A 56,994-nucleotide genomic window follows, 5' to 3' on the forward strand; every position below is an offset into this window, starting at 1 on the left:
CGAGCAGCCAAAAGGCTGCACCCCCCATGCGTCCTGCCAGCGAAAGAGTATCAGTGGGGGAGGTGTGCGACAAGGGACGATGTATACGGTGACAAAAGATTAACTTATGCTTCACGTGACAGGACTCTCTCGGTTATTCCAAGTAACAACATGAATTTATGACAAACTCAACAGCCCCAGTGACAGGCAGGTCATACCGTGCCCACGGCAAGCCCAGCCAGCCTCGGGCGGATTCAAGCACAGGCCCGGCAGGCATGTGGAGGCTCGCCCGCTCAGCCGCACTGGAGTAGCATCCGCCTCATGGACCCGAGGTTGTTTGCCTACGTCAGTTATGTAGATGCTCCTGCAGCGCTGGACTGGTTGAAGCAGGTTGGTTTCACAGTTGTACGGCGCCAGGACGGAGCTGATGGGGCGGTGATTCATGCCGAAGTCCGGTTCGGAGACGCTGTGATCATGGTGGCCAGCGACGACGCCGAGTATCAGCGGCCACCCCTGGTGGGCAGGTCCACGGGGCAGGGGCTGTACTTGCTGACCGACGATGTCGACCGTTTCTACAGAAGAGCGTTGGACGCCGGTGCCACCAGCGTCATTGAACCAGAGGACACGGAGTGGGGCTCACGCAGGTGCAGGGTACTTGATCCGCAGGGACGCGAGTGGAGCGCAGGGACTTATGAGCCGGGAACGGTTTGAGCTGGCAACCAACTCCACCTCTCACAGCTAACACGCAACCTTCACAGGCCGCGCATACGTCAGGCAAACCTCCGGCCTAGCCTGCCTCCGTAAAAAAGACGCATGACTCCTCCTCAGACCCAACATCGTAAGGGCGGCCGGACCCGGCGCGCCGTCGTTTCCGCCGTCCTGGCGGTCAGCCTCTCCGCAGGAGGTGCGGCCGCATGGGCCTTGGACCGCTTCGTCATCCCGCATGCCCAGATCACCAACGTCTCCGAATATGAGGCAAGTCAGGCTGGCACCACTACCACCTCGGACAATTCGGCGAGCGCCGTCGTCACGGACACCAGCTACACCCAGGGTGACACCGGCGTCACCATCTCCACGGTGACCACCGGCAGCGGCGACAGCACGGTCACGTACTATGTCGCCGACGTCGTACTCAGTGACGCCACCACCCTGAAGTCCGCCTTCGCGGAGGACACCTACGGCGAGAACATCACGGAGACAACCTCCGCGATCGCCGAGGACCACAACGCAATCTTCGCCATTAACGGGGACTACTACGGTTTCCGGGACACGGGCATTGTGATCCGCAACGGAGTGGTGTACCGTGACGAGGGCGCTCGCCAGGGACTCGCGTTCTACAAGGACGGCACCGTCAAGGTCTATGACGAGACCACCACCACTGCGGACCAGCTCATTGCGGACGGCGTGTGGAACACCCTCTCCTTCGGCCCTTCGCTACTGAACAATGGCGAGATCGCGTCCGGGATCGAGGACGTGGAGGTGGATACCAACTTCGGCAACCACTCCATCCAGGGCGAGCAGCCGCGCACGGCAGTCGGGGTGATCGACCAAAACCACTTGGTGTTCGTGGTGGTGGACGGCCGTAGCCCCGGTTATTCAGCCGGCGTCACCATGACCGGGCTGGCCCAGATCATGAAGGACCTGGGCGCCACCACCGCGTACAACATCGACGGCGGTGGTTCCTCCACCATGTACTTCAACGGATCGCTCGTGAACAACCCGCTCGGCGAGAACAAAGAGCGCGGCACCTCGGACATCCTCTACATCGCCCAGTAGCCATGATCATCTTGATACCGGCGTACGAGCCGGACCAAAAGCTCATTTCCCTTGTCCGCGACCTTCGGGACGCCGATCCATGGATCACCATCGTTGTGGTTGATGACGGTTCCGGCCCCGCCTTCCAGGAGGTGTTCGACGGCGTTACCCGCCTCGGGTGCCACGTGCTCAGTTACGCCGTGAACGGCGGAAAGGGGCACGCCCTTAAAAGCGGCTTCGCGTTCATCGCCGGGCGGTTCCCTGGCCATGACGTGGTGTGTGCCGACAGCGACGGCCAGCACGGCGTGGCCGACATTCTGGCTGTCGCTGACCGTGTACGGCGCGTGAGCGCTTCGATGGTCCTGGGTTGCCGGACATTCTCCGGCGATGTCCCGGCCAGAAGCAGATTCGGCAACACGGTAACGCGTTGGCTGTTCCGCCTGGCGACAGGGCAGCGCGTCCCGGACACCCAGACAGGACTGCGGGGCTACCGGGCGCACATGGTGCCGTGGCTTCTCACTGTCCCGGGGCAGCGCTACGAGTACGAACTGAACCTGTTGTTGGAGGCCAAGCAGGCTGGTTACGGCATAGAGACCGTAGAGATCGCCACGGTCTACCTGGACAACAACTCCGGCTCACATTTCCGGCCTGTCGCAGATTCCCTCAGGATCTATGCGCCGTTGCTGAAGTTCCTGGGATCATCGTTCTCGGCCTTCCTGGTGGACACGGTGCTGTTCCTTGTCCTGAGCGCTCTCACGGATTCCCTCTTGCTCGCGGTGCTTGGCGCCAGGGCAATCAGCGCGGCTGTGAATTTCATGGTGAACCGCAGCCTGGTCTTTAAACACGGCAAAGAAAAATCCCTACGTTCCGCGATCACCGGCTACGTGGCTTTGGTGCTGGTCCTGCTCACGGCCAACTACGGCATCATGTGGACGCTGACATCCCTCGCTGTGCCCGGGCTGCCGGCCAAGCTCGCCACGGAGCTGACGCTGCTCGGTGTGAGCTACGCCGTCCAACAGCGCTTCCTCTTTGCGGGAAGGGTCCGGACCGCGCCAACGGCACCCGCGAGCGCAAGCCGCACCGCCGCCGTCGAAAGTCATATCCCAGCCTTGGCCCCGGCACAGTTTCAGCACAGCAGCACCGGGAATCGTAGAGACCAGCCCACCAACAGATTCCGGAGTATCCGATGAACACCATCATCCTCATGGCGGCGGACCTGGCCGCCATCTCAGTACTTACCCTCGCCCTCTACCTTCGTCGGCACCGGCGCCGTGACCTGGTGGTGTCCTACCTGGGCATGAACGTCGGAGTCCTGGCTGTTGCTACGGCATTGTCCGGCTCAGCTGCCGGCGTCGGACTTGGCCTGGGCTCTTCGGTGTGCTCTCGATCATCCGTCTCCGCTCCACGGAGCTCGCCCAGCACGAGGTGGCCTACTACTTCTCCGCCCTGGCCCTGGGCTTGATTGCCGGCATTGGAGTGGAGCCGCTGTGGCTCACGTTGTCCCTCATGGCCCTGGTCCTGCTGGTCATGTTCATTGGAGACAACCCCGCAGTCCTTCCCGCCTACCGCCACCAAACCGTGGTCCTGGACCGCGCCATCACTGATGAGGACGAACTCGCCACACGGCTGGAAGAAGTCCTCAACGGCACCGTCCATTCGGCCACCGTCCAGGAGCTGGACCTGGTCAACGACAAGACGGTCGTGGATGTTCGCTACGCGGTCCGGCCACGGCGGCCACAGCAGACGGGGCTTGGCTTCGACACCCCTGCCGGAGCGCTGGCCCCCGCCCCGCAGGAGCTTCCGGCACGACCCACCGAACAGCAGGAACGCACCCCGGCTGGTCTCGCATGAGCCGCCCCGACGCCGGACCGGTGGTCCGCCACCTGGCCCAGCTACCCGCCGTCGGGCTCGAAGAGCTCACCACGGAAGCTGCGTTGCTGACGCGGGTGGACCGCAAGTATCTGGTGCCCTCGGCCACGGCCCGCCGCATCTTCGCAAGCTTCAGCACCGATACCCGGGTGCTGGAGATGGACGGGAGAAGGACCTTCGAATACGACTCGGTGTACTTCGATACGCCCACGTTGGACAGCTATATGTTGGCAGCCCACGGCAGGCGCCGCCGGTTCAAGGTTCGGACGCGGACCTACGTGGACAGCGGTGTGAGCTTCCTCGAAGTGAAGACCGAAGGAGCCCGCGAAGCCACGGTCAAGGAACGGATTCCGTATGAACCCGGTGACCGGGACAGGCTGACGGAAGAGGGACTGGCGTACATCAATGAAACGCTTGCGGCGGCGATCGGGGATATCGAATTCGGTCCGCTGGAACCTGTTCTGTCCACGCGCTATGACCGCACCACCCTGTACCTCCCCGGATCCGGAAGCCGCGCCACGATCGATACGGACGTCACCTGGCAGCGGCCCGACGGCACACCATGGGTCCTGGACAACGCCGTAGTGGTCGAAACGAAATCCGGCTCAGCCCCGGGCCCCTTGGACAAGCATCTATGGGCCCACGGAGTCCGCCCCTGCAGGATCTCCAAGTTCGCCACCGGCATGGCAGCCCTCCACCCCGAACTCCCGGCAAACCGCTGGAACCAGACACTCCGCCGACGCCTGCCATTGCGGCCGGCCAACTGACCGCCCACCCTTCCACAGTTTAGGAACACACCATGCGCTCCCTCCGAACCAGCCTGTCCGTCGCCGCCGTCGCCCTCGCCATATCGCTGGCCGGCTGCTCAACTGCAGCGAATACGTCAGCCGGCACGGGCAACACATCGTCCGTTCAGCAGGTGGTCACCGCGGACACCATCGCCGAAAGTACCCACTTCGACAGCGACGACCTCACGTGGGACGCCGCGTCCGAGGTGAAAGTCAGCCTGTCCGACGGCGGCAGTAACGTAACGTCGTCGTCCTCCACGGGAGTCGCTGTGGACGGCAATACGGTGACCATCAGCGCCGCCGGCACGTACCGGTTGAGCGGCTCATTGACCGACGGCAGGATCGTGGTTGCCGCCGGTGATTCGGACACCGTGCGGATCATCCTCGACGGCGTGGAGTTGGCTAACTCAACAGGCTCGCCGTTTGTGGTGCAAAGCGCCGACGAGGCAATCCTGTACCTGCAGGACGGCACCAGCAACACCTTGGCTGACGCCACCGCATATACAGACCAGAGCGAGGACGCGCCTAACGCCGCCCTCTACTCCATGGCCGACCTGACCATCGCGGGTTCAGGCTCCCTGAGCGTCAACGGAAAGTACAAGGACGGCATAGTGTCCAAGGACGGGCTGGTCCTGGCCTCGGGCAATGTCAGCGTGGAGGCGGCGGACGACGGAATCCGCGGCAAGGACTATCTCGCGCTGCTGGACGGCAAGTATGACGTGACTGCCGGCGACGACGGCGTGAAATCCGACAACGATACCGACGAAGGCCGCGGCTGGTTGCTGGTCAGTGGCGGGATGCTGGACGTCAAAGCCGGCGACGACGGAGTGAAGGCATACAACACGCTCACCATCTCCGGTGGAACCGTCGGGGTGTCCCGGTCCGAGGAAGGGCTGGAAGCCCAGCACATCGTGATTTCGGGCGGTAACACGACGGTGACGTCCAACGATGACGGCGTTAACGCTGCGGGAGGCGCATCATCTTCCGGTGGCGACACCAGCGGCATGGGCGGCCCGGGCGGAGGCATGGGCGGGGGCTCCATGGAGGTCGGGGACTACACCGTGGATGTCTCCGGCGGAACACTCACCATCAACTCCGAAGGTGATGGCCTTGACTCCAACGGCAGCGCCACCATCTCCGGCGGCACAGTCGTGGTCAACGGGCCCACCAACGACGGCAACGGTGCACTGGACGTGAACGGCGACCTGACCGTCACCGGCGGAACCGTCGCAGCGTCCGGCAGTGCAGGCATGGCAGTCACGCCCGGGACAACGTCCACCCAGTCAGGCGTCCAGCTGACGTTCAACTCGAACGTGGCTGCCGACACGCCGATCCACATTGTCGACTCCTCCGGCAAGGTGGTGGCCACCTTCGTGACCACGAAGACCATCGCCTCACTCGTCTACTCGTCGTCGGCAATCGTGGACGGCCAGAGCTATACGATCTACACCGGCGGCACAGCAGATGCCAAGGCGGGCCTGACTACTGGTTCGATTGACGGAGCAGAATCCATGGGTACGGTGACCGCAGGCCAGTACACGCAAGCGCAAGGTCCGGGCGGACGCCGGTAGGTCCGGGGGGAGTCAGTCCTTGGCAACAGGATGGGGTGGGCTCTTCCACATGGTTGGATGGACAGAGGAACTGGCCGTGAAAGCCGCTGCCCGTACGGACTCCCGCGCCCGCACTGACGAGAGGATCACCTTGGCAAAGCACGGTGCTGCCGACCCTTACAGCCTCGAAAACCAACTGCCGAAGTACAACTTCCACCCGGAAACCTGGGCATGGAGGACCGCCGACTACAGCCTTTATGTAACCCGCGCTCCAGCCTCGGGGCAGCGCGTCTACGGTGACCGCCAAGTTACCTCCCCATGGGGACGGGGAAGCGGTGACAGCAGTGTGAGCAACATCTGGATGAGCGCAGCGCTTATCAATATGCTGACAGTGATCCCTGGCGTCACCGTCTTCCACCGACTCCGGGCTCCCGGCACACCGCGGAAACCGCTGAACACCAAGTTCCCCATCGAGCACGCTGTCCTGCATGGCTCCACCGTTTACCTGATCGACCCCAACGCCCTTTATTGGCCCCGCGATTCCCTGCGGTGGACGCAAAAGGGGAACGGCCGGTACGGCCTCGGTCCCAAGGCATATTACAGCCGTAACCATGAAGGCCTGGTCGACGGCGCCCGCCGCTTCATGACCCTCCCGGGGGTTCAGCGAGTGGTACCAATACTCGGAATGAATACCACCCCTCTGTCGGGCATGGATTCGAGTCACAACCCGCCGATCTCGAACGAGCTGCGCTGGTCCCCTCAAGGCGTAGGACTTTTTACCATCAATGAGATGATCGACTTCATCAGTTCCAGCATCATCAGGGCATTGCCGTCGTGGCAGGACAACCCGGAGCTCCGGACCGCCATGATCGACCTCCAGGAACGGAGCTTCTTCACCTTCAACTGATCCGGCCGGGGCTTTCACGAGGGCACGAAAAAGGCGCGCCCCGTTCGCTGAGCGCGCCTTTCCCGCAAACCTCGGTCAGTGCTTGAAAGCGTCCTTGACCTTTTCGCCGGCCTGCTTCACATCGCCCTTGGCTTGATCTGCCTGGCCTTCAGCCTTCAGGCTCTCGTCGCCAGTGGCGTTGCCGGCAGCTTCCTTGCCCTTGCCGCCGGCCTTTTCGGCAGCGTTCTCAATCTTGTCGCCCAGTCCCATGGTGTTCCTCCTCTGGTTGGCAGCCGTTCGCATTCGGCCTGCCTTCATACTAAGCATGCTTAGTATCTGGTTGGCAAGTCTTGGAGGCAGGAGTCAAGGGCACCGAACCGGCGCTGACGTATTACCTCGCAGCAGAATTGCCCGGTTCCAGGGTGTACTGCTTGGGCAGCTTCAGGCCCCGCTCCGCCACGACTTCCCGCAGCATGTCCGGGTAATCGGTGATGATGCCGTCGACGCCGTCGTCCATGAGCTTGCGCATGGTCGGTTTGTCATCGACGGTCCACGGGATGACTTGCATGCCCTTGGCGTGGGCACGATTCACCATGTCGGCTGTCACGTAGGGGACATAGGTGGGCTCCGTGACGGTGCCGTTCTGCGGTGTGCCGTGGACGGGGGAGACGGCGTCGAAGCCAAGGGAAGCGGCCGCGTCCACCAGGTCCCCGCCAAAGTCGTCAGCGTCGATGCCGCCCAGCCAAGGCGACTTGCCCGGCTGTCCGGCCTGGAGGAAGTCCTTGTTCGTCAGGGCAACAGTGCGGATGCTTGGTTGGCGTTCCTTCACCAGGCGCAGCGAACCCCAGTCGAAGCTCTCGATGGAAACCCGTTCAGCCATGTGTGCGGCGTTGATTTCGCGCAGGGCGACATCGACGAACTGTTCACGCGGGGCCGTCTGTTCCGGGGCGCCGGCCTCTACCTTCGTTTCGATATTGAACTTGACCTGGCTGGCACGGTAGCGGTTGGCCAGGTCGAAGACCTCTGCCAGGGTTGGCATCTTGGCGCCGGGAGAAGCTTGCTGTCCCGGGAACTGAGGCAGCGTTTGGGATCCGCAGTCCAGGCTTCGGACCTGGGCGAAGGTGAGGTCCTTGATGTATTTGCCGACGTAGGGGTAGGAAGGGTCGCCCGGGACAACGGGTGCGGTGTCCTTGCACTTTTGGCCGCTGATCTTCCGGTCATGAGTGATGACCTCGCGGCCGTCCTTGGTGATCTGGAGGTCCATCTCCAGGGTGCTGACGCCTGTCTCGATGCCCTTGGCGAAGGAAGCCAACGTGGACTCGACGGTCAGTCCGATGCCGCCACGGTGTGCCTGTACGTCGAAGTGATTGTCGGAGCCGTTGGGGTTGGTGTCCGCAGCCTGGGCCGGGAGGGGTGTTCCCAAGGCGAGGGCTGCGGTGATGGCAGCCGCGGTCAGCAGCTTTGCGTATGCGTCGCCATGTCGAATGATTCTGTGTTTTGCCTGGAATTGCGGCATGGGGGATCCAGTCTTTCGTCTGTGAAGGGGGGGCGCTGTGAAGCGCCCTCCAAGTGTTACTGACTGGTAATTAACGCCCGGGGGTGGCTTTGTGAACACGAAGTGACGAGCAAGCGGGGTCCGTCCGAACCGGACCTTCGGAGCTAGTCGGATTCTGTGCGCTTCAGTGCCGCCCAGGCCTGGAAACCGCCAACGAGGTCCGTCGCGCGGGTCAGCCCCAGCCGTTGCAGGGTGTGCGCGGCAAGGCTGGAACTGTAGCCCTCGTTGCAGACGATCACGATCCGCTGGGACGCGTCGCCGGCGGTTGGGATGCGGTGGGGGCTGGAGGGATCGAGCCGCCATTCGAGAACGTTTCGGTCAATGATGACCGCCCCAGGAAGCTCGCCGTCGCGGTCCCGTTGCTCCACCGGTCGTGTATCCACGACAAGGGCGCCTTCTTCGACCACTCGCTCCAAATCCGCCGGTTGAACACGCTGCAGCCCGACGCGGCTCTCAGCCAGCAGTTGGTCGATCGTCAGGAACCCAGGGCCGCCGTCGGTGCTGTCCCGTTGCGTCATGATGGTCCTCCCTATGGCTGCCGGTTCGTCGGTCCTTCCACCATTAAACGAAAGAAATGTTGCCAGCGGTGGTACTTCCCGGGAACGGCGCCCAGGCGCCCGTCACCATAGAGGAAGCCGACGACGGCGGGCACGCACCCGCCGTCGTCCATCCGCCACCGCCGGGGACGACACGTACCGGTGGTCCTGTTGCTGCCGACGTGATTTGGGTTATGCTCCACAAATGGCGCCGCGAAGTTTTCTTCAATGGCCGGTCGTCCGTCAACTGAGTACGGGCGACCTCTTGGGCCGCGGGCCGGCGGTGACGTCGGCCAAGACCAAGGCAACGACCCCGCGAACAGCTACTGCCGACCGTGTGGTGCAAAGCGTCTGTCCTTACTGCGCCGTTGGGTGTGGACAGCGGGTTTACGTCAAGGACGAGAAAGTCATCCAGATTGAGGGCGATCCGGATTCGCCGATCTCCCGCGGCCGCTTGTGTCCCAAAGGCTCAGCCAGCGAACAGCTGGTTAACTCTCCCGGCCGCCAGACCAAAGTGCTCTACCGTGCGCCGAAGTCCACCGAATGGGAGCACCTGGACCTCGGCACCGCCGTCGAGATGATCGCGGACAGGTTCATCGAGACGCGCCGCCGGACATGGCAACAGCACGACGACCAAGGCCGGCTGCTGCGCCGGACCATGGGCATAGCCTCTTTGGGCGGTGCCACCTTGGACAACGAGGAAAACTACCTCATCAAGAAGCTGTTCACAGCTGCAGGGGCGGTGCAGGTAGAGAACCAGGCCCGCATATGACACTCCGCCACGGTTCCCAGTTTGGGAGCCTCCTTTGGACGCGGCGGTGCTACGCAATCGCTGCAGGACATGGCCAACGCTGACTGCATCGTTATCCAGGGTTCCAATATGGCCGAGTGCCATCCTGTCGGCTATCAGTGGGTTGCCGAGGCCAAGGCCCGTGGAGCCAAGGTCATCCACGTTGATCCACGGTTTACACGGACTTCGGCCGTCTCGGACAAGCACATCCCCATCCGGGCCGGTTCCGATGTGGTACTTCTCGGTGCCCTGATCAACTACGTCCTCTCCAACGACTTCTGGTTCAAGGAGTACGTCAGCGCCTACACCAACGCCGCCACATTGGTGCACCACGATTACCGGGACGCCGAGGACCTCGGTGGGCTGTTCTCCGGCTTCGATCCGGAGAGGGGCGCGTACGACATGTCCTCATGGGCATATTCCGAACGGGGCGATGGAACCATTGACGAACCGGGGGGCGGCTCCGAACACGGTGCCGATGCGACCGACCGGGCCGCGGGCCACGCGTATGGCAGTGGTGGTCCGCCCCTGGAGCATGCGGAGGTTGAGCGCGATGACACTTTGCAGGATCCCCGGACCGTCTTCCAGATCGTGAAGCGGCACTATGCCCGGTACACAGCTGACATGGTGCAGGACGTGTGCGGCATCAGCGTGGCGGACTTTGAGTATTTGGCCCGTGCCATCACGGAAAACTCGGGACGCGACCGGACCACCTGCTTCGCCTACGCCGTCGGTTGGACACAGCACTCGCTGGGCGCGCAGTTCATTCGTGCCGCCGCCATCCTGCAACTGCTGCTGGGAAACATGGGGCGCCCGGGCGGTGGAATCATGGCCCTGCGCGGGCATGCCAGCATCCAGGGCTCCACGGACATTCCCACCCTGTTCAACCTGCTTCCCGGTTACCTGCCAATGCCCAGTGCAGGCCGCCACGACACCCTGGATGACTATTTGGCAACCATCGGATCGAAGCAGCAGAAGGGCTACTGGGCCAACGCCGACGCGTACACCATCAGCCTGCTCAAGGCCTGGTGGGGAGAGGCCGCGAGCGCGGACAACGACTGGGCGTACGACTACCTGCCCCGGCTGACCGGAGCACACGGAACCTACGAGACTGTCATGGGCATGCTCGAGGACGAAGTGGAAGGCTACTTCGTGCTCGGACAGAATCCGGCAGTGGGCTCGGCCCACGGGCGCATGCAGCGCTTGGCCATGGCGCATTTGAAGTGGATGGTGGTTCGCGATCTGAACCTCATTGAGTCGGCGACCTGGTGGAAGGACAGCCCCGAGATCGAATCCGGGGAGCTGCGGACCGAGGACATTGAAACAGAAGTGTTCTTCCTGCCGGCAGCAACACATGTGGAGAAGGCAGGGTCCTTCACACAGACCCAGCGGCTGCTTCAGTGGCGGCACCAGGCTGTGGCGCCGCCAGGGGAGTGCCAAAGCGAGCTTCAGTTCTTCTTCGAGCTCGGCCGTCGGATCCGGGAGAAGCTTGCCGGTTCCGACGACGAACGGGACCGGCCGCTGCTCGACCTGACCTGGGACTATCCCACGGACGAACACGGCGACCCTGACGCGGAGGCAGTACTGGCTGAGATCAACGGCCGTCATCTCGTCGGGCCCGACGCCGGAGAACCCCTCTCCGCCTACACCGAACTTCGTGCCGACGGTTCCACGGCCGCAGGTTGCTGGATCTACACCGGTGTGTACGCTGACGGCGTCAACCATGCCGCCAACCGGAAACCGGGCCAGGAACAGGGGCCGGCCGCTTCGGAATGGGGTTGGGCATGGCCGGCGAACCGCAGGATCCTTTACAACCGCGCGTCGGCGGACCCCGCTGGTAAACCGTGGAGCGAGCGCAAGAGATACATCTGGTGGGATCAGGACCAGGGCAAATGGATCGGCGACGATGTTCCCGACTTCCCGCTCGACCGTGCCCCGGGCAGCCATCCTGATCCCTCCGTGGGTGGTCCCGAAGCCCTGGGCGGTGACGATCCCTTCATCATGCAGGCCGACGGCAAGGGCTGGCTGTTCGCGCCCAAGGGACTGTTGGATGGGCCGTTGCCCACCCACTACGAGGCCCAGGAATCGCCGGTGGCCAATGCGCTCTACCCGCAGCAGCAAAACCCCGCGCGGCTGGTGTTCCCCCGCGCCGACAACCCCAGTGCCCCGAGCGCGGGAACATCCGGAGCGGAGGTCTACCCCTACGTTTTCACCACGTACCGCCTCACCGAGCACCATACGGCGGGCGGGATGAGCCGGTGGTTGCCGTACCTGTCCGAACTCCAACCGGAAATGTTCTGCGAGGTCTCCCCTGAATTGGCGGCTGAACGGGGGCTGGAGCCGTACGGCTGGGCCACGATCATTTCGCCGCGCTCCGCCATCGAGGCGAAGGTGCTTGTCACCGACCGGATGGCGCCGCTGAAAGTCGGCGGCCACACGGTGCACCAGATCGGGCTGCCCTACCACTGGGGCGTCGGCAGCAACGCCGTTGTAAGCGGTGATGCGGCCAACGACCTCCTGGGCGTAACCCTTGATCCGAACGTTCAGATCCAGGAATCGAAGGTTGCCTCCTGCGACATCCGTCCGGGCCGTCGGCCGCGCGGAGAGGACCTTCTTACCTTGGTTGCCGAGTACCGGCAGCGGGCCGGAGTGACCATCGCGACCGGCAACGCCGCCGTCACCGACCCGGAGGCTGAAGGCATTGACCCTGCTACCGAAACGACGTTGGAGGACTAGATGGGCCAGTTGTCCGGACCGACAGACCCCACCACCGATGCCCACTGGGAGCACAACCATCCCCGCAAGGGGTTCTTCACCGACACTTCCATCTGCATCGGCTGCAAGGCTTGCGAAGTCGCCTGCAAGGAGTGGAACCACAATCCGCAAGACGGAAACCTCGAACTGCTCGGATCCTCCTATGACAACACCGGATCACTCGGCGCCAATACCTGGCGGCATGTCGCCTTCATCGAGCAGGGACAGGATCGCATCGTCGAGGCGCGCGAATCAGGCCGGGCCCTGGTCAACCTGGGAATGCCACGCATAGGTCCTCCTACGCCGGTGGCGCCTGAAGACAGCGACCTCACCGAGGCGGACACCACCCCGCCGGACACAGCAGATTTCCGATGGCTGATGTCTTCCGATGTGTGCAAGCACTGCACGCACGCCGGTTGCCTTGATGTCTGCCCCACCGGAGCCCTGTTCCGCACTGAATTCGGGACTGTGGTGGTGCAGGACGACGTTTGCAACGGCTGTGGAACCTGCGTGGCGGGGTGCCCGTTCGGAGTCATCGAACGCCGAAGCAACGGCACGGTCAAAGTGGCCGCCAACAGGGACGACCAGCACGCCGGACATCCCGTGGTACCGAATGCAGGCGTCGCCCAGAAATGCACCCTGTGCTACGACCGGCTGGTCGACGACGAGACGCCCGCCTGTGCCAAGGCATGCCCGACGACCTCCATCAAGTTCGGCGACCACGACCACATGGTGGAGACGGCCAAGGAACGAGTGGCTGAGCTGCATTCCAAAGGCCTGACGGAAGCCAGGCTGTACGGCGCCAATGAAAACGACGGCGTTGGCGGAACAGGATCGGTCTTCCTGTTACTGGACGAACCAGAAGTCTATGGACTTCCGCCGGACCCCCGGGTGCCCACAGCTGTTCTGCCGAAGATGTACCGGAGGGCAGGCATGGCCGTAGCGGGTATGGCGGCGGCGGCTGTGGTTGCCTTCCTGGGAGGACGCGCATGACGCTCTCGGAATTCGACAATGTGCGGCCGGCAGAGCCTGCCCGCCGACGGCGTCAGGACGCCAAACCAGGCGAGCGCCGCCGTCGGGACAATGGGGACGGCTCACGGGAAATGCCCATGGTTCCTGAGGCGGAGTTCACCTCCTACTATGGCCGTCCGGTGGTCAAGCCAGCCCCTTGGGGTGAGGACGTTGCACTCTACCTGTTCCTTGGCGGCGTCGCCGGGGGTTCTGCGCTGCTTGGCCTTGGTGGGCAACTGACTGGACGCCCGATGCTGCGCCGGAATGCCCGGCTGGGTGCTTTGGCTGCAATCAGTGTCGGTGCCGGGGCGTTGGTGAAGGATCTGGGCAGGCCCGAGCGCTTCTTGAACATGCTGCGGACCTTCAAAGTGACTTCGCCGATGAGCGTTGGTTCCTGGATCCTCAGTGCGTTCAGCGCGGGTACGGCCGTCACGGCGGTAGCGGAGATTGACAGATTGACCGGGTCCAAGCTGCCTTTGGGTCCGTTGCGGAAGGTCCTGCGGGCCCTCGAGGGACCAGCCGGGTTTGAGGCGGCAGCCTTTGCAGGTCCGCTGGCGGCGTACACGGCTGTCCTGCTGGGTGACACCGCCACACCAACGTGGAACGCTGCACACGAGGAATTGCCGTTTGTCTTCGTGAGTTCGGCCTGCCTTGCCTCGGCTGGACTTGCCATGGTCACCACACCAGTAGAGGAGGCAGGTCCTGCCCGGAAGCTCGCCGTATTGGGCGTTCTGGGTGATGTGGCAGCCATGAAGGTGATGGAACGCCGGATGGACCCGGTAGCGGCCGAGCCACTGCACCTGGGCAAAGCCGGGACAATGCTCACCTGGAGCGAGCGGCTGGCGGTCGGCGGCGGGCTCTTCTCATTGCTGGCCGGGCGCAACCGCGCGGTAGCAGCGGCTTCGGGGCTCGCGTTGCTGGCCGCCTCGGCCCTTACACGGTTCGGGGTGTTCGAGGCGGGCCTGGCATCGGCACGGGATCCGCGCTACACGATCGAACCGCAAAAGAACCGCTTGGCTGCCCGGCGTGCTGCCGGAGTAACCAACGACGCCATCACTACCGGCAGCTGAAACCGCCGCCCTAGCGGATCTCGATTCCTTGGCCTGCGGTGGTGTGGCCGATCACTGGGTACCCCGGCAGTTCTCCGATCACCAACAGGCCACCTGAAGTCTGTGCGTCCGCCATAAGCAGCAGATCGTCCTCGGTGACGCCGGGCGCTGACACCACATGCGGCTGAACCCATTCGAGGTTGCGTCGCGTGCCGCCGGATACAAAGCCGTCCCGCAGTGCTTCCAGGGCACCGTCGAGGAGTGGCACCGCTTTCAGATCGATCACCGCGCCAACGCCGGAGGCGCGGAGCATCTTGTGCAGATGGCCGAGCAATCCGAAACCGGTCACATCGGTGGCCGCACGAACACCCGCGGCCACCGCTGCTTCGGAAGCTTCTCGGTTCAGGGCCGCCATCGTCTCTACTGCTTCGGCGAAAACCTCACCGGTCTTCTTGTGGCGGTTGTTGAGGAGTCCGACGCCGAGTGGCTTGGTCAGGGTGATGGGCAACCCGGGCTGCGCGGCGTCGTTGCGGAGCAGTCTGTCCGGATGGGCGACGCCGGTCACCGCCATACCGTACTTGGGCTCGGGATCGTCGATGGAATGCCCGCCCAGCACGGGACACCCCGCTTGGGACGCGACACTCAGGCCTCCGCGGAGTACTTCGGTCATCAATTCCATCGGCAGAACGCCCCGTGGCCAGCCCACCAAGTTGATGGCCGTGACCGGCTGCCCACCCATGGCATAGATGTCCGATAGGGCGTTCGCTGCGGCAATCCGGCCCCAGTCGAAGGCGTCGTTGACCACCGGGGTGAAGAAATCAGCAGTGGACAGAACCGCCAGATCGTTGCGCACGAGGACCGCTGCCGCGTCGTCGCCATTGTCCAGGCCGACCAGGACCTTTGCGTCCGGCTGGCCGATCAGCCCGCGCACCGCATCTTCGAGTTCTCCAGGTGGGATCTTGCACGCGCAACCGCCGCCGTGGGCATAGTCGGTCAGACGGATCGCGTGCTCAGTGCGACCATCAGCTTCCGTAATTGTTGCCTGGGTCTCATTCACCCGTTCAGCGTAACCCCCTAAGGCACCTGCTATATTGAGGCGCGGTGGCGTCCGGGTCCTGGTGGGCCCCCCGGTCTTCAAAACCGGTGAGGCCGAGCATCTCGGCCTGGCGGGTTCGATTCCCGTCCGCCACCGCCAGGCACCGGCGCGACGATGCCGTGAGACGAGGAGGCGCTGTGGACAAGGTCGATCCCCGCCGGCTGATTCCCCGCACCAATGACTTGCTGGCCCTGCCGGCCGTCCTCGAAGCGCGTACGCGGATGAGCGAGCATCTGATCCGCGCTCTCGTCCGGGACATCCAGGACCAGGCCCGGCGAGGCGAGCTCCCTCCCGACCACGTGGTGCCTTCCCTGCAGGCCGCCGTCGCTGAGCACCAGCCGACGAGCCTTCGGCCTGTCCTCAACGCCACAGGCGTCATCGTCCACACGAACCTCGGCCGCGCCCCTCTTTCGGCTGACGCCGTCGGCGCTGTGGTTGCCGCCAGCGGTTACGTGGACGTGGAGCTCGACCTGGCCAGCGGCGGCCGGTCGCGCCGCGGAGCCGGGGCCAGGGCCGCGTTGCTCCGTGCCTGCCCCGCCGCTGAGGAGGCCTTGGTGGTCAATAACGGAGCGGCGGCGCTGGTCCTTGCCACCACAGCCCTGGCCTCCGGCCGGGAGGTGGTGGTCAGCCGTGGGGAGTTTGTTGAGATCGGTGCCGGTTTCCGTCTGTCCGACCTGATCGAGTCCACAGGCGCCAGGCTTCGCGAGGTGGGCACCACCAACAGGACCCACTTGCGCGACTACGAGAACGCCCTTGGCCCGGACACTGGTTGCGTCCTCAAGGTCCACCCGAGCAATTTCCGGGTTGAGGGCTTCACGTCGGCGGTGGCGCTCGAGGAGCTGAGTCCTGTGACCGCGGCAAACTCTGTACCGCTCGTTGCGGACCTCGGCAGCGGGCTCTTGGCCCCCGACCCCCACCTGCCCGATGAACCCGATGTTGCCTCGGCCCTGGCGGGAGGGGCCGACGTCGTTATCGCCAGCGGTGACAAACTGCTGGGCGGTCCCCAAGCCGGTTTGCTGCTCGGGCGCAAGGAGATCATCGAACGCCTGGCCCGCCACCCGCTCGCCCGTGCCGTGCGCGCGGACAAACTTGCGCTCGCTGCCCTTGAGGCGACTCTTGCGGGCGGACCGCCACCGGTCGTGCAGGCGCTTCATGCCGACGTCGGGCAGTTGCGTCGCCGCACGGACGAGCTGGCAGAAGCGCTCGGTGTACCCGTCGTGGCACACGACGGCCGGGTTGGCGGAGGGGGTGCGCCCGGTGTTCCCCTGCCGGGGTGGGCACTGCAGCTTCCTGAGGATCTCGCAGTTCATTTGCGCAACGGACATCCCGCTGTCTTGCCGCGTGTCCACGACGGCTCGTGCCTCATTGACCTTCGCTGCGTTCCTGCTGCGGATGACCACCGGATTCTTGCGGCAGTCCAGCAGGCGCTCACGCTCCGGGCTGGACACGTTCCAGCCGGGTCGGACTGAGCAGTGCACGTCGTTGCCACCGCAGGGCACGTCGATTCCGGCAAAAGCACCCTGGTCCGTGCCCTCACCGGCATGGAGCCGGACCGCTGGGAAGAGGAACGCCGCCGCGGGCTGACCATTGACCTGGGCTATGCATGGACCACGTTGCCGTCCGGCCAGGACGTGGCGTTTGTGGACGTGCCGGGACACGAACGATTCCTGGGGAACATGCTTGCCGGCATCGGACCGGCGCCGGTGGTCTGCTTCGTCGTTGCCGCCGACGAAGGCTGGCAGGCGCAATCAAGCGACCACCGGGACGCGGTGGCTGCCCTCGGCATCGAGTACGGGGTTGTAGTCCTCAGTCGTGCGGACAGGGCATCGGGCCCGAGGACCGCTGAGGTGCTCGCGCGGACCCGGACTGAGCTGGCTGGGACCGGTCTGAAAGATGCGCCCGCAGTAACCGTCTCCGCCGTCGACGGGACTGGGCTGGATGAGTTGCGTTCGGCCTTGGGCGATGTCCTCGCGCGCGTCGCTGCCCCCGCGCTGACCGGGCGCGTTCGCTTGTGGGTGGACCGCTCCTTCACCATTACCGGTTCAGGAACAGTGGTGACCGGAACGCTGGCTGCAGGCACGCTCACGCAAGGGGAGCGGCTGGAGTTGCTCGGTCATGATACTTCCCGGCCCGTCACGGTACGCGGCCTCCAGAGCCGTGATACGGCCTGTGCCGCGGTAGAGCCGGTCAGCCGGGTGGCATTAAACCTTCGCGACGTCGCCGCAGCGGATGTCCGGCGTGGAGACGCCCTGGTTACTCCCGGCGCGTGGCCCACCACCGCAGTTCTCGGCATCAGGCGGACCACGGGAGTGGCCTATACGGAAGTGCCGGAGCAGCTCACGGTGCATGTCGGCACTGCGTCGGTGCCCGCACGCTTGCGTCCGTTCGGTGTTGACCACGCCCGCCTCGTCCTCGACAGAAGCCTGCCCCTGGTTCCCGGAGACCGGTTGGTACTGCGGGACCCGGGAAGCCGCTCGGTGCTGGGCGGTGCGCTCGTCCTCGACGCCGATCCGCCTGCCCTGCGGCGACGCGGCGATGGCGCCCGCTGGGCGAAACGGCTTGCAGGCATGGATCCCAACGGAGACGTGCTGGGGGAGGTGTCGTCCCGCGGGGCGGTCCACGTAGATCAGTTGCGCAGGCTTGGGCTGCTGGCCGGGCCCCACCCCGACGTCCCACCGGGCGTGAGCGTCGTCGAAGGTTGGTGGGTGCATGGCCCTGTTCTTGAGGCATGGCAGCATCGCTTGCACACTGCAGTCCAGGGTCTGCAGGAACGCGATCCCTTGGCCCCCGGTCTTTCCATGGGCGCTGCACAGGACCTGCTCAAGCTGCCCGACAGAAAGCTCCTTCCGCACGTCATCCGAGGGGCCGCCCTGGAACAGGATGGCGGCCATGTTCAGCTGCCGGGCAGCCACGGCAATCTTGGCCCCATCGAGCCGTCCATTGCCACGTTGGAGGGAAGGCTGAAAACTGAGGCATTCCGGGCCCCCGAAGCCGATGAGCTGGCAGTACTGGGGCTCGGTGCCCGGGAACTCGCTGCTGCCGAACGCGCGGGTCGCGTACTGAGGCTGCGCGACGGGGTGGTGCTGCTGCCAACCGCGCCGGCCCTTGCAATGCGAACCCTCGCCAGCCTTGACCAGCCATTCACCACGAGCCAAGCACGACAGGCACTTAACACAACACGCCGGGTTGCGGTTCCGTTGCTGGAATATCTCGATTCCCGTGGGTGGACTGACCGGCTGGACGCGGGCCACCGCAAAGTGGTGCGCTGACGTTCCCCTTCGGGGAGGGTAGGACTCGGCGTCCTAGGAAGAACAGGGGCAGGAAAACGTGCTGACCGCGCCCGGCAATGTGCGTATCGTCAACTCCAACAGGACCAACCTCGATGGGAGAACTGAGGAGAGCTATGCAATACCGCACACTGGGAAACAGCGGCGCCGTGGTATCGAACTACGCGCTTGGAACCATGACGTTCGGGGCTGAAGCCACCGAGGAGACATCCCGCGCGATCCTTGATGACTATGTTGCCGCGGGCGGCAACTTCATCGACACTGCGGATGTTTACAGTGCCGGCGTATCGGAGGAGATCATCGGACGCTGGCTCTCGGACCGGCCGGGTCAAAGGGACCAGCTTGTACTGGCCACCAAGGGTCGGTTCCCCATGGGCCAGGCCCCGAACGATGTGGGCACCTCACGCCGCCACCTGACCAAGGCCCTGGACGATTCCCTCCGCCGCCTCGGAGTGGAGCAGATTGATCTCTACCAAATGCATGCCTGGGACCCCATCACGCCGCTGGAGGAGACGCTCCGATTCCTCCACGATTCAGTCAGCAGCGGCAAGATCGCCTACTACGGATTCTCGAACTTCCTGGGATGGCAGGTGACCAAGGCGGTTCACTTGGCCAAAGCCCATGGTTGGAGTGCGCCCGTCACCCTGCAGCCGCAGTACAGCCTGCTGGTGCGTGAGATCGAGTGGGAGGTCGTCCCGGCGTCACTGGATGCGGGCGTGGGCCTGCTGCCGTGGTCGCCCCTGGGCGGCGGCTGGCTCTCCGGCAAGTACAAGCGGGACGAGCCGCCCGTTGGCGCAACCCGGCTCGGTGAGAATCCAACCCGGGGCATGGAAGCATGGCAAGCCCGTAATGACGACCCCCGTACGTGGGACATCATCGAATCAGTGGAAAAGATTGCCGCTGACCATGGCGCGAGTGCCTCGCAGGTAGCGCTGGCATGGCTGGCGGACAGGCCGGCGGTAACATCCGTGATCCTTGGTGCCCGCAGTGTGGAGCAACTGGCAGACAACCTTGCCGCTGTGGACCTCGAACTCACCCCAGAGGAAACAGAGCTACTCACTCAGGCGAGCCAGCCGCGTTCAGGGGTATATCCCTATGGCCCCATGGCAATCCAGCAACGCAGCCGCAAGATCGAGGGCGGCAGGTAGTCTCACAAGCCGAAGGCAGACGGCGCCGACCCAAGGCCGGTGCCGTCTGTCGTGAGGCGGTTGTTAATGCCAGCAGTATTACTGCTTCAGCTGGCCGCCTCCGGCTCTCCGAGGGACAGCATCAGCCGGTTCGCCCAGTTGAAGAAGGCTGCGCCATGAATGACATCGGAGATTTCCAAGGCATCCAGCCCGGCATCCTCCAGCGCCTGGAGGTGGCCGGCGTCGAGCCGCGACGGTGTGTGTGCAAGGGCTGCTGCGGCAGCGGTGATTGCATTCCATCGCGGGCCGAGGTCCGCCGAGGTGCCGTCGTCGAGAAGGCGCTGGACGTCGTCGTGCCGTTCTGAATAGTGGGACGCGAACCGCGAGTGGACCGATGCGCAGAAAACGCAGCCGTTCTCCCGTGAAGTGGCCGTCGCTGCGAGCTCGCGTTCGGCCCGGGGGAGACCTTCCTTGGTGTTGTAGAAGATGTCCTTGTCTGTCCTCGTCCTGGCGCCGAGGATGTCAGGGTCGCGGGCCAGCAGTCGGAAGTAGTCGCTCGAGGCGCGCGACCGGTCGACCAAACCCTCGTACTGCCGTTCGGTCAGTTCCTCGGCGGCCGGGGCCTCAAGCCACGGCACCCAGCCCAACTGGTCCTGCGTGAAGGCATCGGGGCGGCTCAGGCCAGGGTAGGTAGTAACCGAATCGCTCATGAGTAGATCCTTTCGTTCTGTGCTTCGGTGCGCTCGGCTTCTTCAGCAGTCGGCTGGGCATTGAGCAGCCCCAGCCCTGTAATAATCCGGAGCTGGTACGAAAGGAATGCGACAAGTTGGGACAGGGTCACGATTCCCGTAGTTGTCCAGCCGGCGGACAACAGGGCCTGAAGTGCTGATGGTGAAGACTCGCGGGGACGGAAGACCAGCAGGTGGGCGTGCTCCAGCGCTGCCGTGAGCCGAATACCCAGCGCATCCCGCAGGTCCTGGCCTGCAACCCAAGTGAGTCCGGGCTTGCTTTCGCCCTGCAGGCCCGGTTCGCGGTACGTGCCGTAAGGACCCTCGGTGGCGGCGGACTGCGCTGCGTCCCGAACAGCTGCCGTCAGGGCGGGTCCGGCACCGGACTGTGTGAGTCCTGAGGCGTAGAAGGCAGCGGCGGCGTGGTTGTCGTGAAGAAGCGCCACGAACAGGGCGACGGCGTATCGCTCGCTTGCGCCGGCGTCGTCCAGTTGCCCGGTGTGGAACAGCGCGAGGTAGCTCGCTTGCGTGTTGTCGCGGGTGACCGGACGGCGGCGGCGCAGCTGGTCCAGCGGCGAGCCCGGGATGACTCCCAGTATGTCGTCGACGGCGTCAGTGAAGGTGGTGCTCATTTCTCTCCTTGCAGGGCGGGTACGGGAGTTGGAACAGGCTTCCAGCCGAGTCGCGGAACGACCTCTGTCGCCGCGAGCTTGATGGAACGCAGGATGTGCTCGTGCGGTGGGTCGATGGAGTGGACCTGGAAAGTCACATCGGTGGCCCGCTCCAGGACACTGTCGCGGCTAAGCGACTCGATGACGTCCTCAACCGAGCCCACATGCGAGTCCGTGGCCGCAATAAGGTCCTCCACTGTGTCACTGGTGAACACATGGCCCTGGCGCTCGAAGTGCGGGACGATTCTTCTCAGACCCGTTTCTGCGAAGCGGAGGGCAGTTGCCCGGTCATCAGCGACGAAGAGGGTCCGGGAAGCCAGGATCCGTGGTGTTGCTCCGGCAGGAAGTGCCTGGAGGTAGGCGTCGATGATGGGGTTCTGCAGGGCCTCAAGGGGAGCATCCGGTTGCGATGAGTCGCGCGGCTGGGTACGGGAGAGCATGAGCCCATCGCCTGCACGGCCGGCGCGCTCGCCGCCGCTGGCGGAGAACGTTGCCTGCCAGAGCCGTTCCAGCAACCCGGGAGCTGCAGGATAGAGGGAATTGGCTGAAGAGCGTACCTCCTTCCCTCCCCAGGCTTCGGTCAGGATCTGGAGCTTGTCAGCGTGGAGGGAGCGACGCTGTTCGCTGTCCAGACCGAATGCTGCGAAGGAGAAAGCGGTACCGCCGGTCCCGACACCGACTTCGAGGCGGCCCCCGGACAGCAGGTCAAGAACCGACGTGTCTTCGGCAACGCGTACGGGATCTTCCAGTGGCAGCGTGATGATTCCGGTACCGAGGCGGATCCGGGAGGTGCGGGCAGCGGCATAGGCGAGGAAGACCAACGGTGCAGGCAGGCCGCCCTCGGCTTCGTTGAAGTGGTGTTGCGCCACCCAGGCGGTATCGAACCCTTCTGCCTCGGCAGTCTGTATCTGCTCCAAGGCGAGCCGGTAACGCTCGGCCGGTCCGGCGTCGTCGAGCAGTCGCGTAAAGAAGCCGATCCGCTTGGATCCTTGCAGGTGCTGGGTCATGGCCGTGCCTTTCGGTTGCCTGGGATCGCTTCGATCAATTCGCGGGTGTATGCATGCTGTGGATGGTCGAACACGTCGGTGACGGTTCCGGCCTCGACCTGCCGGCCGGCGCTCATCACTGACACGGTGTCGGCAATCTGGCGGACTACTGCCAGGTCATGGGTGATGAAGATGTACGTCAGATCCATCTGCGCCTGGAGTTCTTCCAGGAGGGTGAGGATTTGGGACTGGACGGTGACATCGAGCGCCGAGACGGCCTCGTCCAGGATCAGGACCTCCGGGTTGAGTACCAGCGCCCTGGCAACCGCGACGCGCTGGCGCTGGCCTCCAGAGAGTTCGCGCGGGTGCTTGGGCAACAGATTGGCGGGCAAGTGCACGCGATCAAGCAGTGCGCGGACGATCCTTTCCCGCTCCGGACGCGGAACGGGATCAAAGTTCAGGAGGGGCTCCTCGATGATCCTTTCGATGCTCTGGCGCGGATCCAAAGAAGTGAAGGGGTTTTGGTAGACCAACTGGACGTGTTTGCGGAACTGCCGCAGGCCTTTGGCATCCAGGCCTGCCAACTCGATCCCGCTGATGGTGATGCTGCCTGAAGTGGGGCGCTGGAATCCAGCGAGGGCACGGGCCGTGGTGGTCTTGCCTGATCCGGACTCGCCAACAATGGCGTGCGTGCTGCCGCGGGGCACCTGGAAGCTCACGTCATCCACGGCCCGGAAGGACGGCTGGTTGCGCCCGGTTTCGAACTCCTGCACGAGGTTTGACACCGCAACAGTCACCTCGCGGCCAGGGGTAGGTACCGGTCGGGCCGCGGCCGGCGAAATGGACGGAGCATCAGCCAGCAATTGCCTCGTGTAGCTGCTGGCGGGATTGGCTAAAACCTGTGTGGTCGGGCCTTGTTCCTGGACCCTGCCGTCCTTGAGTACCACCAGTTGGTCAGCCCGGTCAGCGGCAACTCCGAGGTCGTGGGTGACGAAAAGGACGGCCGTTCCTGTCTCGGCACGGAGTTCGTCGATCAGGTCCAGGATGCGACGCTGCACGGTGACATCTAGTGCGCTGGTGGCCTCATCGGCGATAATCAGTTGCGGTTCTAGGGCAATGGCGGCTGCAATGAGCACTCGCTGTTTCATGCCACCCGAGAGTTCGTGGGCGTACTGACCTGCCCGACGTTCCGGCTCCGGTATGCCTACCCGCTCCAGGAGTTCCAGGACGCGCCGCCTTCGTTCGGTCTTGGGCAGCTTGGTATGCAGCCGGAGCACCTCCTCGACCTGGGCTCCCACTGGAAGCACTGGGTTCAGCGAACTCGTCGGATCCTGTGGAATCAAGGCGATCTTGGCGCCGCGGATCGATTCGAGGCGCTTCTGCGACCAACCGGCAATGTCCGTGCCGTTGAGCAGGATGCTGCCACCGTCCACGCGTCCGTTGCCGGCGAGGAGGCCGATGACCGCCTGTGCTGTGGTGGACTTTCCGGAGCCTGATTCACCCACGAGCGCCAGGACCTCGCCGGGGGAGATCTGCAGGGAGACGTCGTGGACCACCCTGCGGTGCGTTCGGTGCTTGTCGGCGTAGGACACCGACAGGTTCCGCAGTTCCAGGACAGGCGACGGTATGCTCGGCCCCGCTGCCGCGGCAGCCGTCTCTGTAAGGACGTCGCTCACGGTTGTACCTTTCGGATCGAGTGGCTGATGCGGTTGGCAGACAGGACCACGGCCACCACAACCAGGCCCGGGTAGGTGGTCAGCCACCAGGATGTGGCCACGTAGTTGCGGCCCTCGGCGATCAACAACCCCCATTCAGGAGTGGGGGGTGGAGCGCCGTAGCCAAGGAAGCCAAGCGTGGAGATCGCCAGGATCGCACTGCCGAATTGCAGGGCGATGAGCGCAAGCACCGGTCCGGCCGAATTCGGCAGGATGTGTCGCCGCAATACTGAAGCGAACGTGCCGCCGCTTCCGAAGGCAGCTTCAACGAAGTCGCTTCGGCGGACCCTCAGGACTTCGGATCGAGACAGCCGGGCGAAGCTGGCAATGGAACCCACGCCCACGGCTATCGCGGCATTCACCGTGCCGAATCCAAGAATGATGATGATGCTCAGCGAGAGCAGGAGGCTTGGGATGGACAGCAGCACATCCACCACCCGCATCACCACGTTGTCGGTTGCTCCACCCAGGGAACCTGCGAGCAGTCCCAGAAGGGTTCCCACCACGAGCCCCACCCCGACGGCCACAAGGGCACCTGTTACTGAGTTGATGGAACCGTGGATCATCCTCGACAAGAGGTCGCGGCCCAGTTCGTCCGTGCCGAGGAGGTACTCGCTGCTTGGTGGAAGGAGCTTGTCCCGTGCTTTGCCTGACGTGGGGTTGTGGCCGGTGAAGAGTCCCGGCGCGATGGTCCACACAGCAACGATTCCCAGGACCAGCCAAGCCAGCAAGAGCCCTGGCTGGATCCGGGGAACCGCTAAGCGGCGATCCGGGCCCTTGGGCGGGACATCCGGTTGCGTGGCTTGGACCACGGTTGCCTGGCTCATGTGAGCGCTCCTGTCTTTTGCTTGAGCCGGGGATCCAGTACGGGGTAGAGCAGATCCACGGCAAGGTTGACCAGCACAAAGGCAGCCGCGGCAAGAACCACAACGGCCTGCAACACTGCGGCGTCCTGGTTGTTGACGGCCTGCTGGGTCAACTGTCCGACGCCGTTGCGCCCGAATACCGTCTCCGTCACCACGGCACCGCCGATAAGTTCGCCGAGGAGAACGCCAGCGATGGTCAAGGCGGGCAAGACCGCGTTTCGGGCCACGTGATGGCTGAGGACCCAGGCGTTGCTGCCGCCGCGTGAACGGGCGACGGCGACAAACGGTTGGGTGCGCACGTCATCGATGCTGCGGATCAGCACTTGGGCCAGGGGAGCGGAGATCGGGACGGCGAGCGTCGCCACCGGAAGGATCAGCCCCAGGGCCTCGGGCGGGTTGATCACGGGAATGAGCTTGAGCCGGAAGGAGAAGATCTGGATCAGTACGATGCCAAGCCAAAACACCGGAACGGAGACCAGCAGCGACGGCAGGGACTCGATGGCGTTGCGCAGCCATGCGAAGGGAGCGAGGCTGGCGAGGAACGCGATGGCTGTCGCCAGGATGACAGCGGCCAGGAATCCCAGCCCGGCAAGTGCCAGGGTCGACGGTAAATTGGCTGCGAGTTGGTCAACAACGGGCACACCGGCCTGCACTGAATAGCCGAGGTTCCCCGTGAGGAAGCCGGCGAGGGAATTCAGGTATTGCAGGAACAGTGGAGTGTCTGCCCCGTACGAATTCCGGATGTCGGCGATCTCTGCAGGGCTCAGGCCCATGTCGGGATTCTGGTACTTGATCATGAGGGCGTCCCCGGGCAGCGCCTGCAACAGCACGAAGGCGATCGTAAACGCTGCCCAGAGGACCAGAACTGCCTGGCCGATACGGTTCAGGAGATAACGCTGCATGTCAGCCCTTGTTGAGCCAGACGCCGTACAGGCTAGGCCGGCCAACAGCTTCGAAGGACAGGCCGTGCAGGTAGGGAGCCGAAGCGAAGACCTGCGGTTCTTCGAAGATCGGGATCACCAGGGCCTGGTCGATGAGGTGGTTCTGGATGTCGGCTACGTCCTTGAGGCGCTGCTGCGGGTCAGTGCGGGCCGTTTCCGCTTCCAGGAGGGCATTGAGTTTTTCATCGACGAAGCTCTTCACCTTCTGGCTGCTGCCACCCAACTGGAGCAGGGCGTCGCGGTTCTTCGGGTAGAACTGGCTCTTGATCACGTCTGGATCAGCGCGACCCACCATGGCAACGGAAACAGGGGTCTTTTCAGGATCCAGGCTGTCAACGGTCTTGCTTCCGGAGTCACCGGCGAGGACATTGAGCTTCACGCCTACTTTTTGCCATTGCTGGGCCACGAGCTGCAGCACGGCCTTGTTCTGCGGCTGTGGCAGGGACTCATAAATGGTCAAGGACAGTTGCGCTCCGTCCTTGGTCCGGATGCCATCGGCTCCGACCTTCCAGCCAGCCTCGTCCAGGAGTTGCTTGGCTTTGTCCTGGTCGTGGCGGAGCTTGTCCGAAAGGTCAACGTAGCCTTGGGCGTCCTTGGCCAGGACGGAGGTGGCCACGGGGTAGTTCTCCGAGAAGATCGTGTCCACCACTTCATGGGTGTCCGTAGCCTTCAGGAGTGCCTGCCGGACCCGCACATCAGAGACGAGCGCATTATCCGGACGGAAAACGATGCTGTCATTGACTCCGCGGGTGCCCGGAGCATGGATCGTAAAGTTCTGCCCTGCTACTTGCTTCTCGTCATAGGCCTGGACCTGGCGGATCAGGTCGCCCTGCCCGGCAAGAAGAGACCCTGTGCGCACGCTGTCCTCAGGGGTCACCACGATCTTTACGGTGTCCAGGTAGGCCCGTCCCTGGTGCTTCGCTGTGGCTGGTCCCCAGTTGTAGTCCTTGCGGGCTTCCAGAACGAGCTCCTTGCCGAGCACTTCGCTGGCGACAGTGAACGGACCGCTGCCGATGATGTTGCGGGCATCGCCAAGTTCGTCGAACTTCCGGTCCAGTGTGCTAATGGAGACGATGCCGGAACCGATGGTGGCCGTGCCCTGCAGGAAGCCCGGCGAGGACTTCTTGAAGTGGAATCTGACGGTGAGCGGATCAACAACCTCACTGTGGTCATAGTTGTTGATGACTTCGGAGACGGGCTGGTTCAGGGCCTTGTTTCCCAGGCCGTACGTGTCGAAGTTGCGTGCTACTGCTGCTGCGTCCACGGGCGTGCCGTCGGAGAAGGTGACGCCGCTGCGCAGCTTGAACGTGTACTGGGTCAACTCGGGGTTGCTGGTCCAGGACTCGGCGAGCCATGGCTCAATCTTGAGCGTCTCGGGATCCTGGAATGTCAGCTTGTCCGTAATCTGGTTCAGGATGCCGCCGTTGGGATAGAAGCCGCCCGATGGTGGATACAGGTTGGTGTGAGCCTGTTGCTCCAGGTAAACCAGCGTGCCACCGGTAACCGGCGCGCCGCCGTCGTCGGCTTGCTTCGCCGTTTCTGCGCCGCCGCACGCAGCCAGGACCGTGGCGAGCGCAAGCGCTGCCACGCCTGCCGAGATGGCGCGGACGGGTCTGGGGAAGATCATGGGGATGCCTCTTTCGGATGGAGTGGAGCCCGCGGCGCTGCGCGGAAAATGGTGATGGAAGGACGTCTGGACATCACTGTAGGAGGGTGCGAAAGCCTGTCCGAACCGGGCCGACATCAACGGTCACTCCAGTTCGCATGGCGAAAAAGCGCTTCACGCGCCGCAACAATCCGGCAGCTTTTGCCCTCGATTAGTTCCTTTCTGCCGCGGTGGCCGACCATGCTGACCAGGACCCGACGTACAGTGCCGCTTCGATCCCCAGCGTGGCGAGGGTAAGGACTTTGTGGGCGGCCAGGACGCCGGCGCCGCAATAGGTTCCGACGGCGGCCCCCGGAGTCAGTCCGGCCGCCTCGGCCTGCGCACGCAGCACCTCAGGGGGAAGCAGCAGCCCGTCCTCGTCCAAGGTGCTGCTGCTGGGAAGGCTGAGCGCTCCGGGAATGTGGGCTGGCGGGTCCCCGGGAGTCCCGACGAAATGTTCTCTTTCCCGGGCGTCAAGCAGGATGCCGCCGTGTGGAAAGGCCGCCGCTTCGTCGGTCGCGATGGTTGCAAGGTTGCCGCTCGCCGGGGACAGTCCGGCCTTCAGCGTTATTGATCCGGCCCCGGTGTCCGGTCGTTGTGTCGTGGTCGGCAAGCCCAGGCTCTGCCAATAGCCATAGCCACCGTCGAGGACCCTTACATTGACCAGTCCGGCCCACTTCAGGACCCACCAGGCCCTGGCCGCCGACAGTCCGTGCCGGTTGTCGTAGACCACCACCGCCGAGTCATTGTTGATCCCGTAGCTGCGCAGGGCGCACTGCAGAGCACCTGCTGACGGAAGGGGGAGTGCCCCATCCACTGCGGACCTGTGCGGTCCAGCGTCCGCGAGCACCGTGGGCAGGTGGACGTAGTGAGACCCCGGCAAGTGGCCGGCGTCGTATTCTGCTTCCGGTTCGGCGAGGCCGGGTCTGAACCGGATGTCCAGCAGGACCGGCGCCGCTCCTTCGGGGAGCTGACGGGCCAGTTCGGCCGCTTCGATGAAATGAGCATTGCGTAGTTCATCCAGCTCCGTGTCGGGTATGGATGTGGCCTCTGAGCTCATGCCCGGGCTCCGGCTCCGACCGGACCTGCCGCCGTCGTGCTTTCAACCGGTGTGGCCTCGTGGAGGTTCACAGGAACGGTGAGTCCCAGATGATCGCGCAGCGTGCTTCCCTGGTATGCCTCCCGGAACAAACCACGGGCCCGCAATTCAGGGATCACTCCGCGGGTGAAGCGTTCAAATTGCTCCCCGAGGAAAGGAGTGAGGATGTTGAAGCCGTCCACACCGCCTTCCTCATGCCAGGCCTGTAGGTAATCGGCTATATGTGCGGCAGTGCCGACCACCACGCTGTAAGACACCAAGTGGTTGACAAGAATGTCCCGCCATCGCACGGGCCGTGCCGTGCCCGGTATCCTCCCTGAGCGCTGCCGTGTCAGGTCAAGCAGGTGCTCGCCGTGTTGGTTGAAGCGGGCAGCATCGTCAACGGTGACTTCCGCCTCGAGCTCGGCTTGGGCCAGCTCGAGCCCAATCGCTTCGCCCAGGACAGCCAAGCTTCGGGTGGCAGGGAATCCTTCCCTGTCGTCGTGCGGTCCCGGTGATACAGGCACCCGGGAGGCCAGGAAATCGTGAATCTCCCAGGCCTCTTCGAAGGTTGACCCAATGATGGGCAGCACGGGAGTGAGACTCTTGACGTGGTCTGGATTCCTGCCGTTCGCCGCGGCCTCCGTGCGGAGGGTCTTCGTCTCCGCGGCTGCCTCTGCGATGCCCGGCAGCGCCAGCAAGGCCAAGTCAGCGCGTGTGTGGACAAGGTGCCGTGAGCGCTGGGACGTGCCGGCGTGGACCAGCGGAACATGCCCTTGGATGGGTCGGAGCACATTCAAGGGACCGGCCACGGGATGGTGCGCGCCCCTGAAGTCAGCCCGGTGCAGTTTGGAGGGGTCCAGATAGAGCCCCGATTCCTGATTGGCGACCAAGGCGCCGTCGCCCCAGCTATCCCATAGCAGCCTCAAAGCATCGATGAGTTCTTCGGCGGAGTCGTAGCGCTGTTCGTTGCCCCAGTGCGCATCCCGGCCGTGATTGGCAGCTGCCCGTGGTTCGGCCCCCGTCACGATGTTCAGGCCGAGGCGTCCACCGCTGAGCCGGTCTATTGAGGCGCTGATGCGGGCCAGGGTATAGGCATCGGAGTAGGTGGCGTTGACCGTGGCAATCAGGCCGATCCTGGAGGTGAGCCCGGCAAGGAAACCGACCGCGCTCAGTGGTTCGATGCGGGCGGCCAGATAGGGATCCCTGAACTCCAAATCGGGTCCTGTAGCCAGCCAGTCGCCGAAGAAGATGTAGTCGAGGCCCGCTGCCTCGGCTTCCAATGCAGTGGCGCGGATTACCTCCGGATCGTCATGGGGATCGTGGTGCGCTCCCGGGTAGCGCCAGCCGCTGGGGTAGGCGCCGACGGCCCGAAACATGGCCCCGATGATGATGTGCTTGCGTTTGGTGGTTCCTGTGTCGTTGGCTTCGGAATGCGTGGAGTTGTTTGTCATGCGCCGAACTTAGGAGCTGTCCGGGCAGGGCTCCCAATGAGACTTCACATGCGTTAGTGCGGTGTCACGTCAGGTCACTGTGGTTCATCCCGGTTCAGCACCTGTGGGAGTGAGTCCTGCCACCTTATTTTGAGTAGCTCAGAATAAGAAGTTAGACTTGAGTACAGGCCAGAGCAGCCCTTGACTACCGCACCGGTGAACACTCCCGGGCCGGCAGGGCGAGCGCCACAATCCGCATCCCTTCCGCTTGAGCGGTACTGGAGTCCCTAACTGGCCATGATCCTGAATCCCAAGGAGTATCAATGACTTTGCTTGCCGAACGCCCCGTAACCATCGAAACCACCCCTGAGAGCGTTACCGAGGTCGGTGCCGTCAACACCGAATCGCACGGTGGCAGCTACGTGACTCTGCCCGCGGGTATCCCGCAGCCAGGTACAGAGGGGTCCTATGTCACCATCCCGGGCAGCCGAAACCTGCCGGCTGTCGCCCGTGGCAGCTACGTGACGGTGGCCAATGCCGCCGTCGTTGCCAACCGGGCCGTTGAAGGACGCTACGTCACGCTTTCGACGGCAGCCTAGGGCCCTTGCTGCTCAACTGACCCACTCTTGTTTGATCGCTAGGCTGGCAGTATGCGAAACGATTTCAGCCCTTCGGCCACGTCCGCCCGTGACTTCTACCGGCTTTTGACCGCAGTGGTGGTTCCCCGGCCGATCGCCTGGGTTTCGACCGTCTCTCCGGCAGGAACCGACAATGTTGCACCCCATTCGTTCTTCACGGTTGCATCAACCAATCCGCCGATTGTGCAGTTCACGTCGGTGGGCGAGAAGGATTCGCTGCGCAACATCACCGCGTCGGGAGAATTCGTCATCAACCTCGCTCCGGCGACGCTGTTGGAAGAGGTCAACGCCACTGGAACCAACTTCCCGCCGCAGGTCAGTGAGTTTGATGCCGTAGGGCTGACTCGTGAGCCGAGCCTGACGGTGGCAGTGCCGCGCGTCAAGGAATCGCCGGCGGTGCTTGAATGCCGGCTCCATTCCGTGCTGCCGATCGGGGACTCGACTGTGGTTTTTGGCGAGGTGACACATGCTGCCGTGAGTAGTGCTGTGCTCGATGGCAGCCACCCGCGGATCGACCTGCTTGAGCCACTGGCCAGGTTGGGGCTGGACGAGTGGGGAACACTCGGAGCCGTCCGGAGCCGTAGCCGTATCCGGCTCGGGGGCTGGCCGGGAGATTTCGCTCCCAAGGGTTAGGGCCGGCTGGCCGTCAATCCGAGGCAAACAAAAGGGACGTCCCAAGCGGGACGTCCCTTTTGTTTTAGCCTGTAGCTCCTAGCCAATGCCGAGCTGGACAAACAAGAACCAGGCCAGAAGCGGTACAACGCCGATCATTGCGATGGCCCACAGCAACAGCGCACGGAAGAACATCCGCTCGTCTTTCGGCTGGGCGCTGGCCATCAGCAGGGCTCCGCTGGTGGACATCGGGCTGACGTCAACCACGGAGGAACTGATGGCGATGGCCGTCACCACGCCCACAGGAGTGAGCAGGGGGTCCATGGCGATGGGGGCAACCACGGGGCTGATGACGCCCAGGGTTCCCGTGGTGGAGGCGAAGGCTGAAACGATTGCCACCACATAGCTGGCGATCAGCGCCGCGAGAGAACTGTTGCCCAGACCGGCGATGCCTTCCTGAAGTTCTTTCAGCGCGCCCATTTTCTCCAGCATGCCCACGTAGGTGACGATGCCGGTGACGAGGATGATGGCTGACCATGGCATGCTTTCCAGCGCCGGCTTCTGCACGTTGGAGTCGAGGATGATCAGGACCCCGGCGATGACCAGCGAGGCTACTCCCACATCCATGCCCAGGACGGTGGTGAGAACCAACAGGGACGCAATGCCCGCAAGTGTGAGAATCCGCATGGGGGTGGCGGCTACCTTGACCGGGGCGGATCCGCTGGCATGTTGCCCAGCAACCGAAGTCCGCGCCGGGGCCGTAAGCACGGCTGTGCCCGATCCTCCCACGCCATCTGTCGCCGGGGAGGCGGGTCCGCCGTCGTAATGTATGGCAGTGTCCCCGCCGAGCCGCGCCGCCGTCTTCGTGGCCCGGCGCTTCATGATGGCCTGGACCAGAACATAGGCGATGACGGCCAGGACGGCGTTGAAGATGAAGCAGTACGCATACAGCTTCAATGAATCGTCACCGGCCCCGGCTGCGTCCAACATCTTGTTGCCAAGGACGCCGAAGGGGTTGACGGGGGAGAAGGCGCCGGCATTGGCGCCTTGGACGATCACCAGGCCCATGGCCAAGGTGCTGATGCCGAACCGCATGCCCAGAGCCAGGCCAACCGGAGCGACGATGGCGATGGCGGCGGGCGTGAAGGCGCCGGCGGAGGCCAAGGCTGCAGTCAGCAGGAACATGAGGATGGGAACCAGGACCTTGCGGTTGCCGGCGAGCCGTTCAGCCCAGTAGGCGAGCAGGTCGATAGTGCCGTTGATCCGCACGATGGCGAAGAGCAGGGTGGCGCCCACCAGGATGAAGAAAAGTCCGGCCGGGAACTGCCCGATGACATCCTTGACCGACATCCCGGCCAGGAGGGTACCCACGCCGAACGCAGCTATGGTGGCCAGAAGTCCGGCGTTGATCTTGGTGAACGAGCCGACGGCGAAAGCCGCTACGAGCACCAGGAAGGCGATGAGTGAGAGCGACATTTGCCCGCCGCCTACGCCTTCGCCGCGGCGAGCACCCCGGCGCCGGACAGCAGGCTGCCCGCTCCGCTGATGGCCGGTTTGTGGCCCAGCGCCTTGAGAATCTCGTACGTAGTGGCCGTAGCTGCCGTGATGACAGGGAGTCCCAGCTCGTCCTCGACTGCCTGGACGGCGGCGAGGGAGGGCATCTGGACGCAGGCGGACAGGACGACGGCGTCGGCGCCTTCGCGCTGCAGGCTGCGGGCCAGTGCGGGCAGGTTTTGAGGGTCAAGGCAACCGACTTCAAGGTTGTCCGCTACTTCGAGGCTGATGGCGTCGAGCACCGTGATGCCCGATCCTTCGATGTAGTCCACCACCATCTTGGTCAGTGGCTTCATGTACGGGGTGATCATGGCGACCCTGTTGGCGCCGATTTCATGCAGGGTTCGGACCAGGGCGCCTGCGCTGCTCGTAACCGGGGCCGGATGTCCGTTGCCGGAGGCAGCGTCAGCAATCACCCGTTCGGAACCCTCATGGGCTTCGGGACCTTGAGCCATGACGGCGACGAGGCAGGCGTAGGCGATGACATCCACATCGGCGTCGGAAACTGCTTCGGCGCACTGGGCTGCCTTGCCCACCATGGCAAGCAGTTCTTCCCTGGTGACCTTCTTCATCCCGGCGCGGGCGGAGTGGAAGGTGTACTTGTGTCCGGTCGCCTCGGCTTGGCGCCGGAACAACTCCGGCAATTCCGTCTCCATGGTCGTGTTGGAACTGGGGACGATCAATCCCACGCGGCTGCTCCCGGGGCGCTTGGGCTCGGGGGCGGTTTCGCAGGTGCTGGCGGTGATGGTGCTCATGGAATCTCCACGTCGTTGTGTTGGGGGCGAGTAAACCCATAAGGTGGGTTCGCATCTCATGATGTGGGTCATGCGGTGTCGGTGTCAAATGGATCACACCCGTGTCGCCCGAGGCTTCACTAAGCTGGTGCATGCTTGCGGAGAAGAGTTAGGGGTAATGGACAGTGGTAAAAGAACCCGGAGCAGGGGCTTCGCCCCTCTTGGTCCTGCATAAGGTGGCGGAGATCCTGGACTGTTTCTCGGTAGATGAGCCGGAACCGACGCTGCAGCAGATCATCCGCAAGACCGGGCTGCCGTCGAGCACCTGCCAGCGATTGGTCCAGAACATGCTCCGTGAGGGGTTCCTGGACCGCGACGGCGACCGGTACCGGATCGGCATAGGCCTGGTCCGCTGGGCTACTCCCGGAACTTTTGGGCTCGACGTCGTTCGGCTGGTTAAGCCGGTTTTGCAGCGGTTACGTGACGAAACCGGTGAAAGCGCCTGCCTGTACGTCCGAGACGGTGCATTCCGGACCGTCGTCGCAGTGGCCGAGACACGCCACGTTGTGATGCGTCCCTTCATGGTAGGCATGGTCATGCCTCTGCATGCCGGCGCCCCCGGCAAGATCTTCCTGGCGTTCGACCCCGGGGCCTGGGATGCGTTGGACGAGCAGGCGCTTGAGGGTTTCACCCCCGATACCCCGGTGTCTCTTCAGCTGCTGAAGGAGCAGGCGGAGGTGGCGCGCCGGCAGGGATTCTACGCAGCCTTTGGGGAACGCAACCAGGATGTTGGCTCCATCAGTGCGCCGGTCTTCGACCATGCCGGCCGTCTCGCATGTGCCGTGGGTCTGGGGTTCCCCACTCAGCGGATTGGGCCCGCTGATGTTCAGCGGTTGGGGCCGGTTGTAGCCCAGGCGGGGCGCGAAGCCAGTTATGCCCTTGGCTACCAAGGCGTGGGGGACCGGGAGAAGACTCCCCGGACAGCCAAAACCAACTCCTGACATACTCCTCGGCCGAAAATGTGGCGGTCAGTGCGTTGCCTACCATGTCCTCCCGCCCTGGAGTAGTTTGGAAAAACACGGCGCGTTTCACCGACGTCCAATCGGCAAAAGTTCGGACTCGGTGCATCCGGTCACGGGAACGGGCTCTTGTCGACAGGAGTTACGTTGCGCCAGGTATCATTTCCATCCGGTGAGACTGTCCCCGCGCTCGGAATCGGAACGTGGGGCATGGGCGAGCACCCCGGCAACGCCGCAAGCGAAACAGCGGCGATCCGTACAGCCCTGGATTTGGGAATGTCCGTAGTAGATACAGCCGAAATGTACGGCAATGGCGCCGCCGAGGAACTTGTTGGGAAGGCGCTCTCCTCACGGAGGAACGAAGCGTTCCTGGTCACCAAAGTCCTGCCGCATCACGCCACTTTGCGCGGAACTATTGCTGCTTGCGAAGGTAGCCTGCGCCGCCTTGGAACGGACAGCATCGATCTCTACCTTCTGCATTGGCGGGGCGCTGTCCCGTTGTCCGAGACGCTCGAAGCTTTCGAGCACCTGCAGCAGGCCGGGAAGATCCGGCACTGGGGCGTCAGCAACTTCGATGTGGCGGACCTGCAGGAACTCCAGCTCTTACCGGGCGCTGAAGGAGTCGCCGCCGACCAAGTGCTGTACAACCTGACCCGCCGGGATATCGAATTCGATCTGTTGCCCCATTGCGCCGGGAACGGAGTCCCCGTGATGGCGTACTCGCCGCTTGAGCAGGGGCGGATGCTGAATGATCCTGTGCTGCTCCGCATCGCGGACGAACACGGCACCAGCCCCGCGCAGATTGCACTGGCCTGGGCGCTCCGGCAGCCACTGGTTGTCGCCATTCCCAAGGCTTCAAGTCCGTATCACGTCCAGGAAGTTCACCGCTCCCTCAGCATCGAGCTCACACCACAGGATCTGGCTGACCTGGATAGTGCCTATCCTCCGCCCACCCGCAAAGGCATGCTAGAGATGATCTAGGCGACTACCTCGTGCAGCCTGCCCTTCAGGCTCCGGCGTCCATTGGCCAAGCACGACGTCAGCGCCGTGCAGCCTTCCTTGCGGCATTTTTCAGGGCCTTACGGGACACGGGCTTAAGGGCTTTGCGGGCAGCCTCTTCGGCGATGGCGCGATGGCGACGGGCATCGATCACATCATTCCAGAGGGCCGTAGCAAAAGCTCCGCCGTCCTCGGCGTAGACGTGATAGGGATAGCCGGAGAAGGCTGCCGGCGGTGTCCCTGCAGGGAGGTCGGCACCGGATGCGCGCGCCGCGGCGTCGGCGATGGCCCAGGTCTCCGTTAGGTGGGGAGTGAGGTTATCCTGCACAAAGACATTGGCGTCCGGTGACTGGGCAGCCCGTTCCAGCAGGGAGTCAAGCCGTTCCGTCAGCAGGTCTGCGACCGCATTCTGGAGAGGGGTACCTTCAGCCGTTGAGGCATTGAGTCGGGTCTCCTGCTCCGCGACGGCATCTTCCCAGTCGCTGGTCTGGCGGAAGGTCTGCCACGTGGGAAACCACACGACCGCCCCTGTTGCGTGGTTGTGGATGTGCCGAAGGCCGCTGTTCTTCTCCGTGGCTGCATGGTCATGGCCTGCGGTGTCAGCGTCGGCCATCAGTTCGGACAAGCTTTTCGCCGGTGACGGGTTCATGGTGATGATTGGGTGCTTTCCTGTAGTGCGGGCTTGCTTTCGTTCATCAGCACAACCCGTGGCGGGCGGTGACTATTCCGCTCGCTCAACCGTCGCGCCGTCCTCGGAGGCGTCCCCATTACGAAAACCTTGTAACCGGAACGTGGCTCGTTGACGCTAGGGAAGATCTCTGGACCCGGGCCGATCCTTGACCTATGGTGAGGGCATCAGCGGCCACAAGCCGGGTGGGGCTCCGTCGTGGAGGTGCATCATGGGTATCATTTCGTCCGGTTTCCGTGGACGCCGGTCCGGGGATCCCGCCTTGCCTCCCGGACAGCACCTGACGCAGGACTTTCCAGTGCTGACGGCGGGGCCGGCCCCGCTGATCGCCCTGGACTCCTGGGAGTTCTTCATCGCCACGGAAGAAGGCCAACGGCATTCCTGGTCCTGGGACGACTTCATGGCCTTGCCGCAGGAGGAAATTACCCAGGACATCCACTGCGTGACCAGTTGGTCGAAACTGGGAACAGTGTGGCGCGGGGTTTCGGTGGATACTCTTTTCCAAAACGTTGAGACAACCAGCGACTTCGCCACGGCACACTCGTTCGGCGGCTACACCACGAATGTTCCTCTGTGGGATCTGTTGGGCGGCAAAGCATGGGTGGTCTGGGAATTCGACGGCGAGCCGCTGGCGCGGGCCCATGGTGGCCCGGCACGGCTCCTGGTGCCTCATTTGTATTTCTGGAAGAGCGCCAAATGGATTCATGGCCTTGAGCTGACGGCGGAGGATGTTCCCGGTTTCTGGGAATCGAACGGCTATCACCTTCACGGCAACCCGTGGCGGGAGGAGCGGTACTCATGAGGCACGTGCCGTGAGCTCCGTATGGCAAGTCGCGGAAGTGGTCGGCGGGATGGACGAGAACGCCACAGCCAGGACCATCCGGCTCAGGGTGGAGGGCCTGATGGGACATCTGGCGGGACAGCATATCGACATCCGGCTGACAGCCGAGGACGGTTACACCGCCATCCGCTCATACTCTGTGGCCTCCGCCGCCAAGGACGGGCAGCTGGAGATCACCGTTGACGAACTGCCCGACGGCGAAGTGTCGCCTTACCTTGTCCGGGACCTGATGGTGGGGGACCGCCTGGAAATCCGGGGACCCGTGGGCGGCTGGTTTGTCTGGCGGCCCAGCAACGTCAACCCCGTTCAGTTGATCGGAGGAGGTTCGGGCGTAGTGCCCTTGATGTCCATGATCCGGGCACACCAGGCGTCCGGCAGCACATCGCCTTTCCGGCTGTTGTACTCACTTAAATCGCCGGCCACCGCGCTCTATGGCGACGAACTGGAGCGTTTGGACCGCGAATCGGACTCGTTGACAGTGGACTACGTTTATACGCGCTCGACGCCGGAGGGCTGGCCGTCGCTGCCGGCCCGCCTGACGTCGGAGACGCTTCTGGCCAGGATTTTCCCGGCTGATGAGAACCCGGATGTGTTTGTGTGCGGTCAGACCGTTTTCGTGGAGGCCGTCGCGGACTGGCTCGTTATGGCAGGCTATTCGCCGGACTCCATAAAGACCGAACGGTTTGGCGGAACGGGAGGCATCCAGTGAACGGCGCCCATGATGTGGCTTTCCCCTATCCCGAGGATCAGGACATTGCCGCGGCACCGCATGACCCGATCCCTTACGTGGACGGCAACGCAGCGGCGGGCGCCCTGTCTGAAATCTTCCGCATCGACATTATTGCCGCGCTTGGACGCTGCCGGCACTGCGGCTCAGTGCGCGCTTTCGGGGCGGCCATGGTCTTCACCGATGCTCCAGGCATCGTGGTGCGCTGCCGCGATTGCCAGGGCGTCCTGCTGCGGCTTGTGCAGACGCCGAGCCGATACTGGCTGGATCTGAGCGGCCTCAGCTACCTGGAGATTGACCGCGAGGAGTAACCCGCTGAAATACGTCCGCTCATTTGTGGTTCCGCTCGTCCGCAAGCGTGTTGCGCCGTTCCTCCTCACGTTTGGAATACGCGGCCGCGCGGACTGCCTCCTCGGATTCCAGTCCGCTGCCAAGGGCCCCGCCGACGGTGGCCGCTGAGGCGACAAACCACGTCAGTATGAACAGGTCGCCGTAGTCGAGGGATGATTTGAGGTAGCCCCCCATAACGGCAGGGTCGAGCACAAACAGGGCCCACGCCAGATTCACTACGTAGAGCGCCAGATAGCAGATGACCACCCCAATGATGAGGGTGATCAGGGTGGACGTGTTGTAGAGGCGGGACCTTTCCTTCGTGGCGTCGGAATTGTCGTCGGCCTTGTCCCACAGTCCGGCATCGACGACGAGCCAGCCGACCACAAGGGCAATTGAGGCGAGCATGGCAACTATGAGGCGCCAGGGCGACAGAGAGCCAGCCAACAGCCAAACCGTTGAGTTGATCGTCGCGACCGCTCCTGTAGCCAGTGCCGCGACGAGAGCGGATTTGAGCCCGGGCACCAATAGCCAGGGCCGGTTCGCCAGGACCATTCCCACCAGCAACCTGAAGCGGCTGGTGAAGCGGGGGAGCAGCTCACTTTCCTCGTCTTGCGCCGTACCGTCCATTCCGCTGACAAGTGACCGTACTGCGTGCCGGCCGCGCCGGTGCATGCGTATTCCGCCGAGGGCCGGCAGCGACAATACGGCCGCGCGTTGTCCGGGGTCGGTCTCAGCCAGCAGGTACCGGCCGTCGTCTTCGTCGCGAAAGGGAAGCTCGGTCAGCCCGATCACCACATCCCATTCATGGTCGCGGGCGTGGTCCCGGAGTCGCGCCAAGGCGGTGTCGACATCCTCGGAGCCCGTGCTGAAGGGCTCACTGACCACCTCAATGTTCCACCCCGGGTGGCCCTTGCCGCCTGGCGGCTTGAGGTCACACAGGCGGTGTGCAAGCTGCGTGGGCGCGGCGGGGTCGGCCATAAGGCCGACCTGAAGCGGCTTCATCACGGCAACCTACCACAAAACGGCAGTGGAGCCGACCCCACCGGCGGCCAATGTCCTGCCTTCAACCGAACTCGTTGGCAGGCAGGCTTTGATTGGATGCCGATTGGGGGCGACCCCACTTGTTTCCGGTCTCGGGGCAGGCAGTCTGTCAGGCCGACGCCGGCGCGAACCGCTCCCACACCCGGTGGGCTGCCAGCAGCCCGACCAAGTCCTGGACCAGGGATTCACCGTTCTTCCCGGTCACAATGCCCGGCGTGCCTTCCGGAATGCCGGCCGCAGCCAGCGCCGCTGAGCCGCCATCCATCGTGGCAATGGCTTTCGCGTGACGGAAAGCCTCGGTCAGCAGCAATACTGCCCGAGGATCCAACTCGCCACCGGGCGCGCCGGCCTTGGCATCGAGCCCGGGTGCTGCGTCAGGTGCCGGGGCGGGAGCTGTCGCCACAATGACCGCATCAAACTCAGTTGAGCGGGCCGTGAGATAAGTACGCTGGACGGGGATCCCGCCGTCGTCCTCCGCACCCAGGAAGCCGCCTTCCGGTGCGATGACCAGCGGAACGATGCCCTCGGCATCCAGAGCCTTTCGAGCCGCCTGCACTGCGGACAGATCGCTTTCCTGATCGGCCAGGATCCCCACGATGCGGCCAGTGACGGGCCAGGTTTTCCCCACCTGCGACAGGGCAGGGCTGGATTCGGAATCCGGCACCTCCACGCTCGCGGCGGGTGCTGGAAGGCCCAAACCCTTGGCCACTGCGGCACACAGATCGGCGTCAATGTTGGCCAAAGCGGCGAGCTGGCGTTCGCGGATGGATTTTTCGTAGCATTTGCCCAGTTCGAACGTGTAGGCCTGGATCACGTGGTCCCGCTCGATGGGGCTCAGGCTGCGGAAGAAGAGCCTCGCCTGGCTGTAGTGGTCATCGAAGGTCGCCGGGTTGCGGCGCTCCTTGAGGGACGCGGCGAGTTCCTCCGGGACATCGATGAACGCCCCGACGTCCTGGCCGGCGTGGAAGGGGCAACCGCCGTCGAGGGAGTTGGGGCGGTAGGGGGCGACTCCGCTGTGGTCTGCCTGCTGGTGCATCCCGTCGCGCAGCATGTCGTTGACCGGAGCCTGCGGGCGGTTGATGGGAATCTGGCCGAAGTTGGGGCCACCGAGACGCGAGATCTGGGTGTCCAAGTACGAAAAGAGCCGGACCTGCAGCAGGGGATCATTGGTGACGTCGATTCCCGGGACCAGGTGGCCGGGGTGGAAGGCCACCTGCTCGGTTTCGGCGAAGTAGTTGGTGGGATTGGCGTTGAGGGTCATGACGCCGATGGGTTGGACCGGGGCCAGTTCCTCGGGCACGAACTTGGTGGGATCAAGGAGGTCGATGCCTTCGAACATCTGGTCCTCGGTGTCCGGGAATGTCTGGACTCCGAGTTCCCACTCGGGGTAGGCGCCTGCTTCAATGGCGTCGGCCAGGTCCTGACGGTGGAAGTCGGGGTCCATGCCGTTGATGATCTGCGCTTCTTCCCAGACGAGGGAATGGACGCCCTGCTTCGGCTTCCAGTGGAACTTCACCAAAGTGGTGCGCCCCTCCGCGTTCACGAACCGGAAGGTGTGGACGCCGAAGCCTTCCATGGTCCGGTAGGAGCGGGGGATGCCACGGTCGGACATGTTCCACATCGTGTGCGCCTGGGCCTCGGTGTGGAGGGAGACGAAGTCCCAAAAAGTGTCGTGGGCGCTTTGTGCCTGCGGAATCTCGCGGTCCGGGTGGGGCTTTGCTGCGTGCACGACGTCGGGGAACTTGATGCCGTCGTGGATAAAGAAGACTGGAATGTTGTTTCCCACGAGGTCGTAGGTGCCCTCGTCCGTGTAGAACTTCGTTGAGAAGCCACGGGTGTCGCGGACCGTATCGGCTGAACCGCGGGAGCCCAGCACGGTGGAGAAACGGACGAAGACGGGGGTCTCCACGTCCTTGGCCAGGAACCCGGCGCGGGTGAGGTTGGCTGCGGTGCCGTAGGAACGGAATACTCCGTGGGCGCCGGCTCCGCGGGCGTGGACTACGCGCTCAGGGATGCGCTCGTGGTCGAAGTGCGTGATCTTCTCCCGCAGGTGGTGGTCCTGCAGCAGGATGGGGCCACGCGGGCCGGCCTTCAGGGAATGGTCGGTATCGGCCAGGCGAAGTCCTTGTGCTGTGGTCAGGTACTGGCCGGACTGGGCACGTGCAGTGGCCGGCGCCCCGGTGGGAGTACCCGTTGGAGAGACAGCCTCGGGCGCGCGCTGGTCCGGCTTGGGCGGCAGGGGTTCGCGGGGAGTGGTGGGCTCTTCCAAACTGGCCGGCTCGCTGCCAGGGACTCCGGGGATGCTGATGTCGCGCTTCTTGTCCGCCATGAAATTCTCCTCAGAATGGGTAAACCAGCAGTGTTCTACCGATGGGGCGAGATGCTAAGCATGCTTAGCATGTTTTGTACCCTAGGGAATGTTGTTCAACACTGCAAATTGAAATTCGGTCCAAGCGTGGAGAATGAAGCGCTACTACCCCAGGAGCTTTCGCAATCCTGCGGCGTGTACTTGTGCAAGTCCAGGCTGCTCCTGCACGTCACTGAGCGACAGGCCGGTGGCGTCCTTGACGGCGCGGCGCATGGCTTGCAGATTTGTGAACCCACTGGCCTCGGCAATATTCGCCAGCGACCGCATCCAGGAATCTGTGTCGGAGAGAAGCTCCAAGGCTTCCACAGTCCTCAAAGCACGGATGAACTTGTTCACTTGCAGGGCTTCGGCTTCGAAAAGGTAGTAGAGGGCCCGGCGGGAGAGGTGTGAATAGGCCACCACCTGTTCAACGTTCAAGTCCGGATTCCTGTAGTTCCTCCTCATGAACTTCTTGATCGCGGCTATGCGCGCCGGTTTTACCTCAGCGTCATCGACCCGGGCTTCCAGCAAGGAGCCGACCAAGCCGGTCATCATGGATCGGAAAACAGGCTCCAAGCGGCCAATTTCCCGCTCCACGTTTGCGTCCTGCCAGCTGGATAGCGCCGGAACCATCAACCCACGGACCAAGGGGTGTTCCCTGATATCGCCCAAGCCTTCCAACCGCTTGATTGATGTGTCGTTCAGGCCCAACAGGTGACGGTCAAAATGCAACCTGACTGCACTGAGGCCCTTTGGTGCGTGGAAACTGCCGGCGGAGGAGTGGTCGAGGAACCTGACGGTGCCTGGGGCAATCTCCTCGGATCGTCCGGAGAAACTGAATCCCGCGCATGAACTTCGGAAGTACACCAGCCAGTTTTGGGCAGGGGCCGGGGCCCTCCAGTGGCAGATGGCCGGTTCGTTAACTACGTCCACCAGGCTGAAGCCGGGTCCCTCAAGGCTCACGGCCGTTGGATTGAAGCCCGGCCGGATCTGGCGTTCGGTCTTTTCCAGGCGTGCCGGGGTGTCAATGGCGCTGCCATACCAGCACCGCCAGTGCTCAAACCTATCCTCCGGGTTCAGCCCTGCCGGGACGGCGTAGCGTTTGATCCCTTCACTGCGTGGGGTGCGGGCATCGGGCAATGAATGATCGGGGCTGGTCGAGGGGGTGCATTTCATGGGGTGTGGCCTTTTGGCTGCCCGGCAGCCGTTGTTCTGCTGAGCAGTTCTGCTGAACCTCAGTGCAGCGCGCTCATGCGATGGGAAGTTACAAGTCTAGGTACAGCGCAGGGCATACGTGGTCACCAGTGGTAGACATCACAGCTCCTGCCATGTCCACCACACCTCCGGTTCGACGGCGGGATGCCCGAGCAGATATCCCTGCCCTGCGGTTACTCCCAGCTCCCTTACTGCTGCCAGTTCTCCCTCGGTCTCGATTCCTTCGGCAACCAAGGCCGCTCCAATACCCGCAGCGAACGTCACCATGGCCGCTCCGAGGGCCTTTTTGGCTTGGTCCCCTTCGATTCCGGAGACGAGGTCCCGATCCAGCTTGATCACGTCGGGCCGCACGTGAAGGATGTGGCGCATCGATGCAAACCCGGCGCCGGCATCGTCAACCGCGATCCGCAAACCAAGCGCGCGTGCTCGCGCCAGGGCTGCGCAGAGAGATGGGTAGTCCGTCACTGGACTGTGTTCGGTCAGCTCCAGGACGATTCGTTCGGCAGGCAACGATGAGCCCTGAAGAATGGCGTCCATGCGCGGATCACAACATGCCTGTGGAGACACATTCAGGGAAACGTAGAGATGGGGCGGGAGTGCTGCGGCGGCCGCGAGTGCACTCTCCAACGCCAGGAATTCGAGCTCAAGTACACATCCCGCGGAGGCGGCGTCGGCAAACCAAGCGTCAGGTGCCTGGATGGGCCAGCCGGAGAAGCGGGTCAGCGCTTCGACTCCGGTGACCTCGCCGGTTTCCAAGTGATGGATAGGCTGAAAAGCCGTTGACACGGCCCGGCTGCTGATGATGTCCTGAACTTTGGCGCCCAGCCTTTCATCCGCCGGGCCTGCACCGCTCCCAGAGGCTGTCAGCCCGGCAGCACCCTTGAGGCCGGTGGCTCTGAAGGCGAGCTGAACCAGCACTGACGAAATAATTCCTACTGCCGCGCCCGCGAAAAAGACATCCGGCCCGGCACCATTGCGGCGTGCACCGCTGCGCACTGACTGTGTGATGGCTGTGAAGATCACCATTGCAAAACACTATGGTTCCCGTGCGGAGGGAGGGACGCGCAGCTGTATCACTCTGTGCAGTCTTGGGTCCGGTGCGTTACTTTTCGTGCAAAGCAGCGAAGGCCCTCCGGCTCACTGCACGGATTGAATGCCCGTGAGGAAATTTTTGCACGCGACGGCATCGGGCCCGCCCGTTCGCTCCGGGGTCGGCGGCTAGGCTTGTCAACGTTCCTGTCCCGCCCGGCCATCCCCCAAGTCGCTGGGCGGGGCAGGGACCTTACCGCCGTCGTCGAAACCGTTGGGATTCCCGCCCTGTTAGAACAGCGGCCATGGGACGGCCGGCATGCCGCCGTGCGGCGCCGGAAACCGTCCGGCAGTACACAATCGTGAGCAACGCGCATGCAGCGCCGCGATTTCCCCGGCGGTGAGCAACCCGGCCAAGTCACGACCCAGGTCGCCGTCCAGTCCTTTGCGGACACGCTCGACGCCTTCACGTTCCTCGTCGGTGAGGGAATCTCCCAGCCAGCCCCAAAGAACCGTGCGCAGCTTGTGCTCGCTATTAAAGGTCAGCCCGTGGTCCACCCCGTGCCGGTGCCCGTCAGGCATGGCAAGGATGTGGTTGCCTTTCCGGTCAGCGTTGTTGACGACGGCGTCGAACACGGCCATCCGTCGGAGGGCCGGGGAGTCTTCGTGGATCAGGGCGACCATTCGCCCGTTGTCGTCCTGGCCTTCAAGAACGGCTTTCCAACCCGCATCCGGCACATTGTCCGTCGCGACCAGGTCCACCGGGTTTTGCCTGGGGTCCTGCTCCTGCCACAGCTGCACCATACCGGTCCCCAGGGGACCGTCCCGCAGCCACGTTCGCGGCACGATGTTCCAGCCGAGGAGCTGGGATACCAGATAGGAGGCTACCTCCCGGTGCGCCAGCGTCCCGTCCGGAAAATCCCACAGCGGGCTCTCACCTGCTATCGGTTTGTAGACGACAGGCACCTCGCCGATGCTTCCTAGAAACGTAGCGTTCGACGCCGTCGTGATGCGGCCGGTAAGCGTCAGCTCGTCGGCGACCAGGTCCGGTTCTGCCATCAGACCTCGGGAAGTGTGCAGGTATGGCCTTCGGGGTCTATGGGGTATCCGCAGAAGGCGCAGCTGGGCCGGCCTGCTGCGACGATTTCATGGGTGCGCTTGGTGAACGCGCGGGCAGTGCCCACCGGCATGCGCACCAGGAGCATCTCGGTGTCCTCGGGCCCGTTGTTTTCGAGCGGTTCATCGAGGTCGTCAACGTCGGCATCGATCGGATAGGCCTCTATGACGACTTGTGCAGTTGTGGGATCCCAACCAAGGCTCATGGCTCCAGCGCGGAACTGCTCCACGGGAGACTCGAGCGGCTCATTGTCGTCCAGCTCAACAGGGCTGCTCGACGGGACGCTGAAGGGGTTGTCCTTGACGGTGCTGAGTTGGTCCAGGAGTTCGTCGATCTTCTCTGCCAGCTGTGCGGACTGTTGCTTCTCAAGGGCAACACTCACGATCTGCGTCCCTGCGCGCACTTGCAGATAGAACGTGCGCGCTCCAGGTAGGCCAATGGTGCCAATGACAACCCGGTCCGGCCAGGCAAACTCGTGAACACGCGTAGGCATGTCAGTATTTTATGCACATGCGGTTCACGGCGTCTTCTGCCCTGCGCCGCCGCCGACCGGGGCGTCACCGGACGAAATGCCCTTCGCCAGCCACGAGAGATCGCCGGCGTCCGTGTTGGTGGCGAAAACGCTGGGCCGGTTGGCGCCGTAGTGCACGATCGATACGGAGGCGGGACTTACGTTGATCCGTTGGAACAAATCCAGGTGCATGCCGAGGGCGTCGGCGAGGACCGACTTGATGACATCTCCGTGACTCACCGCCACCCAAACGGCACCCGGGCCGAACTCCGCTTCGAACGCGGCATCGTGGCGTCGGATCGCGGCTACGGCCCGCGCCTGCATCCCGGCCATGGACTCACCACCGGGGAAGACGACGGCGGATGGTTGCGTTTGGACTGTGGGCCACAATGGCTCCGTGGCGAGCTCGCTAAGGGTACGGCCCTGCCATTGGCCATAATCGCACTCGGTGAGGTCGTCCTCGACCGGCGCGTGCGGGCTGCCCTCCTGCCGATCAAGGATGACTTGAGCCGTCTCCCGGCAACGTTCCAGAGGGCTGGAGACTACTCCCACAAGGGGTATGGACGTGAGGCGGTCTGCGGTCCGGATTGCCTGCTCCCGCCCGGCCTGGTCCAGCCTCACTCCCGGGGCCCGCCCGGCCAGCAGTCCGGTTGCATTGGCCGTGGTGCGGCCGTGCCGCACGAGGATAACTGTCGCCATCCACCCAGCCTAACCACCTGATCCGGGGTGTTGTGAACCATTTATACGGAAAGGAACACTTGGGAAACTGAGGGTTTGAAAGAAGCCACTTTAATGCGGCATAGTGGAGTCAAAATTTCGCTGAAGAAGCCCGGCGCCCTTTTCGCTTTACCGCGGAGGTTTGATGCGTCCCCCTGCCCACCGTCAGTTCCTCTTGGGAGATTGACATGGAAACCCGGGAACAAAACGAAGACTTCAAGCTCCTCCATCAGTTGATCCCTGCTGGAGACGTCCGGAATTTCCTGGACGGCATGACGCGGTATGCCGCCACGACGCTGAGCCGGGCCGCCGGGGTGCGTGTCGAGTGTGCCGTGACCTTGTGGAGGCGTAAGCGTGCGGTCACCGTTGCCGCAAGCAGCGACAATGCGCTTCTGCTGGACGGTATTGAGCAGGCGATTGGAAGTGGTCCTGCGCAGGAGGCCCTGGAAACTTCACAGTCTGTGCTCCTGGCAGATGCTACGACTGACCGGAGATGGCCCGAGTACTGCAAGGACCTGGCCTCGGCAGGTTTTGAAAGCGCCCTGGGTGTTCCGTTGTCCTTGGGGGTGGACGCTGCGGCCGCGTTGAACTTCTTTGCCTCTGAAGCCGGGAAGTTCACGGAGGACGCCATACGCGAGGCTGAAGTGTTCGCGGATATAGCCGCCCAGGCGCTCCGGCTTGCCCTGCGTATTTCAACAGCTGATCTTTTGGCGGAGGACCTGAAAGCGGCTATGGCCCGAAGGACTGCCATCGACCTTGCATGCGGCATGATCATGGCCCAAAGCCGCTGCACCCAGAGCGAAGCTTTCGCTTTTCTGCAGCAGGCATCCCAGAACAGAAACCAGAAACTGCATGATGTCGCCGAAGGCATTATCGCGGGGATTTCCGATCCGCAGGAAGCCACAAAGACGTTCTTTCAGGACTAAGGGCTGTGCTCCGGAAGCGCGGCATCCGGCGGGGCGCGTTGCGTACGAACGATCTGTGCGGTGGACTATCGTGGTGCGCTGTTCTGAGCTTTCAGTTCTCACTATAATAAGGATACTTACCAACGTCGGTTCCTGTGGACTGTGAAGCGGCGCGGAAAGGTCAAGAATGATGGCTGGGAATGATGTGGATCGGTCCCGCGACGGATGGCGACGTGGAAGATGCGGTGGTACCGGTGAGTGAGCTGCCCCTGACGGATGAGCTGGCTGTGATGTTCGCACGGGCCTCGAACATGCTGCTTACTGAAGAAACGGTGTCGAATGCCCTTGCATTGATTACAGAAGCGGCCGTGCTTGCCGTCGATGACGCCGTGGGTGCGGGCGTGTCGTTGATGGAAGCCGATGGGAGGCGCAGCAGTGCGGCCTCCACCTCGACGGTTGTGGCCGCCGCGGACGCATTGCAATACGAGCTGGGGCAAGGGCCCTGCCTGACCGCCTGGGCCTCGGGCAAGCCCGTGGATTCGGAGGACATTCGTACGGATCCCCGGTGGATTCAATGGGGGCAGGCAGCAGCGGATCTGGGAGTGCGTTCCTGCGTCAGTGTGCCGCTGCTCTCCGGTGATCTGGCCTTTGGGGCCATCAAAGTCTATTGGGAGGCGCCGGGAACGGCCTCACCTCGACTGATCCACCTTTTGGAAGCCTTTGCTTCACAGGCTTCGATCTTCCTGGTCAATGCGCTTGCCAAGGAGAGAGTCTCGGCGCTTAGTGACCAGCTCAAATCGTCCCTGGCGCACCGCGACCTGATAGCAACTGCCAAAGGCATAACCATGGCCACGCTGGGCCTGGGCGAGCAGGAGGCTGTGCTGCATTTGATTGCACGGTCCACCAAGGAGAAGCGCCGGCTGCATGAGGTGGCGCGTGAAGTCATTGACAACGTGCCGGGATCCGCTGATTGACCGGGGGAGACTATGAGCTTTGCGAGTGGTGAGGAGTTGCAACGGCACCAGTTTCGCTTGGCGTTGGAGGATACCGACTTGACCCTGGAACAGGTCTGGATGGCTTACTTCGGCATTGGTGGTGCGTCAGGCCTCGTCGAAATTCAGGCGTACTACTACGGTGCGCTCAGCTTGCCACCGCTGGAGCGTGACTTGCTGGCCCACGCACTGAACGAGACGTTGGATGCGCGCGGCCAAAATGGCAGGCGGGCCAGCTACGGGCACGATACCATGGGTGGCGAAAGCGACCTTGAGGAGTAGTGTCCCGGTGCCGCTGCTGTCGGTCAGGGTTCCTGATTTTCGATTATCGTGGGCTGCTTTGGAGACGGAGGCCGGACTGATGCGGAACCTTGGAGGATTTCGGTCGCGATATCGCGAATCCTTCGGCTGTTGTTGAGGGCCGCGACGTGGAGGAGATCCATGGCCTGTTGCCGGCTGCAATGGTTCTGCACCATGATCAACGACACCGCGGCGTCCACCACCGCGCGGGACTGCAGCACCGTGGTGAGGTGATCCGGAACGTTGCTCCTGTGCAGCCTGAGGGCAAGGCGAAGGGTCTTGGAAATTGAAGCGGCGTGGGCTTCGACCGCGGCAACGGTCGGCTTATCGAAGACCCCCAGTGTCAAGGCGTAGCAGTTCAGGGCAGCACGCGAGGCGCCCTCACTCTCAATGGGAACGGCCAGTACGGACCTGACTCCTTCGCCGGCAACCCGTTTGGCGTAGTCCCGCCATCCGCGGTCCATTCGCAGGTCCTCAATGAGGACAGTGCGCTGGTTCCTCAAGGCTGTAAGGCAAGGTCCGTCGTCGAACGCGTATTGCTTTTCGTCGAGCCTCCGGGCTTTGTCGCTGCTGCTGGCCACGGTGGCGGGCGAGGTATCCCTTTCGACGGTTATGGCGCACAACATCGGGTCCCTGGCACCAAGAAGCGAAGCTGAGATGGTGGTCAACCCCAGGAGGAAATCTGCAAACCCCGGGTTCTCCAGGAGTAAGTCCTGCAGTTGTTCCGCGGTGGGTCCCACGTAATCGGCCATGTCACCCCGATTCAAAACACGCGGATGGTCAGCCTGTCCCTGGGGTGTACCCGGCAGGCCACGTGGCGCGCAATTCTCCGATGACGTTAACGCTACGCTTCCAAGGTGCAATGCACACCAGTCAGTTTGGGCCTGGAGCGCGCAACAGCTGACCGGCCCTGATCATTGGTCCCGCTGGTGCGCCACCACGCGGATGGTGTCCACCGAAGGGTCCGCTGGGTCCGGCAGCACCATTCCGGCAGCGGAGCCGCTTCGCAGGTAGTCGACCACCGCCGCGTTGATCTTTTCGCCGGGGAGGATCGCCGGAACACCCGGGGGATAAGGGGTGATCTGCTCGGCTGCGATGCGGCCAGCTGCTTCCTCCGCCGGTACGTTCTCCACCGGACCGAAGAAAGCGTCCCGGGGTAACATGACCGTTTCCATCTCCAGATCCTCCGGTTCCGGGACCTGGACCTTTGGTGGCGTTGGCAGCTCCCGGGCAGCATTGATGAGGTCCCGCAGGGCTGTCAGGAGTCGTTCGGTGGTTTCTTCGTTGTCGGACTGGGACAACGTTGCCTCTATGCGCCGGTGGTCGTTGAGTCCGACGTCGATCCGGCGCGTCGCCCGCAGCCAGTCTGCTGCCTGGTAGCCGCTGATCCCCAGCTCTCCGACGTCGATCAGGACGTGAAGTGGGTCAAAGTCATGGGATGCTTCTGCCCTGGTCAACTCAGATCCCAGGACGTGGAGGCCGTCCATTGCGTCGATGTCGCTTCTGACTCTGTCTGCGAGAGTAAGGGCATTCTCCAGCAGCTTCCGGCCTTCCTGCACCATCTGTCGTCGCCAACCATCGATTGCGGCATAGATCATCACATTCGCGCTGGTCGTTGAGAGCAGGTCGGCACACTGGCTGAGCCGTATCGGATCCACCAGGTTGCCTTGGAGATGGTAGATGGAACCCTGCTCGAAGCCCATGCCCATTTTGTGGACGCTGACCACGCAGATGTCTGCTCCCGCGTCCATGGCCCACGTCGGAAGGCGGTCATGGAAGGGCAAATGCGCGCCCCAGGCTTCATCAATGATCAGCGGCTTTCCCCGGGAGTGGCAGATTTCGGCAATCTTTGCGATGTCCGCACAGGTCCCGTACGGGGTTGGGCTCGTGATGAACGCCGCGGCGGCATCCGGGTACCGCTGCCACATCTTTTCCACTTCTTCAGGGGATGGCGGATGCGCGATGTGGAGTTCGCGGTCCCACTGGGGGCGGATCCAGCGGGGCTGGAGGCCGGAGAGGATAATTCCGGCCACCACTGATTTGTGTGCGTCACGTCCGATCAGCAGATCACCGTTGCCCTTGGTGACGGCGAGGATCGAGGCCTTCACCGAGAGGGAACTCCCGCAGGTGGAAAAGAAGGCCTTCTCTGCCCCGACTGCTTCAGCCATGAGTTCCTCGGCCTTGCTCAGGTACTTGCCGGAGGACTTGCGGTCGTCGACGCCCGCCGTGGAAAGGACATCGGATCTATACGGATCGGCTCCCAGGATGTCCAGGGCGCGGGGATCGGCGCCCCTTCCCTGGCGATGCCCGGGCGGGGTAAAGCCGTAGCGGTCAAAGCGGTGGTACTCGGCCAGCGCCTCCAGCAGGGGTGCTTCATTCTGGTCCATTGCCATTCCATCCTTGCGCTAGAAGTAAGTAAGCTGACAATCACGTCTTTCCCGTCATCTTTTCCGTACCCCTCAAGACGCAAGGTGAATCGTCCATGAAGGTTTTGCCGGAGTTGCCACGATCCACAATCGCGCGGATTGCCGCAGTGGTGGACTCGGCTCTGGACCGGCACCGCAGGATACTTTCGAATCTCGTCGAGGTACCGGGAGTGGCGTGGCCGGGGTTTGATCCCGGGCACTTGGAGCGCAGTGCCGCCGAGGTCCGCAAGCTCTGCGAAAGCGGGGGTTTTCCCAATGTGGCGATCATTCGCGGCGAAGGGCCAGATAGGATCCCCGGGGCACCCGCAGTGCTGGCCCGGCGAACCGCATCACCCGGATTTCCGACAGTCCTGCTCTACGCCCACCACGACGTGCAACCAGCCGGGCCAGCCGAGGCATGGGCCACTCCGCCCTTTGAAGCAGCCGAACGCGAAGGCCGGATCTTTGGGCGGGGCGCCGCCGATGACAAGGCCGGTATCGTCATGCATCTGGCGGCCATTCACGCGTTGGACATGGCTCTTGGGCCAGCACACGGCCTTGGGCTCACTGTGTTCATCGAGGGGGAGGAGGAAGCCGGCTCGCCTACGCTTCACAGCATTTTCGCGGAGCATGGACAGGAGCTCCATGCGGACGCAGCCATCGTGGCTGACTCCGGGAGCTGGGAAATCGGAACTCCTGCCCTGACCTCAAGTCTGAGGGGATTGGTGGACGGGATCATCCGGGTCCGTGTCCTGGACCATGCTCTGCATTCCGGCACTTATGGCGGTCCGGTCCTGGATGCGCTGACCGTTCTGGCGCGGCTCATGGCCAGTTTCCACGACGACGACGGCTCCGTTGCCGTGGAGGGGTTGTTGGGAGCGTCCGGGCCGGAGCTTGAGATGGATGAGCGGGTCTTCAGGAGGGACGCAGGCGTGCTGCCTGGTGTGAAACTGGCTGGCCGCGGTTCGCTGACATCGAGGCTCTGGGCTACGGCGGCCCTTTCCTTTTTGGGCCTGGATGCCCAATCCACAGCGACCGCCGGCAATGTCCTGTTACCCGAAGCGTCCGTGAAATTCAGTCTCCGGATACCGCCCGGCGTCAGCCCCGACGATGCAATGGAAGCAGTGAGGCGACACGCAACGAAGCATCTGCCTTTCGGTGCAGAACTGGAGTTCGTCCCCGGAGCGCGGAGCCGACCCTTCAGCGTGGCGCCCAACGATCCGATGGTTGAGGCAGCGCTATGGTCACTGAAGACAGCGTGGAACGCTGACGCGGTCATGATGGGTGTCGGTGGCTCCATACCCTTCGCAGCGGCGCTCGCTGAGCAGCAGCCACGCTGCTCCGTCCTGATCACCGGGGCGGAAGATCCTGATACACGCGCCCACGGGGCGAACGAATCCGTGCACCTCGGCGAACTCCGGAATGCGATCGTGGCAGAGGCGCTCTTTTTGGCGCAACTGCACTTCTCCTGCCGCTAACTGTCCTCAACCAACGCGCATCCGAAGGGGTCCTATGACCCCAGTGGACAATGGGAACCGGTCAGGCGGTGAAGGCGAGGTCCTCCGCGCGCACGCGAAACCGAAGGGGCTCGCCGCGGGCAAGCCGCAGCGCCTCGTCTACGGCAGATGCCGCCATGCGCTCCAGTTCGTTTCCCAACGAACCTGCCACATGCGGGGTGAGCAGGACGTTGGGGTGGGTGTAAAAACGTGAATCCGATGGCAGCACCCAAGGCGTCGTGACGTCCAGAATCGCATACAGATCGCCCTGCTCCACCCTGGCGAGCAGGGCATTCTGGTCCACGAGTTCGCCGCGTGCGGTGTTGATGAAGGTTGCGCCGGGCCGCATGCTCTGAATCAGCCCGGCGTCGATGAGGTTCTTCGTGGAGGGTAACGACGGCGCGTGGAGGCTCACGACGTCGCTGTCCGTAATGAGCTGCTCCAGGCTGACCAGCCCGACTCCCAGAGCCTCCGCCTCCCGTGGTGACAAGTAGGGGTCGGCGACGACGATGTCCAGCTCATAGGGGGCAAGCAGCCGGATCACATGCCGGCCGATCCTTGAGGCACCGATAATGCCGACACGTTTGCGGTAGTTCCCCATGTCCGGGAAGAGCTGTTCCGGCAGGACCTCCTCGCGGCCTGTATGGAGTGCCCGCGCGATCTGGAGGACCCGCTTGTTGGCCAGGATAATCATGGCAACCGTGTATTCGGCGACGGGGATGGCGTTCGCATCCGCAGCGGAACTGACCTGGATTCCACGTTCCCAACAGGCCTCGCCAATATGATGCTTGATGCTTCCTGCGGCATGGAGCACGTATCGCAGCCGTGGAGCGGCATCCAATACTGCGTCGTCGATCATGGGGCAGCCCCAGCCCGTGAGGAGAACGTCTGCCTTGCTGATCAGGGCGCGTCCCTCGGGGGAATGGAAATCCTGGATGGGTTCCCGGCTCAGGATCTTAAAGCTGGACTCCAAGGGGTCCAGGCTTCGCGGGGGGAAGACCCCTTGTGCCGTGTTTTCGGGCATGGCCAGGGCGATGTTCAAGGTCATTTGACGCTCCCTGCAGTCAGGCCGGACTTCCAGAAACGCTGCAGCAGGATAAAGGCCACGAGGAGCGGAATCACGGAAAGCAACGAGCCGGTGATGACCATGGGCGTGAATTCCGGTTGGGGGAGGGAATAGCCCTGCCAGATGGAGATGCCGACGCTGACCGGGAGCAGCTGCTGGTCCTGGAGCATCACCAAGGGGAGCATGAAGTTGTTCCACACGCCGACGAATTGGAAGAGGGCAATGGTGACGTATCCCGGGAGCATCATCGGCAGACCCAAGGAGAAGAAGGACCGGACCGGACCTGCGCCGTCGACTCGGGCGGCTTCCAAGGTCTCCGAGGGGACGTAGGCCGCCGAGTACACCCTGGCCAGGTAGACGCCGAACGGATTGCAGAGTACCGGTATCAGGATGGCCCACACAGTGTTTGTCAGTCCGAAAACCGAGGCCAGCATATACATCGGCAAGACCGTGGCCGTATTGGGAATGAGTACTCCCACCAAGACCACGCCAAAGAAGGAATCCTTGCCGCGGAAGTGGAACTTGTCGAACGCGTAGCCCGCCATCACGGAAATCAGGCCGCCGAGAATGGCGCCGAAAGCCGCGTAGAACATTGAGTTGGCCATCCAGCGGAGGAACATCCCGCCGTCCTGGTTGAGGACTGCGGCGACGTTCTCGAAGAACGCCGGGTGTCCAAAAGCGTAGGCGCCTGTGGCATAGAGATCGGCGGCGTTTTTCGTGGAGGCGAAGAACAGCCACAGGACGGGAAGGACCATATAGGCACAACCCAGGATCAGGAGGGCGTTGACGGTGAACTTGCCGGCGAACCCGCGCGGGTGGTTGTTTTTTCCCTTTCCGTGGGAAGCAAGCTGCCTTGCGGCGTTGCCGGTCCTGGTCAGTGTTGGGGTGCTCATGCTTTGTTCATCCTTGAGCTCAAGCGGGTGACGACCCAGGACAGCACAGCTGCGACAAGGGCGATGATGATGGATGCTGCGGCTGCCTGGTTCAGGTTGTGCCGGTTGAAGGCGGCATCGTAGGCCCACATGTTGGGGACCCAGGTGCTGGTCACGGAGGCTGTGGCTTTGCCGATGATGGATGGCTCGGTAAACAGCTGCAACGTGCCTATGACGGTGAACAACATGATGACGCTGAGGGCCGGGAGGATCAGGGGTAGCTTGATGCTGAAGGCTGTCCGGATTTCCCCTGCACCGTCCACTCGGGCGGCTTCCAGGACCTCCCTGGAGACAGCTTGGAGAGCAGTGAACAAGATGATGACGTTGTAACCTGTCCACTCCCACACCGCGATGTTCACTATGGAGGGCAGGATCATGTGGTTATCCAGGAAGTTCAGCGAGATGCCCCCGCCCTCCAGGACCGAAACAATGGGGCTGACGCCGGGGGTGTAGAGATATGCCCAAATCAGGGCAGCGATCACGCCCGGGACTGCGTGGGGAAGAAAAACCAGCAGCTGGAAGAGCTTCCTTGCCCTTGCCACGGTGGCGTCCAAAAGGAGCGCGAATGCCAGGGCACCTCCCACCATGCACGGGATGTAGATGGCGCAGTACAGGGCGAGCCGCCCGATGCCTGCTACGAAGCTCTCGGATTGGAGGACCTGTATGTAGTTCTCTACCCCCACGAACGAGGTTTTGGCCTGGCCGAAGCCCAGGCCCGACTTCTGCTGCGCGAAGAAGCTCAGGACGATCGAGTAGATAACGGGTGCCACCATCGCAAGGGCGAAGACGGCGAAAAAGGGAGTCAGGAACAACGCCGCGGTGCGGCCGCCGGTTCCGGACATGGATCGGGTTTTGCGCTGGCGGCGAATGGGGGCTGCCTTGGTCAGGGCCATGATGTTTGTGTCTCCTCCGCGGCAGGGCGGTCCGGGCGGGTTTGGCTCCCGGACCACCCTGCCATGCGGGCCTACTCCTTGACGGAGAGGCCGCTCTGCTTGAGTCCGGCTACGGTCGCGTCCTGGGCTGCCTCAACGGCGTCTTTGACTTTCCCACCGGTGGTCAACTTGCCGTAGGCGTCCTTAAGGGCGGTGTTGGTGATGTCCCAATTGGGTCCCCACTGCCAGCCCGGAGTGATGGTGGAGTATGCCTTGTCGAAGACCTGGTAGATGTCATTGCCGAAGTAGCTGGCGTCGAAGGCTTTCTGGGCCACGGGCGTCAATCCCGGGAAGGCAAGGAAGGCCGAGCCAGTGTTCCCGCGGGCCTGGATGGCTTCAGGGCTGGTTGACAGGTATTCGATGAACTTGGCGGCCGCTGCGGGGTTCTTGCTGCTCTTGGTGATGTTGAAGCTGGACCCACCGTAAAAGGCATCGGCCGGCGTACCCCAGTTGGGCACCTCCGCGGCGATCCACTGGCCCTTCTGGCCACTGGCTTCGGTGCGCTTCTGGATGCCGGTGGCGCTCCAGTTGGCACCGAGGACACCGACGACGGCGCCACTGGCCAGGTCCGCTGACCATTCGTCGCTGAAGGACTGCTGGACCTTGACGATCTTTTGGTCGATGAGCTTTTGCCAGTACGTTGCTACCTTCTGCGTTGCTTCATCATTCACACCGACCTTCCAGCTGTCACCCTCAGTGCCGAACCACTTGGCGCCCGCCTGCCAGGACAGGGCCGCGGTCAGCGAGGCCTCGTTCGGATTGAAGCTGGCCAAGTGGGCGTCGGGCGCCACGGCCTTCAGCTTTTTGCCTGCATCCTCAAAGTCTTCCCAGGTTTTCGGGACGCCCACGCCTGCTTTGTCCAACATGTCCTTGCGGTACCACATGATCATGGGCGCGGCATCGTAGGGCAGCGCATAGCTCTGGTCACCGAACTGCACCAAGGCCTTCGTGCCGTCGCTGAGCTTGTCCACGGTGGCTGATTTGTCGATATACGCGTCCAAGGGCTGCAGCTGGCCGTTGCTGACGAACTGCGGCAGTTGGGGGTATTCGATGGTGGCAACATCCGGACCGTTGCCGGCCGTAATCGCCGTCGACAATTTGGCGTAACCGCCGCCGGCACCGTTGGGAATGGTTTCGAAATTGACTTTGATCTTGTCCTGGCTGGCGTTGAAGGCCGCGGCTACCTTGTCCATGCCGGCCAGGGAAGACCAGAAGGTGATGGTACCGCTTGGGTCCTCCGTGGGAGTGGGAGCGGGGTTGGCAGCCGGGGTGCTGGCGCAACCTGACACCAGGGCCGCGCTGACCATGAGGCTGGCGGCTCCCAGCAGAAGCTGGCGTCGCTTCATTCTGTTCTCCTTTGAAGTTCACGATGCGAAGTCGGGGAGTGCGGGGGCTGCACTCGACTACATCCATTGAAGCAACAGAGATGAACAGTAGACTACAAAATAAACACAAATGAACAATGTACCGGTGATCAGGCGAGTGAACCTTGGAAAAGTACAGTCAGCCCCGGCTCTGCTTCCTCAGGCAGCGTCGAGTTACGGACGACCAATGTGGGGGACAGGTTGACGCGCTGCCGCGCAGTGGGGCCGGGGCGTCGGGAGATGACCCGGTTCGCGCACATCACCAACGCTTGGTGTCCGACGTCGAACTTGGGTGGCGCTACGGCAGTCAGGGGCGTGGTCCCCAGCGCCGCGATTTCATCGTCGTAGGCAATGATGGCGAAGTCCTCGGGCACCCTGATTGCGC

Annotated in this window: 53 protein-coding genes, 1 tRNA gene and 1 pseudogene (1 of these 55 cut by a window edge); 25 read left to right on the forward strand and 30 right to left on the reverse strand. The window is 63.4% G+C overall.

The features are described from left to right. Positions 1-300 precede the first annotated feature (300 nt). From FDP28_RS00320 to FDP28_RS00350, 7 genes and pseudogenes are all read left to right on the forward strand, one after another. Positions 301-690, forward strand: coding sequence for a VOC family protein (locus FDP28_RS00320; protein WP_144658629.1), 390 nt, complete (start codon positions 301-303; stop codon positions 688-690). Between the two features lie 102 nt (positions 691-792). Then, positions 793-1,755, forward strand: a complete 963-nt coding sequence (locus tag FDP28_RS00325; protein ID WP_144658630.1) for a phosphodiester glycosidase family protein — start codon at positions 793-795, stop codon at positions 1,753-1,755. A 2-nt stretch (positions 1,756-1,757) separates the two neighbouring features. Then, positions 1,758-2,924 (forward strand): bifunctional glycosyltransferase family 2/GtrA family protein, encoded by a 1,167-nt coding sequence (locus tag FDP28_RS00330; RefSeq protein ID WP_144658631.1) that lies wholly within the window; start codon positions 1,758-1,760, stop codon positions 2,922-2,924. Continuing rightward, positions 2,921-3,585 (forward strand): annotated as a pseudogene (locus FDP28_RS00335) (DUF4956 domain-containing protein). Before FDP28_RS00330 ends, FDP28_RS00335 begins: the two are co-directional and overlap by 4 nt. After that, complete coding sequence (locus FDP28_RS00340; RefSeq protein WP_144658632.1) at positions 3,582-4,370, forward strand: polyphosphate polymerase domain-containing protein; 789 nt, start codon at positions 3,582-3,584, stop codon at positions 4,368-4,370. The pseudogene FDP28_RS00335 and the gene FDP28_RS00340 overlap by 4 nt, the downstream one beginning before the upstream one ends. Before the next feature lie 32 nt (positions 4,371-4,402). Continuing rightward, positions 4,403-5,962 carry a carbohydrate-binding domain-containing protein gene (locus tag FDP28_RS00345; RefSeq protein WP_144658633.1) on the forward strand — a complete coding sequence of 520 codons (1,560 nt, stop codon included), beginning with the start codon at positions 4,403-4,405 and terminating at the stop codon, positions 5,960-5,962. Between the two features lie 49 nt (positions 5,963-6,011). Further along, positions 6,012-6,848 (forward strand): hypothetical protein, encoded by an 837-nt coding sequence (locus tag FDP28_RS00350; protein WP_144658634.1) that lies wholly within the window; start codon positions 6,012-6,014, stop codon positions 6,846-6,848. A gap of 75 nt (positions 6,849-6,923) precedes the next feature. Here the strand turns inward: FDP28_RS00350 and FDP28_RS00355 are convergent, their stop codons facing one another. The 3 genes from FDP28_RS00355 to FDP28_RS00365 all read right to left on the reverse strand — a co-directional run bounded on the left by FDP28_RS00355 (position 6,924) and on the right by FDP28_RS00365 (position 8,900). Then, on the reverse strand, positions 6,924-7,097 hold the full coding sequence (locus tag FDP28_RS00355; protein WP_144658635.1) for a CsbD family protein: 174 nt from the start codon (positions 7,095-7,097) through the stop codon (positions 6,924-6,926). Positions 7,098-7,218: 121 nt separating this feature from the next. Then, positions 7,219-8,343, reverse strand: coding sequence for a glycerophosphodiester phosphodiesterase (locus tag FDP28_RS00360; RefSeq protein WP_144658636.1), 1,125 nt, complete (start codon positions 8,341-8,343; stop codon positions 7,219-7,221). Positions 8,344-8,486: 143 nt separating this feature from the next. Continuing rightward, the gene (locus FDP28_RS00365; RefSeq protein ID WP_144658637.1) at positions 8,487-8,900 is read right to left on the reverse strand and encodes a rhodanese-like domain-containing protein; all 414 of its coding nucleotides are present in this window, start codon (positions 8,898-8,900) and stop codon (positions 8,487-8,489) included. A gap of 223 nt (positions 8,901-9,123) precedes the next feature. Here FDP28_RS00365 and fdh point away from each other — a divergent pair, with 223 nt between their 5' ends. Genes fdh through nrfD form a run of 3 tightly spaced genes read left to right on the forward strand, consistent with a single transcriptional unit; the run spans position 9,124 to position 14,543 of the window. After that, on the forward strand, positions 9,124-12,444 hold the full coding sequence (fdh, locus tag FDP28_RS00375) for a formate dehydrogenase (RefSeq protein WP_260842268.1): 3,321 nt from the start codon (positions 9,124-9,126) through the stop codon (positions 12,442-12,444). Then, complete coding sequence (locus tag FDP28_RS00380; protein WP_144658640.1) at positions 12,445-13,455, forward strand: 4Fe-4S dicluster domain-containing protein; 1,011 nt, start codon at positions 12,445-12,447, stop codon at positions 13,453-13,455. It abuts the gene before it with no gap. Further along, positions 13,452-14,543 (forward strand): NrfD/PsrC family molybdoenzyme membrane anchor subunit, encoded by a 1,092-nt coding sequence (gene nrfD / locus FDP28_RS00385; RefSeq protein WP_144658641.1) that lies wholly within the window; start codon positions 13,452-13,454, stop codon positions 14,541-14,543. The genes FDP28_RS00380 and nrfD overlap by 4 nt, the downstream gene beginning before the upstream one ends. A 10-nt stretch (positions 14,544-14,553) precedes the next feature. Here nrfD and selD read toward each other — a convergent pair whose 3' ends face one another. Next, positions 14,554-15,525, reverse strand: a complete 972-nt coding sequence (selD, locus tag FDP28_RS00390) for a selenide, water dikinase SelD (RefSeq protein WP_397320711.1) — start codon at positions 15,523-15,525, stop codon at positions 14,554-14,556. A gap of 97 nt (positions 15,526-15,622) precedes the next feature. Here selD and FDP28_RS00395 point away from each other — a divergent pair. The 4 genes from FDP28_RS00395 to FDP28_RS00410 all read left to right on the forward strand — a co-directional run bounded on the left by FDP28_RS00395 (position 15,623) and on the right by FDP28_RS00410 (position 20,053). Continuing rightward, positions 15,623-15,717: transfer RNA gene (locus tag FDP28_RS00395), tRNA-Sec, on the forward strand. A 38-nt stretch (positions 15,718-15,755) separates the two neighbouring features. Next, positions 15,756-17,087, forward strand: a complete 1,332-nt coding sequence (selA, locus tag FDP28_RS00400; protein WP_144658642.1) for an L-seryl-tRNA(Sec) selenium transferase — start codon at positions 15,756-15,758, stop codon at positions 17,085-17,087. A 3-nt stretch (positions 17,088-17,090) separates the two neighbouring features. Continuing rightward, entirely contained in the window at positions 17,091-18,887 is a 1,797-nt protein-coding gene (gene selB, locus FDP28_RS00405) for a selenocysteine-specific translation elongation factor (RefSeq protein ID WP_144658643.1), read from the forward strand. A 134-nt stretch (positions 18,888-19,021) separates the two neighbouring features. After that, positions 19,022-20,053, forward strand: a complete 1,032-nt coding sequence (locus FDP28_RS00410) for an aldo/keto reductase (RefSeq protein WP_144658644.1) — start codon at positions 19,022-19,024, stop codon at positions 20,051-20,053. Between the two features lie 86 nt (positions 20,054-20,139). Here the strand turns inward: FDP28_RS00410 and FDP28_RS00415 are convergent, their stop codons facing one another. From FDP28_RS00415 to FDP28_RS00455, 9 genes are all read right to left on the reverse strand, one after another. Next, positions 20,140-20,742, reverse strand: coding sequence for an alkylhydroperoxidase domain protein (locus FDP28_RS00415; protein ID WP_144658645.1), 603 nt, complete (start codon positions 20,740-20,742; stop codon positions 20,140-20,142). Further along, the gene (locus FDP28_RS00420) at positions 20,739-21,392 is read right to left on the reverse strand and encodes a CMD domain protein (protein ID WP_144658646.1); all 654 of its coding nucleotides are present in this window, start codon (positions 21,390-21,392) and stop codon (positions 20,739-20,741) included. Before FDP28_RS00420 ends, FDP28_RS00415 begins: the two co-directional genes overlap by 4 nt. Further along, complete coding sequence (locus tag FDP28_RS00425; protein ID WP_144658647.1) at positions 21,389-22,438, reverse strand: putative FMN-dependent luciferase-like monooxygenase; 1,050 nt, start codon at positions 22,436-22,438, stop codon at positions 21,389-21,391. Before FDP28_RS00425 ends, FDP28_RS00420 begins: the two co-directional genes overlap by 4 nt. Next, positions 22,435-24,093 carry a dipeptide ABC transporter ATP-binding protein gene (locus FDP28_RS00430; RefSeq protein WP_144658648.1) on the reverse strand — a complete coding sequence of 553 codons (1,659 nt, stop codon included), beginning with the start codon at positions 24,091-24,093 and terminating at the stop codon, positions 22,435-22,437. The genes FDP28_RS00425 and FDP28_RS00430 overlap by 4 nt, the downstream gene beginning before the upstream one ends. Further along, entirely contained in the window at positions 24,090-24,959 is an 870-nt protein-coding gene (locus FDP28_RS00435) for an ABC transporter permease (protein ID WP_144658649.1), read from the reverse strand. The genes FDP28_RS00430 and FDP28_RS00435 overlap by 4 nt, the downstream gene beginning before the upstream one ends. After that, a complete protein-coding gene (locus FDP28_RS00440) occupies positions 24,956-25,900 on the reverse strand; it encodes an ABC transporter permease (protein ID WP_144658650.1) in 945 nt (314 codons plus the stop codon). Before FDP28_RS00440 ends, FDP28_RS00435 begins: the two co-directional genes overlap by 4 nt. A gap of 1 nt (position 25,901) precedes the next feature. Then, complete coding sequence (locus FDP28_RS00445) at positions 25,902-27,566, reverse strand: TIGR04028 family ABC transporter substrate-binding protein (protein ID WP_144658651.1); 1,665 nt, start codon at positions 27,564-27,566, stop codon at positions 25,902-25,904. A 190-nt stretch (positions 27,567-27,756) separates the two neighbouring features. Beyond that, positions 27,757-28,644, reverse strand: coding sequence for a sulfurtransferase (locus FDP28_RS00450; protein WP_144658652.1), 888 nt, complete (start codon positions 28,642-28,644; stop codon positions 27,757-27,759). Further along, positions 28,641-30,116, reverse strand: coding sequence for an NtaA/DmoA family FMN-dependent monooxygenase (locus tag FDP28_RS00455; protein WP_144658653.1), 1,476 nt, complete (start codon positions 30,114-30,116; stop codon positions 28,641-28,643). Before FDP28_RS00455 ends, FDP28_RS00450 begins: the two co-directional genes overlap by 4 nt. Before the next feature lie 302 nt (positions 30,117-30,418). On the opposite strand from FDP28_RS00455, the gene FDP28_RS00460 reads away from it, so the two are divergent. Further along, a complete protein-coding gene (locus FDP28_RS00460; protein ID WP_144658654.1) occupies positions 30,419-30,694 on the forward strand; it encodes a hypothetical protein in 276 nt (91 codons plus the stop codon). A gap of 51 nt (positions 30,695-30,745) precedes the next feature. Then, a complete protein-coding gene (locus tag FDP28_RS00465; RefSeq protein ID WP_144658655.1) occupies positions 30,746-31,366 on the forward strand; it encodes a flavin reductase family protein in 621 nt (206 codons plus the stop codon). Between the two features lie 78 nt (positions 31,367-31,444). On the opposite strand, the gene FDP28_RS00470 is transcribed toward FDP28_RS00465, so the two are convergent. Further along, positions 31,445-32,821 (reverse strand): SLC13 family permease, encoded by a 1,377-nt coding sequence (locus FDP28_RS00470; RefSeq protein ID WP_144658656.1) that lies wholly within the window; start codon positions 32,819-32,821, stop codon positions 31,445-31,447. Between the two features lie 11 nt (positions 32,822-32,832). Continuing rightward, entirely contained in the window at positions 32,833-33,654 is an 822-nt protein-coding gene (locus tag FDP28_RS00475; protein ID WP_313955634.1) for a maleate cis-trans isomerase family protein, read from the reverse strand. Positions 33,655-33,854: 200 nt separating this feature from the next. On the opposite strand from FDP28_RS00475, the gene FDP28_RS00480 reads away from it, so the two are divergent. Then, positions 33,855-34,634, forward strand: a complete 780-nt coding sequence (locus tag FDP28_RS00480; RefSeq protein ID WP_260842270.1) for an IclR family transcriptional regulator — start codon at positions 33,855-33,857, stop codon at positions 34,632-34,634. Positions 34,635-34,799: 165 nt separating this feature from the next. Next, positions 34,800-35,633, forward strand: coding sequence for an aldo/keto reductase (locus tag FDP28_RS00485; RefSeq protein ID WP_144658658.1), 834 nt, complete (start codon positions 34,800-34,802; stop codon positions 35,631-35,633). Between the two features lie 58 nt (positions 35,634-35,691). Here FDP28_RS00485 and FDP28_RS00490 read toward each other — a convergent pair whose 3' ends face one another. Then, positions 35,692-36,300: a hypothetical protein gene (locus FDP28_RS00490; protein ID WP_144658659.1), complete on the reverse strand. Its 609-nt coding sequence runs from the start codon at positions 36,298-36,300 to the stop codon at positions 35,692-35,694. A gap of 250 nt (positions 36,301-36,550) precedes the next feature. Here FDP28_RS00490 and FDP28_RS00495 point away from each other — a divergent pair, with 250 nt between their 5' ends. The 3 genes from FDP28_RS00495 to FDP28_RS00505 are packed head-to-tail and all read left to right on the forward strand — an operon-like array spanning position 36,551 to position 38,218. Continuing rightward, positions 36,551-37,141: a sulfite oxidase-like oxidoreductase gene (locus FDP28_RS00495; RefSeq protein WP_144658660.1), complete on the forward strand. Its 591-nt coding sequence runs from the start codon at positions 36,551-36,553 to the stop codon at positions 37,139-37,141. A gap of 10 nt (positions 37,142-37,151) precedes the next feature. Next, the gene (locus FDP28_RS00500; RefSeq protein WP_260842272.1) at positions 37,152-37,889 is read left to right on the forward strand and encodes a ferredoxin reductase; all 738 of its coding nucleotides are present in this window, start codon (positions 37,152-37,154) and stop codon (positions 37,887-37,889) included. Then, positions 37,886-38,218, forward strand: coding sequence for a DUF6510 family protein (locus FDP28_RS00505; RefSeq protein ID WP_260842273.1), 333 nt, complete (start codon positions 37,886-37,888; stop codon positions 38,216-38,218). Before FDP28_RS00500 ends, FDP28_RS00505 begins: the two co-directional genes overlap by 4 nt. Positions 38,219-38,237: 19 nt before the next feature. Here FDP28_RS00505 and FDP28_RS00510 read toward each other — a convergent pair whose 3' ends face one another. The 7 genes from FDP28_RS00510 to FDP28_RS00540 all read right to left on the reverse strand — a co-directional run bounded on the left by FDP28_RS00510 (position 38,238) and on the right by FDP28_RS00540 (position 46,199). After that, positions 38,238-39,242 carry a hypothetical protein gene (locus FDP28_RS00510; protein WP_144658662.1) on the reverse strand — a complete coding sequence of 335 codons (1,005 nt, stop codon included), beginning with the start codon at positions 39,240-39,242 and terminating at the stop codon, positions 38,238-38,240. A gap of 148 nt (positions 39,243-39,390) precedes the next feature. Beyond that, entirely contained in the window at positions 39,391-41,610 is a 2,220-nt protein-coding gene (locus FDP28_RS00515) for a catalase (RefSeq protein WP_144658663.1), read from the reverse strand. Between the two features lie 144 nt (positions 41,611-41,754). Then, positions 41,755-42,804, reverse strand: a complete 1,050-nt coding sequence (locus FDP28_RS00520; protein ID WP_144658664.1) for an AraC family transcriptional regulator — start codon at positions 42,802-42,804, stop codon at positions 41,755-41,757. 138 nt (positions 42,805-42,942) lie between these two features. After that, positions 42,943-43,869, reverse strand: coding sequence for an EAL domain-containing protein (locus FDP28_RS00525; protein ID WP_144658665.1), 927 nt, complete (start codon positions 43,867-43,869; stop codon positions 42,943-42,945). Between the two features lie 294 nt (positions 43,870-44,163). Continuing rightward, positions 44,164-44,931 (reverse strand): SCO1664 family protein, encoded by a 768-nt coding sequence (locus FDP28_RS00530; protein WP_144658666.1) that lies wholly within the window; start codon positions 44,929-44,931, stop codon positions 44,164-44,166. Then, positions 44,931-45,482, reverse strand: a complete 552-nt coding sequence (locus FDP28_RS00535) for a DUF3090 domain-containing protein (RefSeq protein ID WP_144658667.1) — start codon at positions 45,480-45,482, stop codon at positions 44,931-44,933. The genes FDP28_RS00530 and FDP28_RS00535 overlap by 1 nt, the downstream gene beginning before the upstream one ends. Positions 45,483-45,506: 24 nt before the next feature. Beyond that, complete coding sequence (locus FDP28_RS00540) at positions 45,507-46,199, reverse strand: histidine phosphatase family protein (protein WP_144658668.1); 693 nt, start codon at positions 46,197-46,199, stop codon at positions 45,507-45,509. Positions 46,200-46,405: 206 nt separating this feature from the next. Between FDP28_RS00540 and FDP28_RS00545 the strand changes: the two genes are divergently transcribed. The 3 genes from FDP28_RS00545 (at position 46,406) to FDP28_RS00555 (ending at position 48,396) form a co-directional block, all read left to right on the forward strand. Then, the gene (locus FDP28_RS00545; RefSeq protein ID WP_144658669.1) at positions 46,406-47,143 is read left to right on the forward strand and encodes a GAF and ANTAR domain-containing protein; all 738 of its coding nucleotides are present in this window, start codon (positions 46,406-46,408) and stop codon (positions 47,141-47,143) included. Between the two features lie 179 nt (positions 47,144-47,322). Next, positions 47,323-48,096, forward strand: a complete 774-nt coding sequence (locus tag FDP28_RS00550; protein ID WP_144658670.1) for a GAF and ANTAR domain-containing protein — start codon at positions 47,323-47,325, stop codon at positions 48,094-48,096. A gap of 78 nt (positions 48,097-48,174) precedes the next feature. Then, positions 48,175-48,396, forward strand: coding sequence for a hypothetical protein (locus FDP28_RS00555; RefSeq protein WP_144658671.1), 222 nt, complete (start codon positions 48,175-48,177; stop codon positions 48,394-48,396). 23 nt (positions 48,397-48,419) lie between these two features. Here FDP28_RS00555 and FDP28_RS00560 read toward each other — a convergent pair whose 3' ends face one another. Together FDP28_RS00560 and FDP28_RS00565 are read right to left on the reverse strand one after the other, a co-directional pair. After that, positions 48,420-49,166 carry a GAF and ANTAR domain-containing protein gene (locus tag FDP28_RS00560; protein WP_144658672.1) on the reverse strand — a complete coding sequence of 249 codons (747 nt, stop codon included), beginning with the start codon at positions 49,164-49,166 and terminating at the stop codon, positions 48,420-48,422. A gap of 162 nt (positions 49,167-49,328) precedes the next feature. Continuing rightward, positions 49,329-50,801, reverse strand: coding sequence for an aminotransferase class I/II-fold pyridoxal phosphate-dependent enzyme (locus FDP28_RS00565; protein ID WP_144658673.1), 1,473 nt, complete (start codon positions 50,799-50,801; stop codon positions 49,329-49,331). A gap of 95 nt (positions 50,802-50,896) precedes the next feature. Between FDP28_RS00565 and FDP28_RS00570 the strand changes: the two genes are divergently transcribed. Next, on the forward strand, positions 50,897-52,297 hold the full coding sequence (locus FDP28_RS00570; protein ID WP_144658674.1) for a M20/M25/M40 family metallo-hydrolase: 1,401 nt from the start codon (positions 50,897-50,899) through the stop codon (positions 52,295-52,297). 61 nt (positions 52,298-52,358) lie between these two features. On the opposite strand, the gene FDP28_RS00575 is transcribed toward FDP28_RS00570, so the two are convergent. The 5 genes from FDP28_RS00575 to FDP28_RS00595 form a co-directional block, all read right to left on the reverse strand. Next, the gene (locus FDP28_RS00575) at positions 52,359-53,363 is read right to left on the reverse strand and encodes a hydroxyacid dehydrogenase (protein ID WP_144658675.1); all 1,005 of its coding nucleotides are present in this window, start codon (positions 53,361-53,363) and stop codon (positions 52,359-52,361) included. After that, positions 53,360-54,274, reverse strand: coding sequence for a carbohydrate ABC transporter permease (locus tag FDP28_RS00580; RefSeq protein ID WP_260842274.1), 915 nt, complete (start codon positions 54,272-54,274; stop codon positions 53,360-53,362). Before FDP28_RS00580 ends, FDP28_RS00575 begins: the two co-directional genes overlap by 4 nt. Continuing rightward, complete coding sequence (locus tag FDP28_RS00585) at positions 54,271-55,206, reverse strand: carbohydrate ABC transporter permease (RefSeq protein ID WP_144658676.1); 936 nt, start codon at positions 55,204-55,206, stop codon at positions 54,271-54,273. Before FDP28_RS00585 ends, FDP28_RS00580 begins: the two co-directional genes overlap by 4 nt. Positions 55,207-55,277: 71 nt before the next feature. After that, positions 55,278-56,591, reverse strand: a complete 1,314-nt coding sequence (locus FDP28_RS00590; RefSeq protein ID WP_144658677.1) for an ABC transporter substrate-binding protein — start codon at positions 56,589-56,591, stop codon at positions 55,278-55,280. A 128-nt stretch (positions 56,592-56,719) separates the two neighbouring features. Further along, positions 56,720-56,994: the 3' end of a substrate-binding domain-containing protein gene (locus FDP28_RS00595; protein WP_144658678.1), read on the reverse strand. The gene runs 880 nt beyond the window's last position; the window shows 275 of its 1,155 coding nt (coding positions 881-1,155); its start codon lies beyond the right edge, outside the window — the gene reads right to left on this strand; it ends in the stop codon at positions 56,720-56,722.

The sequence above is a fragment of the Paenarthrobacter nicotinovorans genome, from assembly GCF_007670255.1.
Classification (GTDB): Bacteria; Actinomycetota; Actinomycetes; order Actinomycetales; family Micrococcaceae; genus Arthrobacter; species Arthrobacter nicotinovorans_B.

Coding starts and splice junctions, on each gene's coding strand:
- FDP28_RS00345 (WP_144658633.1), top strand. CDS start 4,403: ATGCGCTCCCTCCGAACCAGCCTGTCCGTCGCCGCCGTCGCCCTCGCC.
- FDP28_RS00365 (WP_144658637.1), bottom strand. CDS start 8,900: ATGACGCAACGGGACAGCACCGACGGCGGCCCTGGGTTCCTGACGATC.
- FDP28_RS00490 (WP_144658659.1), bottom strand. CDS start 36,300: ATGAACCCGTCACCGGCGAAAAGCTTGTCCGAACTGATGGCCGACGCT.
- FDP28_RS00360 (WP_144658636.1), bottom strand. CDS start 8,343: ATGCCGCAATTCCAGGCAAAACACAGAATCATTCGACATGGCGACGCA.
- nrfD (WP_144658641.1), top strand. CDS start 13,452: ATGACGCTCTCGGAATTCGACAATGTGCGGCCGGCAGAGCCTGCCCGC.
- FDP28_RS00585 (WP_144658676.1), bottom strand. CDS start 55,206: ATGGCCCTGACCAAGGCAGCCCCCATTCGCCGCCAGCGCAAAACCCGA.
- FDP28_RS00355 (WP_144658635.1), bottom strand. CDS start 7,097: ATGGGACTGGGCGACAAGATTGAGAACGCTGCCGAAAAGGCCGGCGGC.
- FDP28_RS00510 (WP_144658662.1), bottom strand. CDS start 39,242: ATGAAGCCGCTTCAGGTCGGCCTTATGGCCGACCCCGCCGCGCCCACG.
- FDP28_RS00580 (WP_260842274.1), bottom strand. CDS start 54,274: ATGAGCACCCCAACACTGACCAGGACCGGCAACGCCGCAAGGCAGCTT.
- FDP28_RS00525 (WP_144658665.1), bottom strand. CDS start 43,869: ATGGTGATCTTCACAGCCATCACACAGTCAGTGCGCAGCGGTGCACGC.
- FDP28_RS00425 (WP_144658647.1), bottom strand. CDS start 22,438: ATGACCCAGCACCTGCAAGGATCCAAGCGGATCGGCTTCTTTACGCGA.
- FDP28_RS00495 (WP_144658660.1), top strand. CDS start 36,551: ATGGGTATCATTTCGTCCGGTTTCCGTGGACGCCGGTCCGGGGATCCC.
- FDP28_RS00350 (WP_144658634.1), top strand. CDS start 6,012: ATGGTTGGATGGACAGAGGAACTGGCCGTGAAAGCCGCTGCCCGTACG.
- FDP28_RS00475 (WP_313955634.1), bottom strand. CDS start 33,654: ATGAGCACCATCACCGCCAGCACCTGCGAAACCGCCCCCGAGCCCAAG.
- FDP28_RS00575 (WP_144658675.1), bottom strand. CDS start 53,363: ATGACCTTGAACATCGCCCTGGCCATGCCCGAAAACACGGCACAAGGG.
- FDP28_RS00565 (WP_144658673.1), bottom strand. CDS start 50,801: ATGGACCAGAATGAAGCACCCCTGCTGGAGGCGCTGGCCGAGTACCAC.
- FDP28_RS00445 (WP_144658651.1), bottom strand. CDS start 27,566: ATGATCTTCCCCAGACCCGTCCGCGCCATCTCGGCAGGCGTGGCAGCG.
- FDP28_RS00455 (WP_144658653.1), bottom strand. CDS start 30,116: ATGACAAACAACTCCACGCATTCCGAAGCCAACGACACAGGAACCACC.
- FDP28_RS00540 (WP_144658668.1), bottom strand. CDS start 46,199: ATGGCGACAGTTATCCTCGTGCGGCACGGCCGCACCACGGCCAATGCA.
- FDP28_RS00515 (WP_144658663.1), bottom strand. CDS start 41,610: ATGGCGGACAAGAAGCGCGACATCAGCATCCCCGGAGTCCCTGGCAGC.
- FDP28_RS00550 (WP_144658670.1), top strand. CDS start 47,323: ATGATGTGGATCGGTCCCGCGACGGATGGCGACGTGGAAGATGCGGTG.
- FDP28_RS00440 (WP_144658650.1), bottom strand. CDS start 25,900: ATGCAGCGTTATCTCCTGAACCGTATCGGCCAGGCAGTTCTGGTCCTC.
- FDP28_RS00450 (WP_144658652.1), bottom strand. CDS start 28,644: ATGAGCTCAGAGGCCACATCCATACCCGACACGGAGCTGGATGAACTA.
- FDP28_RS00330 (WP_144658631.1), top strand. CDS start 1,758: ATGATCATCTTGATACCGGCGTACGAGCCGGACCAAAAGCTCATTTCC.
- FDP28_RS00520 (WP_144658664.1), bottom strand. CDS start 42,804: ATGAAATGCACCCCCTCGACCAGCCCCGATCATTCATTGCCCGATGCC.
- FDP28_RS00460 (WP_144658654.1), top strand. CDS start 30,419: ATGACTTTGCTTGCCGAACGCCCCGTAACCATCGAAACCACCCCTGAG.
- FDP28_RS00380 (WP_144658640.1), top strand. CDS start 12,445: ATGGGCCAGTTGTCCGGACCGACAGACCCCACCACCGATGCCCACTGG.
- FDP28_RS00530 (WP_144658666.1), bottom strand. CDS start 44,931: ATGGCAGAACCGGACCTGGTCGCCGACGAGCTGACGCTTACCGGCCGC.
- FDP28_RS00590 (WP_144658677.1), bottom strand. CDS start 56,591: ATGAAGCGACGCCAGCTTCTGCTGGGAGCCGCCAGCCTCATGGTCAGC.
- FDP28_RS00325 (WP_144658630.1), top strand. CDS start 793: ATGACTCCTCCTCAGACCCAACATCGTAAGGGCGGCCGGACCCGGCGC.
- FDP28_RS00570 (WP_144658674.1), top strand. CDS start 50,897: ATGAAGGTTTTGCCGGAGTTGCCACGATCCACAATCGCGCGGATTGCC.
- FDP28_RS00465 (WP_144658655.1), top strand. CDS start 30,746: ATGCGAAACGATTTCAGCCCTTCGGCCACGTCCGCCCGTGACTTCTAC.
- FDP28_RS00420 (WP_144658646.1), bottom strand. CDS start 21,392: ATGAGCACCACCTTCACTGACGCCGTCGACGACATACTGGGAGTCATC.
- FDP28_RS00340 (WP_144658632.1), top strand. CDS start 3,582: ATGAGCCGCCCCGACGCCGGACCGGTGGTCCGCCACCTGGCCCAGCTA.
- FDP28_RS00545 (WP_144658669.1), top strand. CDS start 46,406: ATGGAAACCCGGGAACAAAACGAAGACTTCAAGCTCCTCCATCAGTTG.
- FDP28_RS00535 (WP_144658667.1), bottom strand. CDS start 45,482: ATGCCTACGCGTGTTCACGAGTTTGCCTGGCCGGACCGGGTTGTCATT.
- FDP28_RS00415 (WP_144658645.1), bottom strand. CDS start 20,742: ATGAGCGATTCGGTTACTACCTACCCTGGCCTGAGCCGCCCCGATGCC.
- FDP28_RS00320 (WP_144658629.1), top strand. CDS start 301: ATGGACCCGAGGTTGTTTGCCTACGTCAGTTATGTAGATGCTCCTGCA.
- FDP28_RS00560 (WP_144658672.1), bottom strand. CDS start 49,166: ATGGCCGATTACGTGGGACCCACCGCGGAACAACTGCAGGACTTACTC.
- FDP28_RS00435 (WP_144658649.1), bottom strand. CDS start 24,959: ATGAGCCAGGCAACCGTGGTCCAAGCCACGCAACCGGATGTCCCGCCC.
- FDP28_RS00410 (WP_144658644.1), top strand. CDS start 19,022: ATGCAATACCGCACACTGGGAAACAGCGGCGCCGTGGTATCGAACTAC.
- FDP28_RS00470 (WP_144658656.1), bottom strand. CDS start 32,821: ATGTCGCTCTCACTCATCGCCTTCCTGGTGCTCGTAGCGGCTTTCGCC.